The organism is Vibrio sp. 10N.261.54.E10, from assembly GCF_002877735.2.
GTDB classification, from domain to species: domain Bacteria; phylum Pseudomonadota; class Gammaproteobacteria; order Enterobacterales; family Vibrionaceae; genus Vibrio; species Vibrio crassostreae_C.
Window position 1 is genome coordinate 114,889 of sequence record NZ_MCXE02000002.1, and the last position, 57,671, is coordinate 172,559.

The following is a 57,671-nucleotide window of genomic DNA, read 5'->3' on the forward strand; positions in this document are numbered from 1 at the left end:
CTGACGCTGATTTTTGTTGAAAAATACGGCAGTCTTGTCTTTGGCTCAAAAACCAAGCTTGTGGAACAAGAGTCAATTGGTAACGAGAGAATCTCCTGCCCGATCCAAGGTAACGCACCTCATTAACCACGCCGTGAAAGCATCTCGCAGAACTGACACCTTGGCCGTATAGAGTCAAACTACCTGGTTTACGGATGAGTGCGTCAAATGAGATATCAGGATCAAGTGAAAGTAATGATAGGCTGATTTGAAAAGGCTTTGAAAGCTCTTCGATTACCTGAAAGCTCTCCACACGAAAATCATGCGAGGAGCCTTGCAGTTCAAACTTAAATTCTACGTCATTCACCATATCTTTTACCTGATACTAATAATAGAAATAGGGCCAACAGTAGTTGTTGACCCTTTGTTTTTCACGAAAAGCGATTAAGCTTCGCGTGGAGCACGCCAGTCATCATTACCAGCAGTACCACAGTTTTCGTGAGTTACTTCGATTGCACGGTAAGTCAGCTTAAGTACTTCTTCAGTTACACGATCTGAAGTTGCAGCGTCTTGACAGTGATTCATACGAGTTTGAATATCTACAAGTAGTGCATCAATTAACTTGATTGAGTAGTAGTGCTCTTGCTTACCTTGTACTGAAGTACGGTAAAAACGGATTACACACTCAGGAAGCTTTTCGCCAGACACTAATGCGTTGAATAACAGAGGTGAACAACGGTCTTGTACTTTAGTTACTACTACCGGACGGTGAACACGTTGACCTGTTGGCTGACCACTTTGTGGGTCACGTGGAACTGTTAGTACGTGATCAAGTTCTTGAACTAGGAACTCATCAACGTGAGCTTCTTGCCAAGTGTTACCTACAGAATCTGCAGAGTAAGTATCTTTAGTAATGTGACCTTGAGTTTCACCATTGATAGACATATATGCTGGAGTTGGCATCGATATTTCCTTTTTAAAATTTATAATTCATTAATTCACCAAATCGCTTATCACCGCGACTGATTAAGCTAATACAAACATCATGCCAACTTTATAAAACCAATAAATACAGATAGTTACAATAAATTATCCGTTATAAATATTATATTTAACAACAATTTGTTGTTTAGAAAAACGATTTATTGAACGTGGATACTAATAAATTGAATTTAAAAAACAAAGGCAAAATAACTATCTCGAAGATTAGAAATAAAGTCAAAAAAACTAGTAATTAAATCATAACGCCTAGACTATTTATTATTTTGAACGGGATTTTAAATATTAGTCAGATAAAAAGCCAAAACAAACAATAAAAGTAACCAATAAACAATAGTAAATTCATCACCGAATAAAAAACCAGTTATCAATTTTAGTATAATTGCTGCATCCCATATACATAACTAATAGAACTAAAATGATAAATATAAACCTTTCCTCTTTAATACAACGTCTGCACCCTATTGTAAAAGTCGCTTTAGAGGACGCCGCTGCATTAGCCGTATCGGAAAAAGCCAATGAAGTGCAAATTGAACACTATCTATTAAGCTTATTAGAAAGGCCAAATAGTGATTTTGATATCTTATTAAGTCATTTCGATTGCTCAGAGACCATTTTAAGGCAATCCATTCGTTCGACTTTAGATACCAACACAACAGGCAACGGCAGCAAGCCCGTTTTTTCTTCGCTTTTAATAGAATGGCTTCAAGAAAGTTGGTTGGTCTCATCTTTAGATCTATCCGAAACTCAGATTCGCTCTGGCGCCCTACTTCTTACACTCGTGAGTAACCCACTACGCTATGGTCAGCACGGCTACGCTTCAATCTTAGACGGTGTAAACCCAGATACCTTAAAGCGTAACTTTTCTGAACTCACAACAAACTCACTAGAATCTTTAGCAACGACATCAGAAAAAACCGATGCACGTGAAGATGGTTCGGCATTAAGTAAATTCACCACCGACTTTACCGGCAAAGCAAGAAAGGGCGAGATCGACCCAGTATTCTGCCGTGATCAGGAAATCCGACAAATAATCGACATATTGGCGCGACGCAGAAAAAATAACCCAATCGCCGTAGGTGAGCCGGGAGTTGGTAAAACAGCGGTGGTAGAGGGTCTTGCATTAAAAATTACCGAAGGAGATGTGCCAGACTGCCTCAAAGGTGTTGAACTATACGGCCTAGACATGGGCTTACTTCAAGCAGGAGCGAGTGTAAAAGGTGAGTTTGAAAAACGCCTTAACGCAGTACTAGATGAAGTGAAGAATTCACCGACTCCAATCATTTTATTTATAGATGAAGCTCACACGCTAGTTGGTGGAGGCAATCAAGCTGGAGGCAGTGATGCTGCCAACCTACTTAAACCCGCTCTAGCACGTGGTGAAGTAAAAACAATTGCTGCCACCACATGGTCTGAATACAAGAAATATTTCGAAAAAGATCCAGCTCTGGCGCGCCGTTTCCAACTAGTAAAACTCGATGAGCCATCAGCTAGTCAAGCCGCATTGATCATCCGAGGCTTAAGACCAGCCTATGAAAAATCACATAACGTGTACGTACGTGACGACGCAATCACTGCCGCAGCAAACTTAGCTGATCGTTACATCACTGGACGCCAACTGCCAGATAAAGCAATCGACGTGTTAGATACGGCTTGTGCTCGCGTCAATATTAGCCTTAATGCAACACCGGCACCTGTCCAAACATTGCATCAAGAAATTGCGGCTGCGAACCGCGAACTCGAAGCTCTTGAGCGTGACCAACTGCAGCAAACCGGTGACAAACACAGCGCCGCTTTAATTCCTGATCTAAAAGAGAAGATTGAAAAGGCCACCGAAGAACAAGCTACCCTTCAAGTTCAATGGAAGAAAGAACAATCTCTTATTCAAGAAATCATTGAACTGCGTAGCCATCTTTATAGCCTTACTACTCCTTCGACTGAAGAAGACAGCGCTCCTATAGCTGACAATACGGTTCAAGATGATGACGCACTAACAAGTGACAAACCAAATTGTCATGAATATTCTGAAGAGCAGACTCGCGAAGCTATTCAATCTTGTAACGAACGTTTAGATAACGTGCGCGGTACCAATCCACTCGTTCACTATGAAGTGGGTCCCGACGAAATTAGTCATGTAATTTCTGATTGGACAGGCATCCCTATTGGTAAGATGCTTCAAGATGAGTCGCAAGCAACCTTAAACTTGAAACAAAACCTAATCCAAAACATTAAAGGCCAAGAATTTGCCATTGATGCGCTTGCTGAAGGTATTCAAACCGCAAAAGCGGGATTAGGTAACCCAGATGCACCAACGGGTGTTTTCTTATTGGTTGGCCCAAGTGGTGTAGGTAAAACAGAAACCGCTCGCGCTATCGCTGATCAGATGTTTGGTGGTGAACGCTTCATGACAACCATCAACATGTCTGAGTTCCAAGAGAAACACACGGTTTCTCGTCTTATTGGTTCTCCTCCTGGCTATGTTGGTTTTGGTGAAGGCGGTATGCTGACCGAAGCAGTTCGTCAGCGCCCTTACTCTGTTGTTCTTTTAGATGAAGTTGAAAAAGCAGATCCAGAAGTACTCAACCTGTTCTACCAAGTGTTCGACAAAGGCACGCTAAATGATGGCGAAGGTCGTACCATCGACTTCAAAAATACACTCATCATCATGACAAGTAACCTTGCGACACATGAGATTGAGTCTTTGGTTCACCAAGCGAAAGACATTGATGCCAATATCGTCGCTGAAGCCATTCGCCCAACGTTGAATCAACACTTCAAGCCAGCCTTGTTGGCTCGTATGTCCGTGTTGCCATTCCTTCCTCTTTCAGACGCAGCAATGACTGATATCATCCATCATAAACTGAAGAAAGTGTCTGAGCGCCTGCAAAGCCACCACAAACTGGCACTTTGCTATGGTGATAACTTAGTGGAATTCGTATTAAGCAACTGCCGCCTTGCGGAGACGGGAGCTCGAAATATTGATGCCGTTATTAACCGTCAACTATTGCCGCAGCTTTCGACTCAACTACTGGTGAATGACAAGGATGATTCACATACTCAAATTGACGTTTCTGTGGACGAGCAAGGAACTCTAACCTATGCGTTCAGCTAACCATAGTGAGCTTAGTAACGCCCTACTTGCGATCAGCCAATCTCTGGCTGATCGCAGCCAGTTAGCTCAAACTTTGGATGCCGTTCTCACAGCAGCAAGGCAAATGACTTTCGCGAAACATGGCATCATTTACGTGCTTGACCAAACCGGTCAAGCCTTGATTCCAAGTACCGCGCATCACCATGAAAAAGTCATCGCCTCACATCCTTGGGAGCCACTGCAGTTAGACACAGTAAGTGAAGCCGACCCATTCAACTTCGCCGTACGTAACGGCGAAGTTGTCTTGATCAATGAGCTATACACTTACAATGGTTATGACTGTGAAGGCATCTATCAAACCGAGCAAACATTAGGTCTAAAAAGCAATAACTTACTTGCTTGGCCATTGATTGATGATGAAAGCAAAACTATTGGATTGTTGGTTTTGCTTGATTTAAGCGTTATCGATAACGAAACCGCACTTACCGAGTTTTGCCGAATGGCGGCAAGTAATATTCGCCATGCCATTTGGTTAGAGCAATATGGTCAAGTGATTAAGAGTTTAAGCGCCGATAACCAAGCGTTGGTTCGTGAAAATACTCAGCTAAAGAAACGGACAAAGAAAACCTATCAAGGTCCGATCGCTGAAAGTGAAGAGATGGTCAATGTATTGAGCCGACTTGATAAGGTGCTCTCTTTGCCTGTCGACGTCTTACTTAGAGGCGAGACGGGTGCGGGTAAAGAAGTCATTGCAAAATACATTCACGAAAACTCGAATCGTTCTGACCAAGCATTAATCGTTCAGAACTGTGCCGCAATTCCTGAACAACTTCTAGAATCCGAACTTTTCGGGCACAGAAAGGGCTCATTTACCGGTGCAGACAAGGACAAAGTTGGCTTATTTGAAGCAGCAAACGGTGGAACCCTGTTCCTAGATGAGATTGGCGATATGCCAATGCTACTTCAAGCTAAACTTCTACGTGTGCTACAAGAACGTAAAGTTCGCCCTGTAGGCGCCAGCAGAGAGATTGAAGTGGATGTTAGAGTCATTGCCGCGACGCACTGTAACTTAATGCAGCAGATTAAAGACGGAGGCTTTAGGGCCGATTTATTCTACCGCTTGAACGTATTTCCCATCACCTTACCACCTCTGAGATCCAGACAAGCGGACATTATCCCACTCGCCGAGCACTTTGTGCAGCAAACCACGACGATGTTAGGGTTGCCTCAATCACCAGGATTGAGTGCTAATGTGAGAAACCAACTACTTACTTACACCTACCCCGGTAACGTGCGCGAGCTTAAGAACATCATCGAGCGCTCGGTTCTGCTTTCCGATTTCGAAACCATTACTCAGATTGAGTTTGGTGAACAGATCCCTGAAGAGATAGAACACCATCACGTTATTACTCCAGTTACATCGGCAGTTCAGCCCACGTTTGAACCTGAACTTCTAGGAGATGACGATGTCGCAGTTGGCCTAAAAGAGGTCGTCAGCCAATACGAACGTACCGTAATTATTGACTGCTTAAACTCTTGTAATTGGCACACGAAACGAGCGGCAGAGCAACTGTCACTGCCGTTAAGTACGCTCAATCACAAGATGAAGAAATACGATATTTCTGCGGCGGGCTGAGCTCCGTGGATGAGCACACTGAGCAGATCGATTAATTAAGTTCTGATTGATAATAAAAACCGCCCGAAGGCGGTTTTTATTACTATATTGGATTATCTAATGACTTTTCTAAAGGCTTAGGAGCTTGAGTGACTGCTGGTTGTTTCTCTATCCAGTGTTTCAGCCATTCTTTCCGTTCCGTGTCGTCATACTGTTTCCACGTTTCCGAAGCTGACTTATCCACACCATTTTTTGTTGGTTCTTTATAAATAAGCCATGGCATATCACTAAAGAAATTACCGGCCAGAGCTTTATCTGAGCTTAAAGACGGTAATGACACAACGACGTCTCTTCCTTTGTCATAATCATGTGTACCATCTACTTCAACTTGGTTTAAATGAGCTACGGACAGTTCAAGGTTTGCTTTACCTCCGATGACTCCTCCAAATGGCCTTAAACCTTTTAGCTGTGCGCCCGTTGGAGCAACATAACCCAAATCAAACTTCATGCAATAAACGGTATAGCCTTTACTTTTTTGCAAATCATTCTCTTTATCTAAGCTAGCCACAGCTTGATCAATAAAGATTTTCATCGCATTGATCTCACTACGATTCTTTTCTGACGATGATTTCGTCAATTCCCAAGAGCCATTATCACAAAAAAACTCACCAATATGGTACATGTCTGAAAAGTACCGAGGACCCTTAACCAACTTTCCTTTATTACCTTCTAGTCCAAGTTGAATAGACATATTCACTGAGTCCCAGTCCATTCGTGTCGATTCGTACGCATCTTTATTGTGAGTATCACCCAATAACAAAACGTAAATACTCGCTAGGTCTTCTTGTCCTTTGTTACCCCATGAAAACCCATCGCGTCGAATATTGTGAGCTGAGTTAATCCATTCCTTACTTTGGAAGAAGTTAAGTCCTGAAGATTGAGTTTCGATTGCGACGACTTGTTGCTTTATCCCTTTGATGACTGGAATAGAGTTCTTCTTACTCTTAGCATTCATTAAGGTAAAGCTCTCGACCATAAGATCTTTCTCACGCAAAAGTAGCGCCTTCTCACCGAGATGAGTGTCAAGCAACACTAACTTCGTTTCGGTACTCAACACTCCAATTTTTAACTCATCTGGCAAGTCGTCAAAGTCTTTACCTTGTATGTAATCCACAGGTAGGTAGAAATTGACATCCCCTTTCTTTTTGCTAATCGATAGGCTGTAACGCATGTTTTGAAAGCCGCCGCCTTTTACATAGCGCTTAAATGAATCGGTTTCAGAAAAATAATCACTTGGGTTCCCAGCTTTTGCACTTCCAGAAGCAGCAAGACTAAAGATCGCGTCAGTAAATAGTAGCTTAGACTTTGATGTCATCGGCTTCATACCATCAATCATCACACTACCGAACCGATAGGATGGGCAATGGTCGATTGCAATCAATGTTGAATCTTCATTGACACCTTGTTGTTTATAAAACTTAGCAATTTCACCATTTGGGTCAACTTCAAAATCAGCGACCCTTTTAGGTAACATCCAATCTCTGAAAGCGGGGCCATTTATGTTTTCAAGACCGTCTACTCGGTTATAACCTATGGTCACTTCCTGAGCGTATTTATGCTCTTTGGTTAGCACTATCTGAACTTTAACTTTATCGTACGGCCCTATATGACCATTATCTGATTGTTTGATCCAACTATCATAAGGTAACCAATCGGGCTTATCTGATTCTTTAAAGCGCGCCGATTTAATTAAAATGCGACAGAACCCTATCGCTTCTTTTTTTAGTTCACTGTCTTGTGGGTTAAATGCCTGAGTAAAGTTTTCAAACATGCTTTCTTCTGGGTGTTCAAATAGCATCGTTTGAACAGGGAAAACTCGATTAAAAGCCCCTGAAGCTTTATTGTTATCCCCAACTTGATACCAAGAGTAAGCATTCATCCTGCTGTTCTCAGAGATTGGTGCTGGCCAATATTGTGAAGCCGCAGGCATTTTTTCAGCCAACGCGTCATAAAATTGATTTTCACACTGGTTCTTCCAATTGGCAGCCATAGTGTTTCCTTTAATCGTATGGACTGACCAATCATCTCCTAGAATGTAACGCTCAATATAGTCTTTTACTTTATAACGCTTCACCAAAGACTCAAATGACACCAATGAATCGGCATGCGCTTTAACACCAAGATCGGCGAGTAGTAAAACCAAACCATTGATTGACAAAGCTCTAAGCTGGTAGCGCTTTAGCAATTCCTTTCTAGATTCTTCACTCTCGAAGTGAGCAACAAGCTCTTTGTAGGAATTGATTTCCTTCCTTTCTAAAGCAATATTACTTTTGCGTAGTTCTTTAAGTAACTCAATATGAATATTGGATAATCGTTCCAATTCACGCTTCACATTATGCTTTTCACTCAGCTCATTCAACAAGGAATCCAGTAGCGCATGGTCGATCATTTTGACAGCTGAAATGGCCGCTTTTGTTCCTTCTTTAGCTACAATTACCCCACGAGCAACCGGAGCAACGACAGGCACATAAGAAGCGACATCAACCAAACTATCGAATACCGCCATCCGTAATTCGGCTTCAAGTGTATCTTCTGTGCTCATCGCGATTTCAAGCGCTAAACGTGAACGCTCCATTGCTTGTGAGCCATAACGGCTAGGATGAAAATACACATCGAAAGATTGCATATATATGCGTATGACTACTCGTCGGTTCTGTTTTAAGTTTGGATTATTACGGTCAATTTTTTCGCCTTCGGCTGGAACATAGATAGGTCGGCTTTCCCCAAACGCCTCTACTGAAATTCGGTCTTTAAAAACAGAAGATACCTTTAGAAGAAGAGTTTTTGCATTTTCCGCTCGATCTGCCGCTACCTGCATATTTTTTTCAGCGGTATCGACTTGGCATGCATGCCCTTCGACCTCCACCCTTAAATTTGATTCCGCTTCTAACACCTCCGCAAGTGCAGAACCTAGCTCCATGAACACAGTTTCATTTTCTTTTAGTTCAGTTTCTTTAGAATTAAATTCAAATTTAATTCCAATCCCTGCACCGCGAGAATCATTCACCATGTACGCTGTGATTTGTTCTTTAGACTTCTCGCGCGCCTTTTCTAGAGCCTGATCAATCTTATCCTCTTGAGCAGTGTTTCTAGTTTTCCAAACAGGGATATGTTTTAGATAATCATCAGCGACCTCACCAGTCGCCTTGTCTGCCGTTTTTACTTTTTTGCCCTGCTTTAATACCGCCTTGGCTTTGTTAACTAAGTCGATGCCACTGGTCACTGTGCCAAACGCATTAACCCCAATCGATGTGCCCCCAGTAAGCCACGCTTCAGCGACTCGCCCTGCCACCACTTTTCGGTTACCCATAGCGGCTTCCATTGCCGTGGAAAATGCATTGGCTTGTAGGTTCGGTGTATTAAGCACTTTTGCATGAAAAAGTGCTTTCCACCCTAAACTTGCTGTTTGAGGAGAATGTAATTCACGCAGTGTATCCAGGGCAGCTTTAGTGCTATAAATACCATAGTAAAGCTCTCCAGCGGCTTTCATCGCCGGTGGCATATCTGTTTTCACAGCATCCCAATAGAGTTTCGAGACATTATTAAACACAGCTTGCCGACCATCACTATCTAAGGTGTCTTGCAGGCTACCACTCATCAGCCCCGCACCTAATTGTGCAGACACATCTCGGATATTCTTAAGTAACGTTAAACTTCTAGAAGCTGGTGTATTGGCTGCTGCTCCTTGTGCATTACCATGAAGGTAGTGCTTCATGTTGCTGAAATACTGCGGGTATTGATAAATCAAAGACTCTTCTAGGGAAATCATATCGCCACTGACAATAGCGAATTTACCTAATGGCGTGCTAGAAGAAAATGAGATATGTTCACGTAATTCGTATGTGTAAGCAGTATCTAAACCATCGGCATACTGCTCAATATTGGCGTTCTTCACAAAATCAGTAATCGGTTTATCCATTTGACTTGGTATAAATTCTACCCGAATACTGTACAGCCCTTCGTCAAATATTGCTGGATCGATATGAAACATTGCGCAAGGATATTGGTTTTGATCAATATTCTCTGCCTTTTTGGGCAGCACAGCTTGAACTGTATCCCCAACTTTCTCATACTTACCTTCGTTGGTTCCTTTACCATTCCCAACTTTAAACTTATACAAACTAACTGAAGCGTTTAAATACCCTTCATCCGAAAAAACGATTGCACAGCTAGAAACAACAGGTAGAACAAAGCCCTTAAGTGGTTGCTTGAGAGCACGAACTTCTTCATACCACTTGTTGTATGCTGCTTTCTCTTCGCTCAGCTGACCGTTAGCATCTTCTTGATAAGGATCTGCCAATTGATCTGTGCTGACCTCAGTTAGTGTAAGTTGAACTTCGCTGTTATCCAACTGACCACTAAGCTTTGCAATTTCTACAGCCAACTCTTTAGGCGATAGCTCTGCAAGTGAGGCAATAAGTGGCAATGACGGGAAACGAAAATTGAAAGTTTGTTCATCCCCTTTTGGTAAGTCTTTGCCTAAAGAATGAATAGGGCATTCTGGAGAAAGCACTTCAAACACCCCATTTTTATCCGGCTTTCCATTACCCAGTGAGCATAATTTAAACTCTTGGTTGGTCGCCCAAAGTGCTGGGTTATCGCTATTGGTTAGGTTAAGCATTGGCACTTTAGCTAACGGGCGAATATGTGTGACATTTTCACCAATCAAACTAGCTTTAGAGTGCCATGTAGGGTAGATTTTATCGCGGTTTTCATCTTCTTCGGGCTTGAAGTACGCGCCAAACAAATAGTAATTTGCATTTAATGGGATAACACTACAAGTATCACCGATGCTCATAATTGCTCCTCCTTCACAAAATCACCATTATTGGCAAACGCATTGTAAAGAGAAGATAGATCTGCACTATGCCCGCTATTTGTCTGCTTCCACTTTAAATAAGGACCAAAATGTTTTTCTTCAGTTAGTTTACTAACAACAACACGAGCAGCGCCTTCATGAATATAATTCGCATCTTTGCCCAAAATTTCAAAATAGCGAAACTTACCTACAGCTCGCGGAACGATTTCTTCCGATTGGAAGGATTTGTTTTTTACATCGATCAAATAGCGATGTGTTCGAGTTTCAGCCCAAGCATATCGTCCCGTTGGGCTAATTGACTTATTGCGAAACTCTTTAGCTTCCAAGTCACCTCCTCTCTCAGTCGGAGCGAAAGAGTAAAGCCATTCATTCGTTTCTTCTTCATACACCGCTACACCGTAAGCAACGACAACTGTACGCTTTCCGCCGTATATAGTTGAATACTCATTAAACTTTACGTCTGTCTCTTCTTTCTGACCTGTCGTTAAGGTGTATTTCCAGCCTTCAAATTTATCAACGTAGTAGAGATAACTGCTGTCCTCCGCCCAAAGGAATTCTGGATAACCGCGAGAGCGACCTAGCTCGATATACTCGCCCGTCTTGAGATCTTTAATGACCTTAAACATCCCTTCTTCGGCGGAATACGCCAGAGCTAAGTAGCGATTGTTTGGAGACATCCGCATTAACCGAACCATACCGCCAAATTCATCTGCGACTAAACGTAAGTCAGTACCATCCGTTTTGACACTCCATACTTTGTCTCCTATCTCATAGAGATCTTTCGAGTCACCTCGTCCATTATCCCAACGGAACAACACTCTAGGTAAATCATAGGAATCTTGGTTGCTAAGGTCCTCTCGTGGCCACTCTTTAGCTTTTCGAATGGTATATTTAGGTTTGTCCGTTTCTTTATCATAAATAACGTAATTATTTTCGGTAATGTAAACGCGACCATCATCCCACTGCTGTGCATTTTTTGCCGCAACAGGATCATCTTCAACGGTCTGAGGCTTCACCGCCTGCTGTTGATCAGGTACTGTTGGTTCTACTGATTCGTTGTTGCATCCTGACAATATCATCAACGCAATCAGGCTTAAGCTATGACGTAGTTTCATTCATTATTCTCTTTATTATTAGGAGTATTTGTATTTAGGTTAAGCAAATACATAACACTCTTGTTGTAATGGCATTGACCGCTATTCGCTCGACTTATAAGCCAATAAGTCGGCAATTGGTGTCTGGCGAATTATAACGGTTTGGTTATCACGGTTTTGCCTGCTGTTACCCAAATAGCCACGCACTAGATCGACCTCTTCAACTTCAACTGGCCAGCCAGAGAAGCTAATTAACCTAGCCCCTTTGTCTGTTTTTGCACACTGACGAAACGATACACGTTGTGACCAATCACCATCGCACTGCTTGAGCTCAAAATAATCGTCCGACTCGTCCAAAGTTACGTAGCCTGGATATTCAAAAACAAGCTCTACAAGTTTGTTCAAATAAACAGCGGCCACATTTTGGTTTAGTTGACTTTGAAGCACGGCGTATTCACCCTGCTTGTTACTCGCAGCGTTTGGCAAAACAGATAGCAATCGAGTTGCCCCTTCTCCAGTTTTAAAGCTTTGTTCACTACTATATGCCTCAAGGCCAACCAGTTTTGTCGCTTGAGCGCCAGGATCCGACGCTAGCTGAGATAACTGACTGTTACTTAGCTGATTCGAACTGTAAAACATATACACATCTTGGGGTTCGCCTTGAACTTTGTATGGCACCCAGATATGGGGCAATGAGTAACCTTTTGCTTCCCTTCCCTCAGTACTCCCATCGACAGGACTCAAAAAAGTTTCAACTTTCATCGATATTGGTGGTTGATACTCAGTCAAAACTATTTCAATTTCTTCTTCAACTAGATTGAATATGCGAGCCTCACCTGAGCCATTTAACATACCTTTACTTACGATTTCACCGTTTTGTAACACCTTAAAGGGTTCATAAGTATGTATAGCCCCTGTATCAGAGTCCTCTATATGTATATCGGCATGCCTTCTCGGCCTAGAGTCGGTGGAAGCAACATTAATATCGGTATCTGAAAAGTAACCATTTTTTTCAATGACTAATTCACGCCATATTTCATTGTTCCAAACGACATATACAAATCCAAAGCCGAACATTTCGGACGACTTATCAGAATGATCACCAGTAGGGAAATGTAGTGGGACAACAGGCACCAGTAAATTATCCCATTCGTCCATTTGACTTTCTTTATCGACGGGTTGTAGGTCTTCAGCCAATTTCAATAAAATTGGTTGTGGTCGGTCTTTACAAGGAATTTTGATATAGAGCGTTTTCCCCTCTACTTCAAGATCTTTAAATGTCGCTAGGCTTCGGTGTTTATTCTCTCGATCGGGCTTACCTACGGTGACTTTTTCTTTTTGAACATCAGTTTTACCCAACATCAAACATGCCGCATTGCTTGACCACTGGCCAGCAAACTCAACGACGATTTTATGCTCTGGGGAAGGTTCAACCGGCGAGAAGCTGTAGTGACGTGCCAAAGGTACATCATCGACAACTTGCTGGTAGTTGGCTTTGTGAACACGCTCTCCAGTGCCCTTACTTACCCTGTCGACATGTAACTTCAGCCGAGGGAAGCTTGCTAGTTGCTTACTCGTTAGTGGACTACGTCTCACATTGGATGAAAGACAAACCCAGTTCGCTTTTACAAGTTCTACTCGAATAGCATTGAGCAGGCTGTGGACATTTTTTTTAGCCGACGCAGTAATCTGCTGAACCAGAGTGCTTGGTAACTGAGCCAAGATGTTTTTAGGGGTACGCGCACGCGAAAATAGCCCGATACACTCATCCGGTGTTAAGACATATTGAAGGTCGTTCGTACTGAGAGACGAACTAGATATAAATTTGCAAACTAAGTGCATTTGGATTCTCCACAACCTACAGGTATATATAGTTGCGGTGATAACTAAGCTGATAAGGCTTAAAAAACGATTTGGTTAAATAAATTCTACGCGTAATGGTTATAAATTTCAATAGATTAGAAGGAGTATCGTCAAAAACCATAACACTAGCAATAAAGCTAATTAAACAGGATAAATAGTCATTTCGTCTGACCAACTAAAAAGGCAAATTAATTTGAACGGATGTCACATAATAATCATTTCATTGCGTACTTAAGTAAATACTAACTAGACCAAACACACATATCTGGTGGAAGCATTTCATCGATTTAGAAAGTTATATTAAGCATTTTCTCATCTGTAAAAGAGAAAAAAAGTGGGAATAAATTCCCACATAAACTTAGCCAATATAAATAGGATTTATTTTGGAACACTAAATTGGCTTAAAAGGGTGGTACTAAAGTACCAAAATGCAGAACACCACATCAAATAACGATGTGATATAAACACTATATATATTATGCATTTAATATCAAGATGGCACTTTTATAGAGATAACACCAAAAACTACTATGCAAAATATCTATGCAATTGCCATTCTGATTGCATCACCAGTTATATTAGTTATCTGACTGAAAATATGACTAAATAATGAGACAGGAAAAACAAAATAATTTTAATTTCAATGACTCAGCATCACTAAACTAATCAATATTGGGCACTGGTATACAATAATTTTCTTAATAAAATTGAGGGTAATAAAAATGATTAAGTCCACTGTGCATAATCAAATTCCTACAACCTGAGATACATTTGCAAAAAAGGTCTGCCGAATAGGCAGACCTTTGTCTAATCTTCCATATAACGATTAGCGTTACGCTGCTAGTTTTGTGCCCTTGTCGTAAATAAGCAGTTGTCGTAATAAACTTGGCACTACGACCACTGCAGCGTTCACATCCTTATTTAATGTAAATGTAGATTCAACCAAAGTAGCATCGGCTCCAAGTGCATTGGCACCATGTAGTGACACCGTCACAGACCCACCTTCGATTGGATCAAGAGTCAGTTCATATTGCCAAACTCCGTTTTCACTAACCAGCACATCAGCATCTGAAACTTTAACTCCCCCACTGTCTGTGACACTTAGGCTCAACTTATCACCTTCAGAAAAACGAACCGTAGTACCATCGAGAATCAATGTGGGTGACTCTGATTCGTTAACATCGTTACCGCTGTTGATCGCAGAGATGCTAATAGTTGGCGTAATCGGCAGCGAATGTGTGCTGTCTTGCGCCCCCACGTTACCCAATAAGTCTTGGTAATCTTTCACCACCAAATCCACCGTCAAATCAGACGACGTCGCGACTAATACATCGACATTGCCCGTCCACACGCTGGCGTCCGCACTCTGCGTCAGCGAGATGACCGTACCACCTAACTCGGCACTGGCCGCTTGCAGCGCTTTATCGAACTTAAGACTGACCGATACGCTCTGACCTATCGCTTGGTGTTTTGGGTTAAACGTCACGCTCGTTAACGTCGGTACCGCTTGCGCGAGCGTAAAGCTTGCGCTTTCGCTTACTTGCACGCCTGCAGCGTTGGTGCCCGTCACAATAACGGTGTAGCTGCCGTTCGGTTGATCGCTGATGTCCACCGTACTGCTCCAAGCCCCACCGCTTGCTACGGTCGTAACGCCATTTTTCAATACCGTCTCATTGTCTTGCGCTTTCACTGCCAGGCGAAGCTCTTGACCATCAAAACGGGTCGAGGTGCCTGAGAAGGCCAAGTTCGCGGCATTGCTGCCGTCCACACTGCCCACCGGTGTGATGTCCAACGTTGGCGTGATAGGCAGCGAGTGTGTGCTGTCTTGCGTGCCCACATTACCCACTAGGTCTTTGTATTGCTCTGTAATCAAAGCCACTGTTAATTCATTAGTATCAGGCACTCGAACGTTACCCTTCCAAACTTTCTTATCAGCCGTAGCAGTTAGTGAGTTGATTTGATTACCACCAAGCATGGCCGTTACTTCTTGTAATTCCTTATCAAATTCAAGGGCTACTTGTACATCTTTGCCTACTTGCTGATGCATTGGATCAAATGTCACGCTAGACAGGGTTGGTAACACACCCTCAATCCCCAAAACCAAACTATCCCCTGTACCGGGGATAGTATTTACGCTTTCGTAACTATTATCACCGACTCGTATGGTTATGTTTTTGTTCTGTTTTTCAGGCGTTATGTAATTGACCGACCAAGTTATATTGTCTGTTGTACTCCATGATGCTTGCTTCAACTCGCCTGTATCATTGCCATCACTTGCTTAAATCTCTACATCTGAAAATTCAAATTGATTAACCTCTTCAGTGAAGGTAAACAAAAGTGGAATTTCAACGCCACCAGCCAAAGGCATTGATGCTGCCGTTGATATTGTTAGCTCTGGAATACTTGCTACTTCAACTTTTGTATTTAGTGACTTCTCGGTCTGGTGTTCAACTAAATCGTCTGCCGTTACATTTATTAGATAATCGCCAGGAGATAAAAGATAACGTATCAAGTAAGGGTCACCGTCTTTGGTCGGTTCTTCAATTGATTGTGGGTTTACCGGGGCATCGGTACCGTTTTCCGCAGTAGAACCAACACTGCTTAGATTTTTATCGAAGACGTATGCTCTTACATCCAAATAATATAGCCCTTCCTCTGGAATCATCGAATCCTGAGTACTGGTGATACTTGAAATGACCGGTGCTTGGTAATCAACAATGGATGCGATGCCTTCAGCATCGTAAGTCTTGTTGAGCACATTAAAGTCAATAATAACTCGCCCGATAGAATCGGTTACGGTTACTTTTTGCATATACTCAGCTTGAGCATCGATATCAAAAGTCATCGTATCTGAAGCTGTTGAAGAGGCTATTTCCCCAGAAAACTTAATCGTGTTACCTGAAACTGGAACCAAATCTATAGCATAGGAAGCAGCCTTTACATCCTCTCCCTCTTCAGAGGTAATGGTGAACGCTTGGCTATCATTAGTAAAAGCAAGCTTACCCCCTTGTAAACTCGTTATTCCATCAAAAGCCAAATCAATAGTTGGTATCCTAATGTCAATATCAGTCGTCTTATTTTGAGTCCAACCTACATTGTCAGTTGCTTCGACATTGACTCGTATCGAATTCAACTCTTCTAACTCAGTTTTTGGAAGATCAAAATAAAGGTGTGAATTGTCGCCAATGTCATCTTTATCAAATACATATTTAGGATTAACTATTGTGTACTTAACCTTTGCTATACCGCTACCTTCATCCCACACAGAAAACTGAAATCTAACTAAGCTAGAATCATCCGGAGATTCATTGAGGGATACAGTGTCGTCAACATTTGGTAGGCTATTATCGACCATTACGCTGACTTCATCGCTTATAGACTCTCCCCATACATCAATAATTTGAATTTTAGGCTTGATAAATTGACCATCTAGTTTGTCATCTAATGGCGCGGTAAACGTCGAGCAAGAATAGTCATCCTCACACTTAGTGAAAGGGCCAAAGTTCTCTGGGTTATCATTCAAATTATATGACGCACCATCTAGAGTTGCGACGACATTTTCAAGATCAGAATTTTGTCCAACCTTCACCTTGAATTTCATTTCAAGGGTCTCACCTCGAATAATAGTATCTTCAGCAGGGCTGGTAATAGCGATTTCTAAATCGCCTTGGGCTGGAAGCAATAATTCTAACGCATGATCCGAACCTAAGTTTCCGGCGACATCAGACAAGTTCTTAATCGTGTATAAGTGCTGTAACGCCCCCGGAGAGAGGATATCGGCATACAACTCTCTATACGTACATGTCGTTATACCCAATTGAGAGCTACAACTATTTGGTTCAAAAGACACATTTAATCGATTTCTTACCAATAACGGTTCGTTACCATCACTAATATCCACACCAGAAAGATTGTCTTTGAAGCTCAATGTTAAGCTCAGAACTTTCTTACCTTCGGCGTTCAAACCAACGTCATTGCCAGTAAATTGATATGTGTCTTGTTCAACCGTAGGGGCATCGATATCCATCATATTAAAGCTGAATTTATTGACTGTTTCAGTATCATTCGTCCCTACTGTTTTCGTTATCAAAACCACAGGTGAAACAGACATATTCACATCAGTTGTAATGCTACACTTATAATTTTCTTGAGGATTAGTTATAACACCTGAATAAGCATTGTTCGAACCATCTTCCGGCACACCGTCTGAGGTGTAATTCTCTCTAACCCAACATTCTAATGTTTTTGCTTTTACCTCACCCGCAGGGCCAAATTCAACATTAAGGGTACTTCCCGATATATGACTTTGGAAGTCAGTCGGTTTTACGATTGACAGAGCAACACCTTGACGTTGCACATTGATACTTTCTGACCGTTCGGAAACAGGCCTTTCTTGTTCAGAGCTATAGCGAACGTTATTATATACTTTGAATTCCAACTGATAGGCACCATCTTCCGTTAGATCTGCCTCTGTCAACCTAGCTTCCCAAAGGCCACCTTTCTGAGAAAATGAGATATTGTTGGTTTGTTCCCCATATTTATAAGTACCTTCAACTAGCGGGATCCCGCTCTCATCTTCAGCATCAATACTTATGATTACAGGTTCACTACGAGTAATTTGTACCTGGCCAACAGAAGAAACAGGCGTGCCATCTTCATATGTGAAAGTAACCGAGTTAATAGTGGGCTTTGAGTTTTGAACTTTAACCGCATAATCTACGGTTGTCGTATTTCCTCTAATGTCGGAACCACCTAATCTGATTGTGCGAGTCGCACTATCGCCATCGCTTTCGCCTCCTAAAGGAATCTTCATATCTTCACCAACTAAGGTGCTTGCATCAGAGGGGTTTTCTTTGAAAGTCCAATACTCTAATGTTTCATTGTTAACACCGTCTGATGATGGTGTTCCCCTATCATTTAAATCTTGGGCTGAAAGATTGAATACATAATCACCAAGATAGAAACTTTCCGGATCAAACGCATTTAACTTTAGTGATGGGCCTTCACGATCTAGCAGAACAGTTCTAATTTCTGTTTCAGATTCAAACCCATATTCGTCTAGGGCTTTGAGGTACAGGTTAGCCTTTCTGTCTTCGCCAATCACTATAGTGTCACTTTGCGTTTCTGTAATTTCGATATCAAAGGGCTGCGTTGGATCTTTGGGGTCAATTGAACGTATTGCAGCGTTTTGACCTTGTTGCCAAAGTTCAACCTTAGATACATCAGAGTCGTCAGATACTGATGTAAGCTTTACAGTAAATGCGGTACCAAGAACATAGCTTTCACCTGAATTAGTGTCTAAAACCCAAGGGTCAGCTAATTCAATTACTGGTCCCTTGTTGTCGACCAAGAATTCAAATTCACCACTGTGTGTTCCCGATGGAAAAGAACTGTCTGTTGCTGTTACGTAGAAGAAGTTTTTCTCATTATATTTAAATGCCTCCGCAACTAGTCTCACCTCTACGTTAGGCTGCATGCCTAATAGATACGGCTCAGTACTCTCTTCAGGTTCTGTTTCGTAATGTTGCAAAGTGAAACGCCTGCCAGACTCTGACTTCATATCGACTTCAACCAAACTCCCTGGACTCAAGCTCCAAGTAATATCAGGTACCCAGCTAGTATTACCACCTAAGTGGTTAATAATTTTAGACCCGTTTACTACCGGACCTTTTGAATCAAGTAATACACTAAATTGAGGGGCATTGGTCGTCTGGCGGTTAACTATATTAGACAGATTGTCTTCAGCATTAACATACACCACCCAATTACCATCTTCTGGACTAATAATATTACCTTGACTGCTACATTTGTCTCCAGAGCATAGTTTTACCTTAAAATGATCCTCTGTATTACTTGAAAAATGTGAGTTAGCGTCATAATCATTAGTAACACCGGTTGCCGAGTTGTAGAAAGTGAGCCCTCGCTCGTCCAATTTGTCTCCTACAATATCGTCAATGTTGAAAGTGAGTTCTTGAACATAATTGGTGTTCAAATAGACATTTTCGTCAATCGGATCACCATTACCATCGCTCGGGGGAATATAAGTCGCTAAAGGATAATCATTATCCACATACAAAGTTTCCGTATGTGGTTCCTCTCCATTGTAACCATAGCTATTTCCATGCTCATCCATTGCACTGGTCACAAGTGCAAACTCGACAATCCCTTTGAGATTTGAAGACTCGGTATTAAGGGTAAATAAATACTCTTTTTTATAATTATCACCACCTGACTCTCGAATATTCAGATCAATTGGGATTTCCGTATTCGGTTCAGTTTTCTTATACCACACTGTAACAAATAGTGGCTGACTGCCTTCTTCCACGACAATGCCTGACGGATCTTCCAAAATAATCCGTGAATCTAAAACACCAGCAACGTACCGTTTATTTCCAACCCATGTTTCTCGGCCATTTTCGATACTTAGCGAAGGTTGAGGCGGTGATTTATCAATACTTTCGCCATCACCGTCTATAATCTGTTCGCCATCGAGGCTTGGGTTCGCCATTGATATCTGATCGGCGTATCGCTGAGCTAGGTTAGCTGCTACACCATACTTTTCAGTCATAATGTTATAGTATGATTGCGCTAAGTCATTACGGTAAGACTTTGAGCTAAATTCATATGAATCTAGAACTATTTTTTCACCCCCACTACCAATACCGTTAGCTTGGCCATCGTACTGCAAGTCATCATAGATAGCGGAAGCAAAATCAACAGAGTTACTTAGTAGCATATTGTTTATTTGGGTAATGTCATAAATCGCTTCTACTAAAAACCGATGAATATAATTATTAGGCAGTTTTTCCGGAATAGCACCTTTCAATATTTCATTCGTTGCATACGAAACGATCGTTGGGTCGAAACCAAAGAATGAATCGCTTCCACCAGCGAGAGCATATTGTACGTCGTCTAAAATTCGTGCGGCGTTCTCTGGAGTCTTGTTTCCAGCTTCAACTTGATTCCATTGATAGTCAAACAGTCCGGTTTGGTATGTTGCTAGCTCGGTAATATAAAAAGTCTTAGAACCATTAAGTTTAAAGTAGGCACCTATATTCGCGCTATTTAGGTTCACTTGTTCTGATTGTGTACCTGGATCACTCTCCCACTTGTAGTAATACGGTTGCGTATTACCATCAATACCGATTAACCGCACTCGCATAAAGTCGTAGTTAACTACATCAGTTGTTGTTTCACATCCAGCAACATCGAGTGCTTTATTTGTTCCATCACTTTCTAAGTGCTGAATCGTGGTACATCTTCCTAGCGAGGTAAACTCTCCCTTCGAGTTTAATCCCTCCAATTGCACACTAGCCCCGATAAATGGAGTAACGATCGTCATTGTCGGCAAGTCGAAGCTACTACGAAAATAAACTTCTTGCTCAGCACTTTCATTTTCAGACTCGTCAATAGTTTGAATCACTAGTTTTTGACTGCTGTTCTCGGACGTCGAAGCGAAGTTGTCACCAAGTATTTCTTTTACAAAAGGAACATAATAGATAACCTCATTTACGTGTCCTTCAGTATCAGAGATAGTTTCGTGGGGTATGTTAGCGGCAGAGGCTACGGTATCGGTTACCTTCTGAAGCACGTAGTTATTATCATTGTTTGCGCTTACTAAATACTTAACAACTAGCTTAAGTTTGTCGGCACTAGATCCTAACCCCATATCCCCGTTGCCATCTGAGACTCTGACACGAACATATGGAATTTTGTTATCTTTGAGGTCGTTGACATTAAAGTCACTAAAATCGACATCGGGAATTGAGTTTAAAATCCCCTTGCTCGCGTAAATGTAATCAATCTTCAAATAATCACGAGTGGATTGAACCGTTTCTGATGTGTAGGTGTCTTGCGTATAAACATCTTCTTTAGTTACGCGTTCCCCATCAACACTAACGTTGACATAATTCATTGGAGCATTCTCTGGGTAGCTAATCACTTGCGCCGGCGCTTGAGCATCACGAACGACTTCGTGAACTTCCTTACCAATATTCCCGTTGCTATCGGTGGCTTTAATTTCAAATGTTGTTATCGATACGAATTCATCGGTTGAATATCCCTTACTGAATTCACAGGCACTGCCTGACTCTAAAGTTATATGACCACAAGAAACGCTATCATCTAAACCGCCTTTAAATGAAACCGTTACCGAATCAATCTCTTGCGAGTCTTCTTTTACAGTGCCTTTAAGCACATACTCTTTTGCACTGTTGTTTATAGAACTAGCCGAGGTTACTTCAATTACCGGCGCATTGTTGTCCCATTCAAAGTTTACATAATGGCCAACATCTCGCCCTTGAACTAATTCGTTACCTAAGACGTCAGTCGTATAAAAAACCAAACGTGCCGCAGTTACATTTGAGAGTCCCGTATCCGAATCAACTTCTACCGCGTCAATGGCTTTTGTGTCTACACTTACTTTAATACTTGTTTCTCTAAGACCAGATTCAAAGCCGTCGAATTCCAAGAAACAAAACTCACTACCCGCAGTTTGTTCATCGTCACACTGACTCTCGAGAGACCAGACACCGTCCAGTTGGTATTCAAGGTACGCTGAGACACCTTGAACACCAATTTCATCATTGAGCTTAATATCCACTTTATCGAGGCTTACCAATACATCACTGTCTGTTCTAGACACTGTAGGCGCTTCGGTATCAATTTCGGTTTCATCGCGAGGTGGGATCACACCGCCAGTACCGCTATTGGTGCCTTGGTCATTAATCTTACGGCTAAACTCAACATAGTCGTCTGCGTCTGTTCCTGAAATATTTAAGTTAGGATCATTGACGACAATTAGAACATGCTGTGCCAAATCGTGAGTGTAAATATCACTAGAGACTTTTTGTTGACCGAAGGTTAAAGGGGTTACCCCTCCCGACACAGTACTTATTTCCAGCCCATCAAGAAGACCATCGGCAATGACATCTCGATATTGGATATCAGCCAAATGCATCGATGTGTAAATATTACTCTGAGTATCACCGTATTTTTGAATTAGGTCGTACGAATAAGAAGAATAAGCGGTTAACAAAGCACCATATTGGTGACCGGATGTAGCAAAACTACTTTGACCACCTTTGGTTATGTCTATCGGTGTAGTTTCATTGACATCGAAACCATACATATCGTTAATGCTATTTAATGCTTCTGAGATAGCAGTAGAGCCTGACACTCCCTTGCCTACTTTGTATTGAGTTAAACCTGAAACGATGTTAGTCAAAGGGGTCAGCATTAAGTTTTGATCACGCCCTTCTTTGTAATTGAGCATGGCTTCTAAACGCAGTGTTTTGCCGTTACTGACAGAAACTGTATTTTTCGTTAAGGGATCGGTATAACTGCCTTCTTTAGCTACGATGAAAAGTGGCATCGATGAAGATTCAAATTCAACCTTGTAGTCACCAAAAGCATCGGAAGTCGTACTTGCTAACTTCCTACCTAGGTTTCCATCCTTGTATTCAAACACCTCAATTTTCGCACCGCTCACAGGAGCGTCAAAAACGTTACCTGAGATGCTTCCGGTATTCCTTGCTGGCGGGGTGTTATCACCTCCGCCTTCCCCACCGCCACATGCGCTTAAGATAAGCGACGTAACAATAAGACCTAATGTTGATTTCAACGTATTTTTAGTGAACATAGTTTTCTGGCAGAGTATATTTTTCCGCGATTATATTATCGTCTAAGATTTTCTCAACATGACATAATAACTACTTATAAAGTACAGTTTAGCTAAATCAAAAGGTGAAATGTTTGTTTTTTATCTCTCTAAAAACACACCCTATACCTTTAGCTAGTCATTACGAAGGAATGAACTAAAATAACATGCAAAAAAAACAAATAAATATTATGATCTAATTCTTATTTTTATCCATTAACCGAATTTTATTGATAATTTATGTATTTGAAAATAAATAGCCATTTAAGTCGCCGTACCCTTTCCTTTGGCCTTTTGATGGTTTTTTTGATCGTTTCAACAGCCATATCGCTAAGCTACAATCATTCAAATACTGATAAAAAACAGGCACCTAAAATAGCCAAGCCCAAAAGCATTCATATTCCAACCCCAGCTCCGACATCTGAAATGGTTTCAGGGGTTGTGAAATACTCTTTTGTCAGTTCTATACTATCCTCTGGTTTGACGAACAATGAATTAAAATCACTATTGAGTCTATTAGGTGATAATTTTGACATTATTAAATCAGTTAACAACGGTGATAAGTTTTCAATAAAAACCCAACATGATGGTACAAAAACAGAATATGTCAGTGCTTTTTACTATTTAGGTAGTGATATAGAATTTTTTGCTATGAGAGGGGCGGATGATAATATCTATAACGAAAATGGATATAAGTTAAATAATGACTATGTATTCCCTCTTCCTCAGCATTTTCGCGTAAGTTCACCGTTCGATTTAAGCAGAAAACACCCAATAACGAACCGCATTGCCCCCCACTTTGGAACAGATTACGCAACACCAATAGGTACAAAGGTTCATTCATTGTCAGATGGCATCGTTTTGAAGTCCCGGTATAACCGTTTTGCTGGTAACTATCTAACCATAAAACACGCTGATGGAAACTACGCTCGCTACCTACACCTTTCAGAAAAACACGTTTCGGCCGGAGAGTTCATCACTAAAGGTCAAATCATTGGACTCACTGGAAATTCAGGTCGAACTACTGGTCCTCACTTACATATAGAACTATCGGTTGCGGGAGTGCCTGTGGATTTCGAACAATATATCAATACAGACAGAAGTTATAACAACCAATTCATTTATATCGCTCAAGCAGAACGTAAACAGTTGATGAAAAATCTCGTTCAATCAAATCAACCACAGACATAACCCCATAGGATTATGTCTCCAGTCGGATCTTAGAGATAAAACACTCAATGCAATAGTATTTTATCTTTCAACAATTGGCGACACACAAAAACTTACTTTTCGCCGAATCCATTTCAAATCATCAACTGTTAAATCAAATGCCTGCTAGATGGATTACAGCATTTGAAATCTCTACGTATGCGCCCCTTACAATCGCTCACTGCAATAATATTGCCTGTAAGGACTTTCACTCTGATTAATCTACGGCAACATAGCGCTTTACACGCCCTAACGAACCCTTACAATGTGCAGCAAATATATTTATCAAGGTTTATCTCTATGTCTATTCAATGGTTTCCGGGTCACATGCATAAAGCCCGCAAAGAAATCGAAGAAGTTATCCCACAAGTTGATGTGATCATCGAAGTACTGGACGCTCGTATCCCGTTCAGTAGTGAAAACCCAATGATCTCTTCACTGCGCGGCGATAAGCCTTGTGTAAAAGTGTTAAACAAGCGCGATCTTGCAGACCCTGAGCTAACTGAGCGTTGGATTGAGCACTTCGAAAAAGAGCAAGGTGTTAAGGCTATTGCGATTACCACCAGCGCTAAAGAAGAAGTTAACCACGTTATGGAGCTAGTGCGTAAACTGGCACCGCACCGTGAACAGATGGGCAAGAATATTCGTACAATGATCATGGGCATCCCGAACGTGGGTAAATCGACCATTATCAATTGCTTGGCTGGACGTACGATCGCGGTTACTGGTAACCAACCTGCGGTAACTCGTCGTCAACAACGTATCAACCTGCAGAATGGCGTGATCCTTTCAGACACTCCAGGAATCCTTTGGCCTAAAGTAGAAAACCCACACAGTGGCTTCCGCTTGGCTGCAACAGGTGCTGTAAAAGATACAGCAATGGAATACGATGAAGTGGCATTCTACACAGTAGAATACCTAGCAAAGCAGTACCCTAACCTTTTGCAAGAGCGTTACCAAATTGAAGAGCTGCCTGAGTCTGACATCGAACTGATGGAAGCGATTGGCCGTAAGCGTGGTGCACTTCGTGCCGGTGGTCATATCGACATTCACAAATGTTCAGAAATCCTGCTTCACGAATTGCGTAATGGCACTTTAGGTAAGGTAACGCTTGAGTTGCCAGAAATGATCACACAAGAGCTGATCGAAGTTGAAGAAGCGGCTGCGCTGAAAGCGGAACAACAGATTAAGAAAAAAGAAGAGCGTCGTAAGCGTTACCTGAAGAACAAGCGTTAATCGCGATTAGTTTTTATAATCTGCTTTAATTTCTGTTTACCACTCTTACACCAGCCTCTAGATATTCACGCTCTATCGATAATAGAGCGTGAATATTGCCCGCTACCGTTTGTTGATCTAGCTAACATACTGACAAATCTATAGAAATGGTCGTTTACAATCCCAAAGACTGTGACATACTACGCAAATTATTGTGTATCAATCTCGGCTAATTTCTCAATGCGCTCTTATTCTGGGTTCAAGAATCAAAGATTTAAAACCTATTTCGATAATGAAATTTATTTGCCGTACATAAATTTCATCTACATCCCTATCTCAATATTCTGTGCTTTTATCGTCACCGACTACATCCACTTTGGTAGCGAGTGCATTACGCCTATCATTTTCCGAGTCATACTTTTTTTATTGATGATGGCCGCCGCCAGATACTGTATTACAAACAAACCCAACGTTTTGGAACTCGTAGAAAGTGCCTTCCTTGTAATTAGCTCACTTTTCTTGGTCTATATCGGTCGACTAGCCATCGAGCTGAACAACTTCGATTACCAAGGTGGCATCATTTTAGTGATGATCTACATTGGTACATTTTCAAGATTGTCAGCCAGATACAGTATATCTACGCTGTCGTTTATCTTTTTGGCTTATCTCATCGGCCTTGCGCCACTGCTTTATGAAGCGGAGCCAGAGCATGAAATAGAAACAATTTCCGTTTATATCTCGGCTTACATCCTAATCTCAGCGGCCTGTGTTAGACGTGACCTGGAAGTACACAAACGTTTCGCTCAATCCGAGCAACTCCGCAAACAAGCGATTCAGCTTCGCAAGCAATCTAATATGTTCGAGGCCCTTTCCTATCAAGACGCACTAACGGGCTGCTACAACCGCCTTTATCTTCATCAGGTGATAGAACCGAGCATAGACCGTCAGCGATCCATTACATCGCTCATGATAGATATTGATCATTTCAAATCGATTAACGACACCTACGGCCATCAAATGGGTGACATGGTGATCAAAGAACTGGCCGATGAGATTCAAAAACGACTACCGACTAGCAGTAACTGCTTTCGATACGGCGGTGAAGAGTTTTTGGTGCTGGTCCAAGGAGAAACCGAGGCTTCAATTGAATCGCTGGTTAATGCCCTTTTAGAATCCCCTACTCGCCTTAGATTAGAAGTAACAATTTCAATCGGTGTGAAACATGCCCCTCAAGCCCTTGGTTCTGTCGAGCAGCTTATCGACGACGCTGACCAAGCACTCTACATTTCGAAAAAAGGCGGTAGGAATAAGATCACATGGTGTGATTAATCGCCCAATATTTCACGCATCTTTGCGAATCATTAAAACGACCACTAATTCAATCAAAAAAGCCCCGAGCAACTTAATACTCGGGGCTTTTGTCTTTGTTCTTCTGCTTTAAAATGTATCCGCCCCATGAACCCACGGGGCGACTTGTCAGTGTTTGAAGTTCCAAGGCAGGAGTGCGTCGATATCAGGCTCAGCTTTCGCCAGCTCTTTCATGCACTTGACCATGTAGTCGTAGAGGATAAGACCGTTGGCTTTCGCGGTCTCGATGATGCTGTAAAGCATCGCGCTCGCATCAGCACCGTTTGGTGTGTTAGAGAACAGCCAGTTCTTCCTGCCAATGACCAGTGGTTTAATTGCGCGTTCAGCGCGATTATTATCAATAGATAAGTGACCATCGTCGATATAACGAATGAGTTTAGGCCATTGCCCGAGCGTGTACTTTATTGCTTTGCCTAGTGGGCTAGAGCCTATCACCTTCTGGGTTGTCATCCATTGGTAAAGCTCATCCAGTATCGGCTTGGCAAGCGCTTGACGCTCTGCTTTTCGCTCTTCGGCAGGCGCACCTTTTAAGCGTGATTCTATCCCGTAGAGTTTTTGGATTTTAGCCAGCGCCTTATCAGCCTTGCCCGATTTACCTTTCCCTTGAAGCTTTTTAGCATCCATGAACTTGCGACGAGCATGCGCTAAGCACCCTACCTTGGTGACGTGATGAAGTCCATCATAAGCCGCGTAGCCATCGGTTTGTAGATAACCGTTGTAGTCACCTAAAAAGTCCACGGGACACGCCCTCGCGCGACTGTTTTGATAGTCGTACAAGGCAATATTTTTCACATTCGGCAGTGCCGCTTCGGGTGAGTCAGCGCCTGAGCAGTAGAGCCACATATAACACTGCTTCTCTTCTTTGAGCACATTGAGCGGCGTTTCATCCGCTTGAACCACCACTTGTTGAAGTAGGTGCTCTTTCAAGGCGGCATACAGCGGGGCGAACTTCTCACTGACTTGGATGACCCACCTAGCCATGGTGGTACGTGATAGCTCGATACCCGACTGGGTAAACAGCGATTCTTGACGGTAAAGTGGCATCGCGTATTGGTATTTTCCAAGAATGATGTTGGTCAGCAAACTTTCTGTGGCGAAGCTTTTAGGGATGAGGCTCTGAGGGGATGGCTTCTGAACGATTCGGCTGCTGTCGCCTGTTTTCTCGCACTGGCGGCAAGCGTACTTAGGACGAACATATTCCAACACTTTGAGTACCGCTGGCGTGAACTCTAGCTTCTCGCTGCGGTCTTCCCCGATTTTATGCAGGCTATGATTGCAGCAAGCGCACTGCTTTTCATGGTCGTCTATATCAAGTTCGATAACCTCACGAGGCAAGGTCTTAGGCAGAGGTTTACGTTTACCGCGCTTTTTCGTTGTGGTCGTGGTTGTCACCTCAACCTCGTCTTCTTTAACGGCTTCACATTCCGCTTCGTTGAAGAGGTCACCTTGTGATTCATCGTAAGGCTTTAATGCCTCCGAGCGTTTCGCGAACTGACGGTCGAAGGCGAGTTTGAGTTGTTCAAGCAGCGATTGGCGCTCTTGTTTCCACTCATTTTTCTCCGACATCAGAGCAGCTACCATCGCTTGTAACTCGGCAACATCTTGGCTTTCTGGGTCGATATTTGGCGTCTTTTTCATAGCATTGATTATACTAAAATCGTGCCGTTAACGCTTGGAGAATAAGGCTTTATGCTCGATTAACTCATTGTAAAATCGTTTATTTTGATGGGTTCGTGGCCGATAATTGTGAAGCCTGAAAGCAGTCTGTCAAGCTCAAATTGAGTAAGGGTAAACACCTGATTTTTCTCTTTTGAAGGCCACTTATACTTGGCTTTTTCAAGGCGTTTATACCAGAGGGCGAAGCCTGTTTTATCCCAGTACAACACTTTAATCTTATCGCGCTGTTTATTGGTAAACAGGAACAGCGCACCGCTGCCAAGAGGCAAGTCAGTATCATTTTCGATAATCGCTGCAAGGCCGTTGATGGACTTTCTAAAATCGACGCTTTCACGATAAAGGTAAATGTCTGGAGCGCTGAGCATACCTTTCATGACAACGCTCCAATGAGTTCAGCAAGATAGGTGGCTGGCGTGCCTTGAGGAATGCTCAGCTCCACATCATTGATGAGAAGTGTCATGTTCGCCGTAGCTATCTGGGCCTGATACTTGGTTGTCTTTTCAACGATTTCGGCTTTAACAAATCCGACAGATTCCGATTGGCTTGCTGTTTGGAGTTGACGCCGTTTGGCAAAAAACGTGGATAAACTCAGTCCATGCTCTTCACAAAAAGCGCGTTGGGTAACACTGCTGCTTTCATATTGCTCAAACAGTGATTGCCATTCTAGGTTGGTACGTCGTTTTGCCATTTCAACTCTCCTTTGGGTTGGAGAGTTGATCTTATTCTTCGTGCTGAAGGATTAGAATGCGGTGTTCATGACACGCTTACTTTAAAATAGCTTCGTTAAGAACCTGCTACTCAGCAAAAAAACAGTATTCAACAAGAATCGACTAAGAATACACAACGCTCGCTGTTTTCTGTTCAAGTTCAACGGGAGAGCTCCAAGAAATCACTTTTTCATTCACTTGGCTGCCACATGGTGCGTTCCAAACTTGCTCTAGTTCTTCTTTGCCACCAATCGCCTGATAAAAAGCAATCGCTTGGTGGTTCTCAGACATCACCTCTAGGTAAAGCCCTGAGTCCGAATAGTATTGCTGCAACCACTTCGACAATTCAGACAACAGACGCTTGCCTACACCTCGTCCACGATAATTATTATCTACATGTAACGCATCGATGAACGTGCCACGCTCAAAGTTGTGATTACCAAACGCGCAGACGAAACCAACCAGTAAACCGCCCTCTTCAAGCAATAAAACATGTTGGTTAAAAGGAGGGTTAATCAAACGAGTCTGCCAAATAACAGATCTGTCCTCCAAAACATCATTTTCTAAGTAATCATCAGCAAGAATGCCACGATAATATAGCTTCCAGCTATCCGCGTGTAATTGGGCAATCCGCTCATAATCTTTATATTCAGCTACCTTAATTTCCATTTATTAGCCCTTAGTACTTCCATTTATGACTTGCTACTACATTTCACACTACCTTTATACAATATTTAAGCAAAACATACTAATACACGTTTACACTTTCAATATTGACTTACACGTGTACGCTGATATTCTAGCGCACAGATGTAAGCTCAATGGAAATTTGCTAATGAATAGTGCCGACAAACAAACTACAAAAAAGCCGCCATTAATCTGGCTCAATATTTTTGTATTCTCTTTTAGTATGCTGCTTGCTGTTGTTGCGGCTCCCGTTTATGGCTACTTTTTTGGCTATGGTATGGAGCACTGGATATGGCTAGCAATCTGTTTTACGTTCTGTAACCTTTCAATCACAACAGGTTATCACCGCTTATGGTCTCATAAAGCGTTTGAAGCACATTCGAGCCTAAGATTTTTATTTGCATTAGGTGGCGCATTTGCCCTGCAGAACAGCGCGTTACACTGGTCTTCTGATCACCGTGTGCACCACAAGCATGTAGATAACAACGACAAAGACCCATACTCAGCAAAACGTGGTTTTTGGTATTCTCACATCGGGTGGATGATTCGTAACTACAGCACCTCGATGTATGAAAATTATGAAAATTGTCGAGATTTAAAGAAAGACAAAATTGTTATGTGGCAGCACAAGCACTATGTTCTGTTGGCATTGCTAATGAACTTCGGTGTTCCTATCGCTTTAGGTGTTATTTACGGTGACGTACTTGGCATGTTGTTAATCGTAGGTGCTGTTCGTTTGGTACTTAACCACCACACAACATTCTTTATTAACTCTCTTGCTCACATCTGGGGTAGCCAACCTTTTACTGACAAAAACACAGCGCGTGATAACGGTGTGTTAGCAGTACTCACTTTCGGCGAAGGCTACCACAACTTCCACCACATCTTTGAGAACGACTACCGTAACGGCATCTACTGGTGGCAATACGATCCAACAAAATGGTTGATTAAGAGTGCTTCGTTGATGGGACTGGCAAGTAAGCTTAAGAAAACCCCTCAAGCTCGTATTGAGAAAGCTGAAGCGTCAATGTTACTTAAACGCACCCAGCAAAAAATCATGCATCGTGCCGACAAGCAACAAATCGCAGAGAAGCTTCAACAAGAGTTTGATGCTCTAGTATCAAACATGAACGAATATTACGAAGTTAAAAAACAGCTACTTGAAAGCAAGCGCGAAGACGTTGTGAAGAAGTACGAACACTCTGTTCTTAAGGTTCGTTATCAGCAAATCAAAATGAATTTCGAACAACAGAAGAAAAATTGGGCAATGACGGTTGAGCAATACGCTTAAGCTAAAACAGTACGCTTAACACCCCAGTAACAACACAGTTTAATTCTTATTCAAAAGCCCTCATATTGCTATGAGGGCTTTTTTTAATAAGCATAACCTACTCGGCTCTGGCCCTATGCTCTCGAGTTTGAATTGTGGATGGTAAGAACCATAGTTATTGGATTTCAGAACTCTTTCTTCATTTTGAATTTATACTTATATTACTTAAACTTACCGAGTTTAAAGCGAAGGAATTGAAAATGAGCAAACTGACTATTATTGCAACGATCGTCTCTAAAGAAGACAAAACTGAGCTTGTAAAAGCTGAGATGATTAAATTGATCGATAAAACCCGTGTTGAAGACGGCTGTATTAACTACGATCTGCACCAAGATAACAGTAACCCTGCTCACTTCGTTTTTCATGAGAACTGGGAGTCTGAAGTTCATCTAGAGAAGCACTTAGCGAGCCAACACATCGCTGACTACATGGCTGCGACTGAAGGTTGTATTGAAGCCTTTGTGCTTAATAAAATGACGCACATTGCCTAACCAGTCACTCAGTACTAATTCAATAAAAAGCCCTGCTCTGATCGCAGGGTTTGTCTTTTCTACAAGCTTATATCTGCTCATTCTAATAATGAAAAAACCCGCCAGAGTAGCGGGTATGGTCAATAATCATGACTGTCAAAGACAGATAGGTAACAACCATCAATCCAATATTGAGTACCACTTTACAGTGGCACTCTGACATTTCTTTTGCTGATCGCTAGCACGGGGGCACTAGTTAAAAGCACGAGCCAAAATGCCATTCCCTTGATATTGGTAAACACTTGAATTACTACTTACAAAGACCGATTCTCCGGGCTTAAGAGAAACTGACCGCCCTTCTGAAGTGACGGTCGCCTCTCCTTCCACACAGAACAAGATCTCCGCGCTACGTAGATACTGTGACTTGCTCTCATCAGTCGCAGACAAGATATCAAAGCCAAAGTCATCCACTGGAATCGGATAACTCATCTTGCCCTCTTTCAATACAGGCTTAAGGCGGATATCTTCTGGCTTAATCGGCTCAAAGATTGTGTTGTCGATAAGCTCAGGGACATCGATATATTTGGGAGTGAGACCGGCACGCAGCACATTGTCTGAGTTTGCCATAATCTCTAAACCCGTACCTTGAACATAAGCATGTGGGGTTTCTGCGAACAGGAACATCGCTTCACCGGGCGCCAGCTCAACCGTGTTAAGCATTAATGGTGCAAATAAGCCAATATCACCTGGATAATGCTGTTTGAATTCGATGCTGTATTGAAGAGCTTCACGCCCCATGACCGTTTTGGCTGGTCGCGCATGTGCAGCATAAAGCTCATTAAGCGCAGACGCTTTGCGGTCACCTTCAAGAGACATAATGGCGCTAAAGAACGACTTCAAAGAATCACTGTCGGCATTGGCTTTTAGTACATTAAGCTCAATCGCTAACGAAGGAATATCCGCTTCTTCGAACAAGGCAATAATGTCGTCGATTGGACGAAAGCCATTCATCGCTTTGTAGAAGGTCAACGCATAAACCAACTCAGGTTTATGGTTTGGATCTTTGTAGTTGCGATTAGACGCATTCAAAGGGATACCAAGTGCATTCTCACGCTCAAAACCTAATTCTGATTTTCGCTTGTTCGGGTGAACCTGAATCGATAACGGTGTTTCAGCGGCCAACACCTTAAACAAGAAAGGCAATTCACCGAAACGAGCCGCCGTGTATCCGCCTAAGACATCGATTTTGTTTTCATCAATCATGTGAGAAAGCGATTCACCGGTATCGCCTACCTTTGAACAACCATTTGGATGAGCACCCATCCAAATTTCTGCTTGAGGTTCCTGGTTTGGGTTCACAATACCAAACAATTGGTTAATGGAGTCTTTGCTTCCCCATGCGTAGTTTTGAATAACGTTGTCGAGTTTAAATAGAGACATAATTACTTCTCATTAAAAATCTGGCTACCAAGCTTGAGCGTGGCGGCGATATTACGGGCAGTGCGAGTCAGGTTTTGATTCGCTTCTGATAAAACTTGGTCTAAAGACTGAGGTGAACGTACGGTTCCAAATAAGCTAGACATTGAGCCGTAAAGTTTTTCAACGTCTTGCCCCAAAGAGCCCGCAATTCCAATGGTTGGAATACTCAACTTTTGAGCTCGCTGAGCGATGCCGAAAGGTGTTTTACCTTGCAGGGTTTGGTTGTCCATCTGCCCCTCTCCGGTCACGACCAGTGAAGCACCTTCAAGAACCTTATCTGCATCCAAGGCATCTAGTACCATCTCAATACCCGCTTTAATTTGGATATTGAATGCAAGACTTAACCCCAGAGGTGTACCACCAGCAGCACCAAATCCAGCTGTGTCGCGGTGATTAGTACCCGTATGTGCTTGAGCGATATCGGCAAAGTGCCCGATCGCAGTATCAAGTTGTTCAACTTGAGCTTTTGATGCGCCTTTTTGCGGACCAAACACAGTACTGGCTCCGCTTTCGCCACATAATGGATTATTCACATCACACGCGACCACGAACGTCACTTCTTTGCATCTAGGGTGCAGTCCTTCAAGATCGATGCTTGCTAACCGGCTTAATTCGGCGCCGCCACCAGATAGCTCGTTGCCTTGCTTGTCTAATAACTTGCCTCCCAACGCTTGTAAGATGCCAGCACCTGCATCATTGGTTGCGCTGCCGCCCAAACCAATAATGATTTGTTCAACACCTTGATCTAGTGCATCTTTGATCAATAGCCCAGTACCAAACGAAGATGCGGTTAACGGTGCTCTTTCTTCTACGGTTAATAGGTCTAAACCCGATGCTTGAGCAAATTCCACCAAGGCAGTTTTTACGTTGGCGCCATCAACAGTCTGTTCCAACGAAGCCCAATAAGCCGTACATTCACGCCCGATTGGATCCGTCGTGTGCAGCCGTTGCTTCTTACCATTGAGCGCCTCTAGCAACACGTCTACCGTGCCTTCTCCGCCATCGGCGAGTGGCATTTTCACAAACTCTGCGTAAGGGAAAACATCGGCAAATCCACGCTCAATGCAAGACGCAACTTGATGAGCGTCGAGTGATTCTTTAAATGAATCAGGGGCAATTACAATTTTCATTGTCGTTCACCATTCCCGCCCACCAAGGTGAGCGGGTTATCGAAATTAGAATTTGATTTGGAATGTTTTTGCTTGGCAAGGTGCTATCTGGCCGAACTCTTCAGATGCTACATCACCTTCGCGTACGCGCTCGTCCATGCTTGTCTCTTTCCAGCTTGAAACCGCTTGAGTAAAAGAGATTGAATCCGATACTGAACCCGATTCTGCCGGGTTGTAGACACGCATGATCAGTGCATCTTCGTCTTCCGCTTTCTTCAGCACACTCAACACCGCGCCTGATTGTTGCTTAGACAGAAGGCTAAAACTCATAGGTAGGTTCTGCTCACCCACGTTGAGCTTCATCGCGTTGTAAGGGATCTTGTTGTAGCATTCGATTTGAGTGACATTGTCACGTGCTTGCGCCATGATGTTCGCGTCAATATGGTTACCAGAGAAACCGCACAACGTGAATTCACACACTAACTTACCGCGCACTTGCGAATCTGGTGTCGGAATCTTGATGCCTGATGGACGGCCTGGGCGAAGCAATAGCTCTTCTTTACCCAACACGCCGATACCACGGAACAGTGTCAGTGCGAAGGTATCTCGGTTTTCGTCACCTTGAGATGCAATCACCTCAAATTCACGTAGACCATTCGACATAATCGCCATGCCCGCTTTGCCGTTTTCTAATGCAGCGAAGTTCATCAGTTGGTAAACCGGAACCGGTGCTTCTTTCCACTTCTCTTCTTCCCAAACCGCCATAGCAGGGTCATTGGTTGGTCGAGTAATACAACCGAACTGGTTGTCTGCAACCACAGTTTCAGAAACGAATGGCGTTGGTACTAAGACACGTACACGGTGGTCGTCGGCTTGGTTGTCTAGTTCCATACGTACTTCAATGCGGCGAGAACCTTGCTTCAATACCACTTGGCATTGCGCTTCAACGAATCCGTTTTGACCCGTGCGTTCTTCACGCTCTGCAAGGTTTGCAGGTACGTTCATTCGGAAAGCGATGTTCGCTACCGATTGGAAGCCTTGGTGGTCAATCGATGTTTCGACTGGGAACTCGTCTGAATACAGTAACCATTCTTGACGAGATGGAGAGTAATCGTACTCATCACCGTCATCAGAACCGTCTTCCAAACGAAGTACTTGGTCGAATACTTGCTCTGTCTCTTTATCGAAAATAGTCAGAGTACCGTTGTCGTTTACATTGATTCGGTAGTACTCGTTCTCTAGTAAGTAGTCTTTTTGTTCTGCAACTTTTACTGCACCCTTCTCGTTACCTTGGATGTGTAACGTGGTGAAGCCCATCGCTGGCACAGTGCGTTTGATTTGAATATCAAACTCCATGAAAGGGTCGTAGTTGCCGTAGTGAACGATTTGACGGTCTACTTTACCTGGGTCGATTTGGCGCTTGTCTTGGATGAAGTATTCAACTGGGTTTTCGTTTTCATCAAAGATAGAAAATTCTTGAGCACGGATAGTGATGGTTGTGTTCACCACTTCTTCACGCTCATACGGAGAAAGGTTAAACATCGCCAGTTTGTCGCAACCTTCGCGATCCGGCATATGGTCAACGATTTTACGTTTGTAGAAGTGGATTAGGTTTGTCGCCATGTCGTCCGCAAGGATGTAACGGTTTAGGATTTCAGCGTGTACCTTGTCTGAACAACAGCAACCAATAGAGTCATGAGCATGGTTCTTCATGCTCTCTTTCCACATTTTCTCAATCAAACCATGGTGATATTCGAAACCTAATGTCCAAGCGATAGACGCTAGCGGTTCTAAGATGTTTACAATCTTGTTTTCGATTTCCGCATGGATCAGTTTGATGTCCATACGTGTTGACGAAATCGTGCGGTGAACACGCATGTATTTACCGTCGTTGAATTCGCCTTTGATTGTGTCGAGTTGGTCGCGCGCCGCTTCTACTTTCTCGAACACTTCTTCGTAACGGCTCATTGAGAATTCACGATCTGGGTAGATTTCGCGAAGCTTGTCCATTACTTCAAAGATGTCTTTTTGAATCGGCATTTGGTCGTGGCCGTTCGGTAGCAAGATATCTTTAGTCACCGATGGCTTTTCTAGCACTGGGAAGTACTTATCTAAACGAGCACGCAAGCCTTCTTCGTCTTGTGGAAGGTATTTGCCAATTGCGTAACCTAGCGGAAGCACTTGTGCCGTAACTTCACTGCCGTCGTTTGATTGCCATAAGAATTCTGTTTTGTTGGTGCCATGACGTTCTGAACAACCACGCCAGAACATTGCACGCGTGATGTCGAAACCGTTGTAGATCATCGGCAGCTGTGAGCTCATGCTGAATGAATCTGGTAGGTAACCGATCTTCATTGCATCGCCAAATTTCATACAGTCACGAATGCCATACATCATGTTACGCACAATCGACTCACCAGAAACTTGCATTGTGTCGGTTTGAGAATACCAAGGGCCAATAATAAGCTTGCCCGCTTCAACCAATGCTTTTACGCGTTCTGTGTTCTCTGGTTTGATCGCAAAGTAGTCTTCTAGAACAGCGGTTTGACCATCAAGAACGTAGTATTTGTATTCTGGATCACTCTCCAGGCGGTTCATGATTTCTTCCATGTTGTTCACAAGAAGAATGCGAGATTCTTCTGTTGTGAAATACCATTCACGATCCCAGTGCATGTGTGGAGTAATATGTACGCGTGATGTAGTCATAATCATTTACCTAAATGTGTCGCTTCGAGTAAATCTAAAATTCGAACTCAAATACGACTAAATTAAATTTTTTCAAGGGGTTAAAATTGGCTGCCACTAAATTTAGGGTGCAGAAAACCACGCCCAGAATCTGTGTGAATAAAACCGTTAGGAGCACAGGTATTTAGGACAGCCAGTTGTTTGTTATTTTTTATATATTGATTTCGCAGTGAGTTAGGAGCTAACTCAAAATTCAGTTAGTTCTGTGTTGCAGTACTTGCTTCAAACTTACCCTTTTTTACAGCGTGACCACGCCACATCAGAAGAGTAATGGTTGAAATTACTGTGCCGACAATCGCAGCACCGAACCAGATTGCAGCAGCAGAGAATGCGCCCAAACCTGAATCGTGTAACAAGAAGATAGAGAAGATACCTGCACCCGGAGTCGATAGACCAATACCTGCCGCGCCAACCATCGCACCTGTAACCACTGATCCTAGTAAGAATGAGCCGATTACACGGATTGGATCTTCAATCGCCATTGGGATTGCACCTTCGGTAATACCCGCAAGGCCAAGTAGCCATGTCGATTTACCGGTTTCAATCTCAAAGTCTTTGAATAGGCGTGGAGCAATCATGGTTGAAGCCGTTACAGTGAACGCCGATACCATTTTTACTGAACCAAAGATTGCGTAAGGGCCATAAACACCGTTCGCCATCGCACCTAAACAGAATGCGTAAGCGGCTTTGTTTACCGGACCACCTAAATCGAATGACACAAACAGACCAAGAATCGCACCCAATAACAGCGCATTGGTGCCTGACATACCGTTCAACCAATCCGTTAGACCTTGGTTTAGGAACGCTACCGGTTTACCGATAACAAATAGCATCAAGCTACCCGCTACCAAAGTACCAATCACAGGGTAAAGGTAGAAAGTAAGGAATCCGTTAAACGCAGGACCTAAGCGAACATGCTCTTTTACCCAACGCATCACATAACCAGCAATCAAACCACCAACAACACCGCCTAGGAAACCAGAGCCAATGATGTTTGCTGCAATACCTGCGGCAAAACCAGGGCCAAGTGCGGGCTTGTCTGCTAGTGAATAAGCTGTGTAAGCCGCCAGTACTGGCACCATCAATGTACCCAGTAGGCCGCCACCTAGTTTGCGATACATCCATAGCCAAGAATCTTTTGTTGCGTAAAGATCTTGCAGGTCAAAAATTTGTGCGATAAGAACAGCAACCGCAAGAACAGTACCACCAGCAACGATCAGAGGAACTGCGTAAGAAATACCAGAAAGCAGTGCTTGTTTAAGCTCAGTTTTCAACGGTAGTTTCTTCGGTTTGTCATCGGTAGCAACTTTACGTTCTGCACCGTTACCTTTTTTCGACTCTTCAATCGCTTCATTAAGAATGCGTTCACCGTGCTTAATCGGTTCTGCAACTGGGGTTTCAACACGAGGAATGCCATTAAAGCGCTCAGATTCTTTAATCGCAACTTCAGCAGCAAACACACACGCTACAGCATTATTAAGTTGTTCCGCAGTTAAGCGATCTTCAATACCGTTTGCGCCCTGCTTTTCAACATGAACCTTGTAGCCAAGCTTTTTGCCGGCTTTTTCTAGGTATTCTGCCGCCATATAAGTATGAGCAATACCTGCAGGGCAAGCAGTAACGCATACAATTGTCGGTGCATTTGTATCTAAGTTGTCTTGTTTTTCTTCTTGTTGATTGTCGCCATCAAGAAGCGCAAAGATTTCTTCAGCCGTTGTCGCTTTTAATACCGCTTCGCGAACATCGTCGTCAACCAATGTAGTTGTCAATGCAGTGAGCAGATGCATGTGGGTAGAACCCGCTTCTGCATTTGGAATCGCAATTAGGAAGATAAGATTTACATCTTCGTCTTCATCCAAGCCTTTCCATTTCATGTCTTCTTTAAGCGTTGCTACAGCGAAGCCAGCTTCTTTAACCGCGTCAGTCTTGCCATGCGGTACTGCTAGGCCTTCACCAAGCGCTGTCGGGCCTTGCTCTTCACGAGCAAATACTGCATCAAGGTACTCTTGCTTGTTATGCAGTTTGCCTTGCTGATCCAGTTGGTCAGCAAGTGCGTAAATCGCTTCTTCTCGACTGCTAAACGTAGTTTGCAGATTTACGAGCGACTTATTCGTTAGAGTAGTAAGTTTCATAACCTTTGTCCCATAGTCACGGATTAGTACGACAGTCGTCCCTGTCGACGAGAAGAATAATACAACTTCAAGACATTTAATCCGTGATCACGATCTCATCAATACATATTTGTATTTAATTTGTATTTAAATCGTATTGGTAAATCCTTTAAGAAAGCTTGTTATGTATCGTTTAATTTGTATTATATGTACTACAAAACGCCGATACGACGCTCACACTAACCTTTAAAGCAAGGCTTATATAGAGCAAATTTACGTATTTAAGGTACAGGTTGTTAATCAAAGTCTAGTTGTCCTAGCGCACAAATGAGGCAAAAATGGCAAGACTCCCTATGTATCGCCAAATCGCCGATGCAATAAGAGAAAAGATCAGTTCTGGTGAATATAAAGTTGGAGAAGCACTCCCAACGGAAGCGCAATTGCGTGAAGTATTCTCGGTAAGTCGTGTAACGGTTAGACAGGCGCTGAAACTACTGATCGAAAACGATGAGCTGGAAAGCGTTCAAGGTAGTGGTACTTACGTCAAAGAGAACAAGATCAATTACGACATCTACAAACAGTCGAGCTTTCAAGAAAAGTGGGCGCATTTGGATGTGGTTACACACAGTGAAGTTCTGGCCTTCGAAATGAAGCCGTGTTCTTTGGCGATGTCTGAACATTTAGATATCAAAGAAGGCGAATTGGTTTTCTACGTAAAACGTGTTCGTTTCATAGACAACAATCCAATTACGGTTGAAGAAACTTGGTTACCTGTTGCCCTATTCCCAGATCTCACCTATCAAGTGATGCAGACATCAAAATACGACTTTATTGAGAACACCAAAGGCATGGTGATTGATCGAAGTGAGCAGGAATTGGTACCGATTCTTCCGCCTGAAGACGTTGCTAAACAGTTAGGTATTGACCCAGCTCAGCCTATCATTGAAAAACGTACTCGCGGTTACCTCGCCAATAACACGGTGTTTGAATACAGCCGTAACTACTTCACGTCTAACGATTACCGATTTACTTTGGTCGCAAGACGCCAGAGATAATGCTCATCAGCAAGTTTCGATAGTAGCAAAATGACCAACACAGAGAGCGCCTTGCTCTCTGTGTTTCTGAGCTGTTATTTCAATCATAAACCCAACTTTCCTCCCCAAATATTCCTAAACCAATATCAAGTAACCTCACGAAAGATCATTCACATTCATTTAAATACTGTTCTGGCGCTTTGAACATAAACTAAGCACCCATTAACCAACACAGTTTTATACACACGCTCCCTAGCAAAGCTGCCTCTATTTCTCATCGCGTTCTCTATGCCCGTATTTGGAAAAGAGGCTGGAGAGGAGGTTGAAGAAGTGGAAGTCGAGGACCAAGTCGTATTAAGCGAAGGTTCTGAATTACAAGACGAAGCTAAAGAATCCCCTTTTACGACCTTGACCAAGCTTGGGTTTATCTACTCACAAAACACCAGCTCATCTTTGTCGATCAACTCTGGAATCTCTATTGGATACAAAAAAGAGAACTGGGGCCAACGAGTTCAGTTTGATACCTACTATACCGATGCTGAAAACGACGAAGACGGTACCAATCGCTATACCACCAACTATGGCATCAGCTATGACTTGAACGAAATCACCTATTTGGTCGCGACAACACGTTTTGAACACGATCACTATGGTACCTATCGTAAGCAATTCATTACCGCGACCGGATTTGGTCGTCACTTTTACGATACAGAAAGAATCAAGCTTCAAGGCTCTGCGGGTCCGGGTTACAGAATCAGTCAACGACAACCCTCCGATGAAGAGTTCCCAAACAAAGAAAACTACGAGCTGATCGTTAATGCCAGTATTGATGGATCGCTAACACTTACAGAAACGTTTTCTATGGGTGCAACTGCAAACATGGCCTACGGTGAAGAGAACACAAACTACAACCTAAAAGGCTATTTGAAGAACATTCTGATGGGTAATTTAGCACTGATGTTTGATACCGAATACATTTACAACACCACTGTCGCCTCAGATCAAAGTAACGCCGAAATCTACAGCTCAATGAATCTAAACTACGATTTCTAACCGCCCTCACCGCTTTCCTCACTTAATCTAGCCCACAATAGCAAAAGGCCCTCACAATGAGGGCCTTGAAGTATCTAGATAAATTTAAAGCATCTCGCTACGCTGGTTTGGTTCTTAATCGAGTCAACGCATCCATCTGTTTTAGATTCGCCATACCAACGTAAGCCACTGGTACTAAGAACAGTGAGAAGAAGGTTCCGGCTGTCAAACCTCCGACCAACACCAAACCAATATTGATTCGACCTAATGAACCCGGACCATCTGCTAATGCCAATGGCAATGAACCGAGGATCATCGTCAGTGAGGTCATCAAGATAGGACGCAGCCTTGAACGTGCACTGCTGATCGCCGCTTCTTTCGCACTCGCGCCAGATTTGCGTTTCTCGTTGGCAAACTCCACCAGCAAAATACCGTGTTTGGTCACGAGACCAACCAGTGTCAGCAATCCTATCTTCGAGTAAATATTGAGGCTTTGACCAAATACCGAAAGCGTCAAAATCGCGCCCACAATACACAATGGAACCGTTAGCAAGATGATCATTGGGTCAACAAAGCTTTCAAACTGCGCCGCCAAGATCAAGAAGATGAAAATCAACGCCAATACGAACAGCACTTGTGCGCCCGCGGTTGAATCAACCAGGTCTTTAACTACGCCATTGAACTCGTAGCTCTGAGCAGGTTTCAACAGACTTGGTACCGTGTCATCAATGTATGCCTTCACGTCGCTCGCCGTATATCCGGGCATCAAGTCCGCGGTGATTTCAGCACTGTCTTTACCCATGAACGTCTTGAAATTAGATTCCGATGTCACTTGCTTGATTGATACAAACTGAGATAAAGGAAGCCTTTGACCCGACTGTGAATCCACGTACAGCTTATCGAGCACCTTGAAATCGCCAAGATCACTAAGATTTACTTGAACTTGAATTGGGTACGTATAGCCATCATCCGCTTGTAGATCTGCCGCTTTCACTGATCCTAAGAAAGTAGATAGCGCATTGGTGACATTACTGTAATCCACACCAGACAATACGATAGCATTGCGGTCAATCGACAAGTCATAACGCAATTGGTCACGCAACATCGAATTTTTAATGTTGGTCACGCCCTCATAACTCTCAAGCGCCTCCACCACCTCATTCGCCGTTTCCGACAATACGGTGGTATCACGGTTAACCGTCGTTAACTCTAGGATCATATTAGTGGCAATGTTCAAGTTATCAGCCGAGCGAACCTTGAAAGACATGCCATAAGCAGAGACCGAACTTTGCGCTTTAGCGATAAACTCGTTCACCAACTCATCAGCTGACTGGTCACGCTCGCCCCATGATTTCAATAAAACGTGATTGGTCGGAGTCCCTTCGATGTAAGATAAATTCGCTTCTACTGAATTATCACCTTTGAACACACTGTTGAGTTGCTCGTTGTTGTCTAGGTGATACTGACGTCCGACTCCTGTAGGAGGCGTTGAAGTGACCTCAACAAAACCAGTATCTTCCGTTGGAAGCAACACTTGAGGCATTGTCCAAACCGCTAAGGCCGATAAAGCGATCAGCACTAAAGCAATACCACTCATCAGAGCCTTACGATCAAACCATTTGCCTAACTCTTTCGTGTATAAATCCGATAACACATTCAGTTTCGCATCAACTTTTTGATACCACTTCGCCGGGGTTGATACTGGCTTCATTAAGTAAGCACTCATCATTGGTGAGAGCGTTAACGCCACAAACCCAGAGATGATCACCGCTGCTGCAAGCGTGAACGCGAACTGCCTGAATAGATCGGCGGTTAGGCCTGCCATCAAGCCAATTGGTAAGTAAACAACGGCCAAAGTCAGCGTCATCGCAATCACTGGAAATACGATCTCTCGACACCCTTTAATTGCAGCATTGAACGGCGTTTCACCCTCTTCGATATGACGGTAGCAGTTTTCAGCCACAACAATCGCATCATCAACCACCAAACCAATGGCGAGAATGATAGCGAGAATCGTCAGTACGTTGATGCTAAATCCAAGTAAATGCATGACGGCAAATACGCCTATTACGCACACAGGAATGGTGATAATAGGAATAGACGCCACACGAACTGAACCAAGGAACAACACGACAACGGCTGAAACCAGAACAATCGCTTCAACTAAAGTCATGAAGCCTTCGTCAATTGCAGTTTTAATAAAATCAGCTTGGTTGTAGACCATCTTCATCTCAATGCCTTCAGGCAACTGAGGTTGAATCACGTCTATTTGCTTCTTAACCTTATTGGCAACCGTCACTGGGTTTTCACTTTTCAGTGGCAGTACCTGAATCGACATAGCTAAGTTGTCGTCAACACGAAGAATACTCGGTGTAAGGCTCTCCTCACCCATTTTTACTTCAGCAATATCGCCAATGCGAATGATTTTGCCGTTATCGACACGAACCACCAAATCTCGCACATCATCAACACTGGTCACTTGGTTGACTGGGTTAATGGAGAAATCTCGCACCTGACCTTTGATAGTACCCGCGGTAAATGTCGCATTGTATGAGCTTAATGTTCCAACCACATCGGATGCACTCATATTGAGCGCCATCATTCGATCTGGTTGTAACCACACACGCACCGCTTTTTCACTGCCACCATACGGCCCCCAAATCCCCCCCACACCTTGTATGTGCTTAAACTGGGGCACAACTTGCTGGCTAATGTAGTCATACATGTCTTGCTTAGACATCTTGCCGGTATTCACAAACGTGATGATGTTACTCGGCATACTGGTATCAGAAGAGTCATCCGTTACCGTTGGCTTATCCGTCATACTCGGAGGAAAATCACCAATCGCTTCAACACTGCTACGCAGGTTGTTCATCAAGCTGGTGTATTCGACGTCATTAATGTCATCTTCAAAAATGATTTTTAGATTACACGTTCCCTCCTGACAGTCCGTCGTCATGGTTTTCACGCTGTCTAAGCCTGTTGCCGCCGTGATCAGTTTATCTGCCACATTGCGCGACATGAACTCAGCGCTCGCGCCATTGATCGCCGCGGTTACAGTCGCCGACGGTGTTTTATGTTCAGGAAAGTATTGGATTGAGAGCTTTTGAAACGACAAAAGCCCAAGCAAAACAATGGTAATACTCAGAACAGACGCAAACACAGGGTGCTTGATACAAATCTCAGGAAGCTTCATTCAGATTCTCCTTTGTTACGGCTTCCTTGCTTTGGATTTCCTTGCTGTGAGTTTCCTGGCTTTGGATTTCGCTCGATGATTGCTCAGCGGCCGCATTAGTTTCCGCACGCTCGTTATTTTCGTTGACCGCTTCGTCTACACCTTTTGTTGCTTCCGTCCAATCAACCGAAGGCTCAACCGGATGTGCTTCATCAATCTGTGTTTCGGTCTTTTCTACCTCGGGCTTAACGGTCTGCTTAGTGACCACTTTATCTACCGGCTCCGTTATTAACTCAACCGTTTTCTGCTCCGCATTAGGGTTCATTACCTTAACTAGAGACGCTTTCTTTAGGTTCTGCTGTCCCGTCACTACGACCTGATCACCCAGTTTCAATCCGCTTTCTACAACGACATACCCATCGTTAGTATTCACGCCCAATTCAACAATGCGTTGCTCGATTTTTTCGCCATTCACAATCCATACAAAACGTTGTGTATTTTTTGCTTGAACGGAATTTTGGGAAACCACCATTTGAGTCGTGTCTTCGCTCGTCATTTGGCTTACTTTGGCAAACATGCCCGGAACTAAGCGATGATCTGGATTGGTCACGTGCGCGTGTACTTCTACGCGACCTGAACTCTCATCAACCGTGGGGGCAATGTAATCCACCACACCAGAAAACGCTTCATCGACAAAAGCATCAACTTGGATAGAGACATTCTGCCCAAGTTTTGCGTTGCCTAAATCCGATTGTCCAATGGAATACTGAACTTCGACAGGATCGAGTTTAATCAAACTCACCAACGCGGTTGCGCCATCAATCTTACTGCCCACTGAGTGGGTAAAATTAGTTAACTGCCCATCAAATGGCGCTACCAATAAATAGTCATTCATCAGCGCTTCTTTCTGTCGGTAATCCGCTGCTGCTAGATTCGCCTGCTCTCCCAGTTCTTCCACATCTTGTTGAGACATAGAGTCGGGCTGTTTCTTTAGTAATTCTTGTACTCGCTTTAATTTCGACTTTGCTAACGCTAGAGAGCTTCTTGCTTTGTCTAGATCGGCTTTCGCTTTGGTATTGTCCAATTGAGCGATCAACTCGCCTTTTTTAACTGAATCTCCATCTTTGAAATGGATGTTGAGAATTTTGTCGGAGGCACTGAATGTCAATGCAGCAGAATCCGTTGCCCTGATTTTGCCAACCTCGTTGATTGAAGATGTGAATGCTTGTTTGTGCGCTTTTTCGATAGTCACAGGAATCAAGTTTGAATCTTGGGCAAACGATGGAGAGATATGTAAGGCAAACAGTGCCAAACAGATTGTTTTACTAAGCTTTGTAAATTTCATTTTTAATAACCATAACCGTTGAATTCGTCTGAATTAAAACGTTTTTCTAAGCAGCTATTTCTTACTTAATGAGCTTCCAGCTATTTAAATAATGCTAAAACAGCTAATAATGAGAAAAGGGCTCAACTCACTGTCGAGCCCTGCAATTTTTATATGATTCCTAAATTTTTACGTTCTGAACTCCAAAGTAAAAGTTAAAAACGATGTTGATATTGAACACCAAGCAAGAGAGCATCGGCAGTCACATCAGCAGTTATATTGGAACTCGTTCCTGGAATCGTCGTCAGGTTTTCGTCAATATCTTGTGATTCTCCGATGATAAATCCGCCTCCAACGTCCACAGAACTGGCATCGGTGAAGTTATATGTCCCTCCGACCGTAAGCCAGTGACGGTTAACATCAGGAATAGAGAGCGATGTGAGTTCGTCAGTTGGGGAAATGTCGTACATGTAACCCGCTCGTAGAACGATGTATTTCGACATGGTGTACGTACCACCGACGGAAATATGTCCTGCATCTTTCCATTGATACTCTTTAATTGAGTCGTCATAAGAGTCAGACGTTAATGAATCAAACTCAGACCAATTCACCCACTGCAGGCTGTAGTGAAAAGCCCACTGTTCGTTGAGCTGGTGCCAACCGGAAAACTCTAGAGTGTCTGGTAGAGGTACGTTCATCTTGTCGGCAGGGACGCCGCCTTTGGTAATGTCACCTTCCACTTCGATATCTGGGCTGTAACGGTAACTAATACCAAACTTGTTATGTTCATTGACTTGGTAAGTCGCACCAACATTTGCACCCAGACCGAAACCGTCTGCATCTACATTTAACAAGTTTTGACGGTATATCTCTCCCTCGCCGTAAATAACATCTAGCCCTGCGCCCAAATTGAATTTTTCAGACAACTCGTAAGCCACAGCGAAACCAACATTGATACTGGAAAGCGCTGTTTTCCCTCCGAACTCATCCGCTTCGAACGACTCGTCAAACTCAACATCAGTACCGAAATTGGAATGGACTGTTGCGCCCAAGGTAAATTTCGAATCTTGAATTGGGTGAACATAATGAATGTTTGGGACTAGTGTCCCTGCGTCCAATGATTGGTCATCTAACATTTCAGTATCACCAATCATTGGTGTGTAGCTAACACTCGACACATCAATACCACTATCGATATAGATAGCGCCGACAGAGAGTGTTGGTTGCTTTATGTAAGCCATCGCAGCGCTGTTCTTAGCCACAATTGCCGCACTATCGGCCATAACAGCATCACCCGAGAATGCACGGCCTAAACCCGTTGCTGATTGTGCGTTAAGTTGGAATCCTGCGGCGTTTGTTAAACATGGAATGAGAGCAGCTGCGGTGCCCAATATGAGTTTATTCTTCATCTTGAGGCACCTCTGTTTCGATATGGTCTTCGTTATTAATGACAACAAGCGAACCGTCAGTCATCACCATCGAAGCAACAGCTAATTGTTGGGTTGTCACGGCTTCACGTACATCTGACATATTTTCGCCAGGCATACCCGGTAGGCCACTTTCATCAACGGGGCCTTCATAAGGAAACAAATACGTACTGTGTCCACCGGTTGTCGTTCTTATGACTCCACCGAGTTCGATCTGATCACGCTTTGTACCCGTTATAGGGTCTAAACCAAGGGCCGTAATTAAGGGCTCAGTGCCAGTTCGAATATTATCTGGCGCGGTATTAGGAATTACGCTATCTGGGACATAATCAACGCCAACGTCACAGGTTTCGCCACAATCTCCAACTGCAGCTAACAAAAGAGTCGGTTGCTCAGCCTTAACTTGACGAGAGATGAAGCTAGCAGGGTCTGCACTATCAATTGTTGCTTGAACCCCTTGTTTAAGGTCGGTAACAACCAAATCGAAGATGTCATTCTCTAGCTGACTGACAAGTAGCGCGTTATCGGACGAAAGTTCAACAAACTCTCTAAGTGCCTCAATACATTGTTGATTCGTTGCTTCTGCTGTACATGTATCTGGTATGACAGTTTCAGCAATACCGCGCTGAACATCTGGAGACTTCTTAACACCTTCAGACATTTCAGGGCCTAGGGTTTGAGAAGACAGAACCAAGTTGGTTAGCCCCTGCCCCGGAACAACAAAGTTAACTGTATTGAATTCGAACTCAGAGTTACTAGGGAAACCATCTTTAACTTGGCTAAATTCACTGACCATCACCGACATGATTCCGCCTAGGGATTGTCCAATTAAATGAACATCATCTTTTTTCACCCAACGCTCTTGGTTCAACGCGTAACGAAGCCCCAAAAAGTCAGACACTGATTGCTGTAGGTTAGAGCGCAGTGCTAAAGGCGAATCTATGTTGATGAAAAACGCTTTGTTTGCTCTCGCGCTGATTTCCACATGTTCCGTGCTTGAGTCATAACGCATTCGCTCCCCGTGATATGGCATATCGATCGCAACAACGGCATAGCCTTTTTTCGTATATTCCGCAGCCATCAAAGAAGCAGTACCACGCTCTGCTGTAACACCATGAATAAAAATTGCTGTAGGTAACTGACTACTTTTATCCCATCCATTAGGAACATAAATATCTGCAGTTATATCTAACTCTTCGGTTATCTTCGGGGTTGGTTCTCTTTCTGTAGGAAAACCACCGTGGCTTTGTTGCGTAATTAAATTTAAAGATAGAACAACCCCGTTTCGCGTATTTCTTAATCAATACGACAAGTTTCAGGCATACCTAACCCAGTAAGCTTGTTCAACGCTTTTATCATCGCGTAAGTTTCACCCACCTGGGCATTGTAATTTCTTAAGCTCAATCGTCCTCCTAGCAACTGTTTAACTCGATACATCGCTGTTTCTGACAATGAACGTTTGTGGTATCCATACCGCTCTTTCCAATACTTATTTGAGCCGTATAATTTCTGGCAACCCACGGCGAGATTTCGAGGATGACCACGCTCCCAGAAGGCTGCCCCTTCTCTTGGGGGAATAAGCGCAACGGCTCGCTTCATCTTAATAGCAGCGCGACACGCTCTCGTGTCGTAAGCGCCATCACCAGACACCTCAAGGATGCTTCGACGTGTTTGTTTCAGTAGGTTCGGGAGTACTTCACCATCTGTAACCGTTGATAAACTTAGCTCGGCGGCAATGATCTCATGAGTGCTTGTATCAACTGCAATATGCAGCTTTCGCCAGACTCTCCGCTTGCCATCCGTCCCGTGTTTTTTGACTTTCCATTCGCCTTCGCCATAAACCTTAAGGCCAGTTGCATCAATGGCTAGGTGTTGTATCGCTCCTCTCGCTTTAGTCTTAAATGAGACCTCAACTTGCTTGGCTCTACGACTGATGCAGGTGTAATGCGGACAACTTAACGGCACATGGGCTAACCTAAATATCGAGTCGATAAATCCTTGCAGCGCTCTCAGTGGCATAGAAAAAACTCGTTTCACCATGAGTGCTGTCGTAATAGCTAAATCACTGAACCGACGTGGCCTCCCGCGCTTATTCTGTTTGCTTTGCGCCCACCCACTTATTGCTTCTTCATCGATCCAGAAGGTCAGAGAACCACGGTTAATGAGCGATTGGTTGTATTGCTTCCAGTTGGTTGTTTTGTAACAAGGTTTAGGCATAAGGCTACGAGAGAGAGTGGTGGTAGCTGATCAGATCGTAGGTTCTTGATTTAGTTCCATGGAATTACGCAACAAAGCCTTGATATGAACTAAACTCACTCGCTATTTTTAACCCTAATTATATTTTAGTGCTAGCTTGTGTTTTAACGCTTACTTAGGAAAATAAGTAGGCGTTAAACGTAAGTAAGCGTCAAAGCTAAGATTCTCACCTCTTTACTCCGATAAATACCCACTTCGTTACACATTCCCTTCCAAAGTACAAAAAACACTCACGGTTTATAGAACGGCGCCACATATGCAACTAGAACAACCAAAAGTGATCCAAGTTATATTCTGACGAGCTACAAAATTTGTTTATTAACATCTAAACAACAGTAGTTGTTCATGATTTACAACCACAATTAACATCAAAGAAAATGTTTGTCTTAGATCATATCAACCTCAACTATGCCTCGTGCCACAGTGCAGTTTTCTGTACATTCATTGTCATATTCTGAAACACTTTCTTATATTTTTTTAAACTTTGTGGAGATTTCTATGTTAGAGCTCTTGATCGGATTAGTGATTACTATCGCTGTTGGTTACTTTATTGTGAAAGGCTATAAAGCGGCAGGTGTATTACTGACAGCTGGCCTTGCCCTACTTCTTATTACTGGCCTTATAGGTCACACAGTCTTACCCGCTAAGGTCGCTTCAACAGGTAACATGGTTACCGACTCACTAGAATTCGTTAAGTACATGCTTCAGTACCGTGGAGGCGGCCTAGGCATGCAAATCATGCTTCTTTGTGGCTTTGCTTCTTACATGACGCATATCGGCGCAAACAATGTGGTAGTAAAACAATTCTCTAAACCGCTTGCTGCTATCAAATCTCCATACGTACTTCTTGTTGCGGCTTACATCGTAGCGTGTCTAATGTCTCTAGCAGTAAGTTCTGCAACAGGCCTTGGCGTGCTATTGATGGCGACCCTATTCCCAATGATGACGGCAATGGGTATTTCTCGTCCAGCAGCGGTGGCGGTTTGTGCATCACCTGCAGCAATCATTCTTTCACCAACGTCGGGTGATGTGGTTATCGCAGCAGAAAAATCAGGTATGTCTCTTGATATGTTTGCTGTTCAAACGGTACTGCCTGTTTCTATCTGTGCGATCATCGTGATGGCGGGTGCGGCTTTCTTCTGGAACAAATACCTAGATAAGAAAGAAAACACGCCAATGGAAAAAGTAGACGTTTCAGAAATTGAAACGAATGCGCCGGCTTTTTATGCTGCTCTTCCATTCTTACCTATTTTTGGAGTATTTCTATTCAACGGTCGTACCATTCCGGGCCTTTCACTTGATATCTACACCATCGTAGTAGGTTCAATTTTCGTGGGCGCTGTTATCGATTACGTTGTGAAGAAGTTTGACGGCGAAAAAACACTAGAAGACCTAGATTCTTGCTACCAAGGTATGGCCGAAGCATTTAAAGGCGTAGTAATGCTGTTGGTTGCGGCGGGTGTATTTGCTCAGGGCCTAATGTCTATCGGTGCAATTGATAACCTAATCGGCCTTGCTGAATCAGCTGGCGCTGGCGGTATCGCATTAATGCTTATCCTGACTGGTCTAACAGTTGCTGCTGCTATCGCGACAGGTTCTGGTAACGCGCCATTCTATGCATTCGTAGAACTGGCTCCGTCACTTGCTGCGAAAATGGGCTTGAACCCTGCGTTCCTAATCATCCCAATGCTTCAAGCGTCTAACTTAGGCCGTACAATTTCTCCTGTTTCGGGTGTAATTGTAGCGACTTCTGGCATGGGTAAAATCAGCCCGTTTGAAGTCGTTAAACGTACTTCAGTACCAGTAATCTGTGGTCTTATCACGGTGATCTTCGGTACGCTTGTTCTAGTACCAATGGCAGCTTAATTGTCAGTAAAACAGACATGATTATTTGGATATAAAATGCCCTAATAAAAAGGCGCTGAACTTAGTAAGTTCAGCGCCTTTTTTAATGTCACTTTCTCACATCGTCAAAACTATCGAGACATGTATAAACAGTCAGGCTTGAAATAGTGTTATCTCAAAGGACCCAAGCCCTACTTCATTTCACCATAGCGTTCTAGATACAGAACCGTGGCAGCGGTACGGGAAGGCACTTGCAGCTTTTTCAGTAGACTCTTCATATGTACCTTAACTGTCGATTCAGAAATGAACAGGTGATCAGCGATCTGCTTATTGCGGTAACCTTTCGCGACTTCTTGAAGGATCTGCATTTCGCGTTCAGTCAGTTGTTCGAAGATATCATTGCGGCTTCCAGCATCATTTAGGTAACGAGCAACCACACTGCTGTAAGCCTTGTCACCGCTGTGTGCTTGCTTAAGCAGTTCAATTAACTCATCGGGTTCAGTGTCTTTCAACAAGTAGCCATCAGCGCCTGCTTTTACAATCGCTTCAATGTCTGCAGGGCTATCAGAAACCGTTAGAATAACAATGTTTGCGCTAGAACCGTCAGTGCGAAGTGCTTTCAAGGTATCTAAACCAGACATGCCCTTCATATTGAGATCCAAAAGGATCAAATCAGGTTCTTCTTCATGAGCAAGAGCAACCGCTTCAGTGCCGTTACTTGCTTCTGCAATCACTTCGAATTCGTCTTCAAAGCTCAGTAATTGGCTTATACCTCTGCGCATCAATGGATGATCATCAACCAGCATTACTTTACAAATCGTCAACTTTAACTTCCTTCAAACTTTTATATTTCAATATGACTGTACAGCCTTCACCTTGCGCCGCTTCAATCGTCAAGTCGCCATTCAGTCTTGCCGCACGCTCCTGCATAATGCTCATCCCGTAGTGGTTCACCTTGGAACTACTTGAGTCAAAGCCATCTCCATTATCTTTTATCACGACTAATACTTCACCGTCCTCATCGATACAGCATACATCTATCAAGTCGGCATTGGCGTGTTTTATTGCATTTATTGTTGCTTCACGAATCAATTGAAGCAAGTGAACCTGACTATGCGCATCAAGCTCGATCGAAGAGAGATTATTAGTGAGGTTAATCTTCGCATCGGTTCTCTCGCTGAGCGCCTCAAGCATGGTACTTAAGGCGTCTCCAAAGTTGCCCTCTTTAATGGTCAACCTAAATGTGGTGAGTAGCTCTCTTAACTGGGTATAAGCGTCGGCTAAGCCGTTTCCGATCTCAGACGCGATTTGTTCAGATTGCTCTCGGTGCTGTTGCTCTGGCAGTTTGCCAATCACACGCTTTAATAGTGTAACTTGAATTTTCAAGTACGACAGTGATTGAGCCAATGAATCGTGGAGTTCACGTGCAATCGTGGCACGCTCTTCCATGATAATAAGCTGTTCAGCTTTCTTTTGAGCACGATTGTAGTAGATCGCTCTCGATAGCAGTTGAATGAAGCTTTCGATCAGAGCTTTAGTTGAGTGCCCGTGGTGATATGAACAGTATAAATAGCCGAGAATAAGTTCGTTATCGTCGAGTTTCATCTCAAACTTTTCGTAGTCTAAATTCGAATCGTAACCTTCATCCATAATCAATGAACGGCCTGAGTTATCGACAATCTCGAGCCTCAGTGATCCAATCCCTTCCAAGCTCACGAGATGCTGCAAGATAGCTCGGAAGTTTTCAGGAGCAATACGCGTCACCGTGAGCTCTTGTGACGAGTTATAAAGTGCCTGCAGCGACTGGTTCGCATTTTGCAGCTCAATCGTCTTTGCATCCACCACATCTTCAAGGTTTCGATAAAGCACGCCTAAATCTTTGGCCATCGAGTTGAAGGTTTTGGTCAAAATGCCCATTTCGTTGTTACTGGTCACCTTGAGTTCTACCTCGAAGTCGCTGTTTTTGATTCTTTGGCTCGCACCGACAAGAGCATGTAGCGGTTTAACAACCTGTTTACGTACAAAGTGAACAACAAAAAGAGATATGACCAGAATCCCACCAAGGCCGATACCACCAGCCCACGCTAACTTTATTAACTTGTCTTCAGAGAACTCTTGCAGCTTATAAACGAAGCCATCGATTTCAGCCACGAAGTTTTCAACCAACACGAGATAGTGATCGCGCTCTTCGCTATTCAAGACCTGTTTTAGCTCATGCCAACGGCCGATAATTAAATAGTAATCTTCTGTGATGTCTGTCGGAACATTCCAACTGACCAAATTAGTCATGGATGGCGAGTAAAGAGAACTTTCGAATTCACGAATATGAGATTCATAATCGACAGATTCTATTTGAATATCATGGGCTAAACGGTAGCTTTGCATTCGCATTGAACCGGCCACGTTAACCGCTTCCGCATCATTCAAACTTGAAGCCAAAGTAAAGATGGCAAAGCCAGTCGTAGCAACCGACAACAGCAGTATAGAGAGCAAAGATTTTGCTATCGTACTTGTTACAGATGAAACCGGTTTTATAAGCAAAAGTGCCTTCCTATTGATAAATGACTTGCCAGCGATATCGTATTGTCACACATCAAAAATCATAGCTCCATTCAATATGTGATCACTCGCTCCGTAATTTATTGATCTAAGACAATATATGCCCCCAATTAGCCCTTAGGGGGTATTTATACAATTGTTTCTAAAACTACACTACTTGTGAGGACTCATTACAAGATATTAATAGAATAATGACCTACAATTACAACATCTTAGTAACATCTATAGGTATCTAGTGGTAGATCTATCAAAACGCCGTCTTTTTTCAAGACGAAAAGTTGACTCAAGCCAGATTCGTTTGCCTTGGATTGACAGCTTAGAAAGCTTTACAGATGACTGTACTCGCTGCGGTAAATGCATCGAGAGTTGTGAGACTAAGATAATCATTATAGGCGATGGTGGTTTTCCCACTGTAGATTTCTCTATTGATGAGTGTACGTTCTGCTATCAATGTGCAGATGTTTGTCCCGAACCCATTTTTAAGCCAAAGCAAGGAGAGCCTTGGCAAGCAAAAGCACAAATCTCTGATAAGTGTTTAGCGCAACAAAATGTTGAATGCCGAAGCTGTGGTGACATGTGTGAACCTATGGCCATTCAATTTGAACTTAGAGCAGGCAGTGTTGCTCTACCAAAAATCGAGTTAGATGAGTGTAGCGGTTGTGGGGCCTGCGTAGCAATTTGCCCTACTTCGGCTATTCTTGTGAGTAATGCATAAAACAAAAATAACGAGAGCAATTTATGGCACTAAATGAAGTGCATATATCAAGTTTAGTCGTGCATGTGAGCCCTGAGCATCTAAATGAGATCAAAGCGGAGATCGATCAATTCGATAACGCTGAAATCTACGGAGATAGCCCTGAAGGCAAAATCATCGTGGTCCTAGAAACTGAAAACCAAGGTTTTGTAACGGACACCATCGAAGCAATAAACAACATTAAGAACGTTTTGGGGACAGCTTTGGTTTATCACCAAATCGAAACTGGACTCGACGAAACGGATTTAGAAACTGGAAGTAACAATTCTCAACTTGAGGGTGAAGTATGAAAATGACAAGACGTGCGTTTGTGAAAGCAAACGCAGCTGCATCAGCGGCAGCCGTTGCAGGTGTAACTCTACCGGCAACAGCAACCAACCTGATTGCTAGCTCTGATCAAACAAAAATCACGTGGGATAAAGCGCCTTGTCGTTTTTGTGGTACGGGCTGTTCAGTACTAGTAGGTACTCAAAACGGTAAAGTGGTTGCGACTCAAGGCGATCCAGAAGCTCCTGTAAACAAAGGCCTTAACTGTATCAAAGGCTACTTCCTTTCAAAAATCATGTACGGCAAAGACCGTCTAGAACAACCTCTTCTTCGTATGAAAGATGGTGAGTTCCATAAAGATGGTGATTTCGCACCAGTATCTTGGGACAAAGCGTTCGACGTGATGGCTGAGAAATGGAAAGCATCTCTTAAGAAGAACGGTCCAACAGGTGTTGGTATGTTCGGTTCAGGCCAATGGACAGTAATGGAAGGCTACGCAGCCGTTAAGATGATGAAAGCGGGTTTCCGTTCAAACAACATAGATCCAAACGCTCGTCACTGTATGGCTTCTGCTGTAGTAGGCTTCATGCGCACTTTCGGTATTGATGAGCCAATGGGTTGTTACGATGACTTTGAACACGCAGACGCATTCGTACTGTGGGGTTCAAACATGGCAGAAATGCACCCAGTACTATGGACTCGTATTACAGACCGTCGTCTAAGCCACCCACACGTTAAAGTAAACGTACTGTCTACTTACTACCACCGTTCTTTCGAGCTTGCAGACACGGGTTACATCTTCAACCCTCAGTCTGACCTTGCGATCGCAAACTTCATCGCAAACTACATCATCCAAAACGATGCGGTTAACTGGGACTTCGTGAACAAGCACACGAACTTCAAGCAAGCAACGACAGACATCGGTTACGGTCTGCGTGACGATGATCCACTACAGAAAGCAGCCGCAAACCCTAACTCAGGCGAAATGACTGCTATCTCTTTCGAAGACTACAAAGCGTCTGTTGCTGAATACACAGTTGAGAAAGCGTCTGAAATGTCAGGTGTATCTCAAGAAGACCTTATCAAGCTGGCTAAGCAATATGCCGATCCAAACATCAAAGTAATGTCACTTTGGACTATGGGTATGAACCAACATACTCGTGGCGTATGGATGAACAGCCTTGTGTACAACATCCACCTTCTTACAGGTAAGATTTCTACTCCAGGTAACAGCCCATTCTCACTAACTGGCCAACCGTCAGCGTGTGGTACAGCGCGTGAAGTTGGTACATTCGCTCACCGTTTACCTGCCGATATGGTGGTTGCTAACCCTAAACACCGTAAAATTGCAGAAGATATCTGGAAACTTCCAGAAGGCACCATTCCACCGGTACCCGGCGCTCACGCTGTTCTTCAAGACCGTATGTTGAAAGACGGTAAAATCAACGCTTACTGGGTAATGTGTAACAACAACATGCAAGCGGGTCCAAACATCAACACTGAACGTCTGCCAGGTTACCGTAACCCAGATAACTTCATTGTATGTTCTGACCCGTACCCAACGGCAACAGCTCAAGCGGCTGACCTCATCCTTCCAACAGCAATGTGGATTGAGAAAGAAGGCGCTTACGGTAACGCAGAGCGTCGTACACAAGCATGGTACCAACAAGTGAAAACTGTAGGTGAAGCTAAGTCTGACCTATGGCAAATCATGGAATTCTCTAAGCGCTTCACTATTGAAGAAGTTTGGGGTGAAGAACTGGTTGCGAAAATGCCTGAGTACCGTGGCAAAACCATGTACGACGTGCTTTACAAAAACGGCAACGTTGATGCATTCCCACTGTCTGAAGCTCAAGAGCTTAACGACGATGCACAAGCTCAAGGTTTCTACGTTCAAAAAGGTCTATTCGAAGAATACGCAGCCTTTGGTCGCGGCCACGGTCACGATTTAGCACCATACGATCGCTACCACCAAGTTCGTGGTCTACGTTGGCCTGTTGTTGACGGTAAAGAGACACTATGGCGCTTTAAAGAAGGTTCAGATCCATATGCTAAGAAAGGTTCTGATTGGGACTTCTACGGCAAACCAGATGGTAAAGCACTGATCATCAATGCACCATACGAAGCGCCACCTGAAGTACCAAACGATGAATACGATATGTGGCTATGTACAGGTCGTGTTCTTGAGCACTGGCACACAGGTACTATGACTCGTCGTGTACCAGAACTTTACAAAGCAGTACCGGATGCACTTTGTTACATCCACCCTGCTGATGCTAAAGCTCGTGGTCTTCGCCGTGGTGATGAAGTTCTTATCGAAAACAAACGTGGTGAAGTACGCGTTCGTGTTGAAACTCGTGGTCGTAACCGTCCACCACAAGGCTTGGTATTCGTACCATTCTTTGATGCAAGAATTCTGATCAACAAGTTGATCTTGGATGCAACGGATCCTCTGTCTAAACAGACGGATTACAAGAAGTGTCCAGTTAAGATCACTAAGGTCGCTTAAGGACAATATGTTCTTACCACTTAGCTCGTAGATCTGACGTTTTTAATATTGCGACTGCTTTTCTCGTTACTTTTTGAAAGAAGTAGTCCACTCAAAGAATTAGCCTTTAGGCGGAGAAATTAACCATGAAAAAACTGATTACTGCCCTACTATCAGCTGGTCTTTTGCTAGCTGGTGCAGTTCAAGCTGAAGCTGAACTGGATA

The 57,671-nt window shown here is 43.2% G+C and carries 34 protein-coding genes and 3 pseudogenes (2 of these 37 only partly in view); 15 read left to right on the top strand and 22 right to left on the bottom strand.

What is annotated here, in order from left to right:
* On the bottom strand, positions 1 to 349 hold the 5' portion of the coding sequence (tssI, locus tag BCU07_RS11860) for a type VI secretion system tip protein VgrG (RefSeq protein ID WP_102429263.1). It extends 1,730 nt beyond the left edge of the window; only the first 349 of its 2,079 coding nucleotides appear in the window; it begins with the start codon at positions 347 to 349; its stop codon lies beyond the left edge, outside the window.
* A 74-nt stretch (positions 350 to 423) separates the two neighbouring features.
* Positions 424 to 942: an Hcp family type VI secretion system effector gene (locus BCU07_RS11865; protein WP_012600867.1), complete on the bottom strand. Its 519-nt coding sequence runs from the start codon at positions 940 to 942 to the stop codon at positions 424 to 426.
* Positions 943 to 1,396: 454 nt separating this feature from the next.
* On the opposite strand from BCU07_RS11865, the gene tssH reads away from it, so the two are divergent.
* From tssH to BCU07_RS11880, 3 genes and pseudogenes are all read left to right on the top strand, one after another.
* On the top strand, positions 1,397 to 4,090 hold the full coding sequence (tssH, locus tag BCU07_RS11870; RefSeq protein WP_372123695.1) for a type VI secretion system ATPase TssH: 2,694 nt from the start codon (positions 1,397 to 1,399) through the stop codon (positions 4,088 to 4,090).
* Positions 4,077 to 5,457 (top strand): annotated as a pseudogene (locus BCU07_RS11875) (sigma 54-interacting transcriptional regulator); the annotation flags it as partial. The gene tssH and the pseudogene BCU07_RS11875, both read left to right, overlap by 14 nt.
* 83 nt (positions 5,458 to 5,540) lie before the next feature.
* Positions 5,541 to 5,705: pseudogene (locus BCU07_RS11880) on the top strand (helix-turn-helix domain-containing protein); the annotation flags it as partial.
* An 82-nt stretch (positions 5,706 to 5,787) separates the two neighbouring features.
* Here BCU07_RS11880 and BCU07_RS11885 read toward each other — a convergent pair.
* The 5 genes from BCU07_RS11885 to BCU07_RS11905 form a co-directional block, all read right to left on the bottom strand.
* Entirely contained in the window at positions 5,788 to 10,542 is a 4,755-nt protein-coding gene (locus tag BCU07_RS11885; protein ID WP_102429065.1) for an OmpA family protein, read from the bottom strand.
* Positions 10,539 to 11,678 (bottom strand): Tricorn protease domain-containing protein, encoded by a 1,140-nt coding sequence (locus BCU07_RS11890; RefSeq protein ID WP_102429066.1) that lies wholly within the window; start codon positions 11,676 to 11,678, stop codon positions 10,539 to 10,541. The genes BCU07_RS11885 and BCU07_RS11890 overlap by 4 nt, the downstream gene beginning before the upstream one ends.
* Before the next feature lie 81 nt (positions 11,679 to 11,759).
* Complete coding sequence (locus BCU07_RS11895) at positions 11,760 to 13,499, bottom strand: hypothetical protein (RefSeq protein WP_102429067.1); 1,740 nt, start codon at positions 13,497 to 13,499, stop codon at positions 11,760 to 11,762.
* 853 nt (positions 13,500 to 14,352) lie between these two features.
* Entirely contained in the window at positions 14,353 to 15,603 is a 1,251-nt protein-coding gene (locus BCU07_RS11900; protein ID WP_413286166.1) for a tandem large repeat, read from the bottom strand.
* Positions 15,604 to 15,798: 195 nt separating this feature from the next.
* Positions 15,799 to 23,160, bottom strand: a complete 7,362-nt coding sequence (locus BCU07_RS11905) for a hypothetical protein (RefSeq protein WP_102427888.1) — start codon at positions 23,158 to 23,160, stop codon at positions 15,799 to 15,801.
* Between the two features lie 258 nt (positions 23,161 to 23,418).
* On the opposite strand from BCU07_RS11905, the gene BCU07_RS11910 reads away from it, so the two are divergent.
* The 3 genes from BCU07_RS11910 (at position 23,419) to BCU07_RS11920 (ending at position 26,931) form a co-directional block, all read left to right on the top strand.
* Positions 23,419 to 24,369 carry a peptidoglycan DD-metalloendopeptidase family protein gene (locus BCU07_RS11910; protein WP_102429276.1) on the top strand — a complete coding sequence of 317 codons (951 nt, stop codon included), beginning with the start codon at positions 23,419 to 23,421 and terminating at the stop codon, positions 24,367 to 24,369.
* Positions 24,370 to 24,687: 318 nt separating this feature from the next.
* Positions 24,688 to 25,623 carry a ribosome biogenesis GTPase YlqF gene (gene ylqF / locus BCU07_RS11915; protein WP_009845440.1) on the top strand — a complete coding sequence of 312 codons (936 nt, stop codon included), beginning with the start codon at positions 24,688 to 24,690 and terminating at the stop codon, positions 25,621 to 25,623.
* Positions 25,624 to 25,905: 282 nt separating this feature from the next.
* Positions 25,906 to 26,931: a GGDEF domain-containing protein gene (locus BCU07_RS11920; RefSeq protein WP_065584644.1), complete on the top strand. Its 1,026-nt coding sequence runs from the start codon at positions 25,906 to 25,908 to the stop codon at positions 26,929 to 26,931.
* Between the two features lie 147 nt (positions 26,932 to 27,078).
* Here the strand turns inward: BCU07_RS11920 and tnpC are convergent, their stop codons facing one another.
* The 4 genes from tnpC to BCU07_RS11940 all read right to left on the bottom strand — a co-directional run bounded on the left by tnpC (position 27,079) and on the right by BCU07_RS11940 (position 30,023).
* Positions 27,079 to 28,608 carry an IS66 family transposase gene (gene tnpC, locus BCU07_RS11925; RefSeq protein WP_413286167.1) on the bottom strand — a complete coding sequence of 510 codons (1,530 nt, stop codon included), beginning with the start codon at positions 28,606 to 28,608 and terminating at the stop codon, positions 27,079 to 27,081.
* A 59-nt stretch (positions 28,609 to 28,667) separates the two neighbouring features.
* The gene (gene tnpB / locus BCU07_RS11930) at positions 28,668 to 29,021 is read right to left on the bottom strand and encodes an IS66 family insertion sequence element accessory protein TnpB (protein WP_017037716.1); all 354 of its coding nucleotides are present in this window, start codon (positions 29,019 to 29,021) and stop codon (positions 28,668 to 28,670) included.
* On the bottom strand, positions 29,018 to 29,335 hold the full coding sequence (gene tnpA, locus BCU07_RS11935; RefSeq protein WP_017068715.1) for an IS66 family insertion sequence element accessory protein TnpA: 318 nt from the start codon (positions 29,333 to 29,335) through the stop codon (positions 29,018 to 29,020). Before tnpA ends, tnpB begins: the two co-directional genes overlap by 4 nt.
* A 142-nt stretch (positions 29,336 to 29,477) precedes the next feature.
* A complete protein-coding gene (locus BCU07_RS11940) occupies positions 29,478 to 30,023 on the bottom strand; it encodes a GNAT family N-acetyltransferase (protein WP_019824456.1) in 546 nt (181 codons plus the stop codon).
* 166 nt (positions 30,024 to 30,189) lie between these two features.
* Here BCU07_RS11940 and BCU07_RS11945 point away from each other — a divergent pair, with 166 nt between their 5' ends.
* Both BCU07_RS11945 and BCU07_RS11950 read left to right on the top strand, forming a co-directional pair.
* Positions 30,190 to 31,332: an acyl-CoA desaturase gene (locus tag BCU07_RS11945; protein ID WP_102428840.1), complete on the top strand. Its 1,143-nt coding sequence runs from the start codon at positions 30,190 to 30,192 to the stop codon at positions 31,330 to 31,332.
* Between the two features lie 239 nt (positions 31,333 to 31,571).
* The gene (locus BCU07_RS11950) at positions 31,572 to 31,862 is read left to right on the top strand and encodes a putative quinol monooxygenase (RefSeq protein ID WP_102428841.1); all 291 of its coding nucleotides are present in this window, start codon (positions 31,572 to 31,574) and stop codon (positions 31,860 to 31,862) included.
* A 231-nt stretch (positions 31,863 to 32,093) separates the two neighbouring features.
* Here BCU07_RS11950 and manA read toward each other — a convergent pair whose 3' ends face one another.
* The 4 genes from manA to mngA all read right to left on the bottom strand — a co-directional run bounded on the left by manA (position 32,094) and on the right by mngA (position 39,306).
* Positions 32,094 to 33,281 carry a mannose-6-phosphate isomerase, class I gene (gene manA, locus BCU07_RS11955; protein ID WP_017070588.1) on the bottom strand — a complete coding sequence of 396 codons (1,188 nt, stop codon included), beginning with the start codon at positions 33,279 to 33,281 and terminating at the stop codon, positions 32,094 to 32,096.
* A 2-nt stretch (positions 33,282 to 33,283) separates the two neighbouring features.
* Positions 33,284 to 34,450, bottom strand: a complete 1,167-nt coding sequence (locus tag BCU07_RS11960; protein ID WP_102320779.1) for a glycerate kinase — start codon at positions 34,448 to 34,450, stop codon at positions 33,284 to 33,286.
* 45 nt (positions 34,451 to 34,495) lie between these two features.
* Positions 34,496 to 37,135 carry a mannosylglycerate hydrolase gene (mngB, locus tag BCU07_RS11965; protein WP_102428842.1) on the bottom strand — a complete coding sequence of 880 codons (2,640 nt, stop codon included), beginning with the start codon at positions 37,133 to 37,135 and terminating at the stop codon, positions 34,496 to 34,498.
* 236 nt (positions 37,136 to 37,371) lie between these two features.
* Positions 37,372 to 39,306: a PTS 2-O-a-mannosyl-D-glycerate transporter subunit IIABC gene (gene mngA, locus BCU07_RS11970; protein WP_102428843.1), complete on the bottom strand. Its 1,935-nt coding sequence runs from the start codon at positions 39,304 to 39,306 to the stop codon at positions 37,372 to 37,374.
* Positions 39,307 to 39,623: 317 nt separating this feature from the next.
* On the opposite strand from mngA, the gene BCU07_RS11975 reads away from it, so the two are divergent.
* Complete coding sequence (locus BCU07_RS11975; RefSeq protein WP_009845448.1) at positions 39,624 to 40,340, top strand: GntR family transcriptional regulator; 717 nt, start codon at positions 39,624 to 39,626, stop codon at positions 40,338 to 40,340.
* 267 nt (positions 40,341 to 40,607) lie between these two features.
* Positions 40,608 to 41,372 carry a DUF481 domain-containing protein gene (locus BCU07_RS11980; protein ID WP_102428844.1) on the top strand — a complete coding sequence of 255 codons (765 nt, stop codon included), beginning with the start codon at positions 40,608 to 40,610 and terminating at the stop codon, positions 41,370 to 41,372.
* A 97-nt stretch (positions 41,373 to 41,469) separates the two neighbouring features.
* On the opposite strand, the gene BCU07_RS11985 is transcribed toward BCU07_RS11980, so the two are convergent.
* From BCU07_RS11985 to BCU07_RS12005, 5 genes and pseudogenes are all read right to left on the bottom strand, one after another.
* Positions 41,470 to 44,547: an efflux RND transporter permease subunit gene (locus tag BCU07_RS11985; protein ID WP_102428845.1), complete on the bottom strand. Its 3,078-nt coding sequence runs from the start codon at positions 44,545 to 44,547 to the stop codon at positions 41,470 to 41,472.
* Entirely contained in the window at positions 44,534 to 45,871 is a 1,338-nt protein-coding gene (locus tag BCU07_RS11990; protein ID WP_102428846.1) for an efflux RND transporter periplasmic adaptor subunit, read from the bottom strand. The genes BCU07_RS11985 and BCU07_RS11990 overlap by 14 nt, the downstream gene beginning before the upstream one ends.
* 194 nt (positions 45,872 to 46,065) lie before the next feature.
* Complete coding sequence (locus BCU07_RS11995) at positions 46,066 to 47,259, bottom strand: outer membrane protein transport protein (RefSeq protein ID WP_102428847.1); 1,194 nt, start codon at positions 47,257 to 47,259, stop codon at positions 46,066 to 46,068.
* A pseudogene (locus tag BCU07_RS12000) lies at positions 47,249 to 48,517 on the bottom strand (alpha/beta hydrolase-fold protein); the annotation flags it as partial. The pseudogene BCU07_RS12000 and the gene BCU07_RS11995, both read right to left, overlap by 11 nt.
* A 56-nt stretch (positions 48,518 to 48,573) precedes the next feature.
* Entirely contained in the window at positions 48,574 to 49,494 is a 921-nt protein-coding gene (locus BCU07_RS12005) for an IS5 family transposase (protein ID WP_065583724.1), read from the bottom strand.
* 537 nt (positions 49,495 to 50,031) lie between these two features.
* Between BCU07_RS12005 and dcuC the strand changes: the two genes are divergently transcribed.
* On the top strand, positions 50,032 to 51,399 hold the full coding sequence (gene dcuC / locus BCU07_RS12010) for an anaerobic C4-dicarboxylate transporter DcuC (protein WP_102428573.1): 1,368 nt from the start codon (positions 50,032 to 50,034) through the stop codon (positions 51,397 to 51,399).
* Positions 51,400 to 51,569: 170 nt separating this feature from the next.
* Here dcuC and BCU07_RS12015 read toward each other — a convergent pair whose 3' ends face one another.
* Together BCU07_RS12015 and narQ are read right to left on the bottom strand one after the other, a co-directional pair.
* Entirely contained in the window at positions 51,570 to 52,202 is a 633-nt protein-coding gene (locus BCU07_RS12015; protein ID WP_017062609.1) for a response regulator, read from the bottom strand.
* Positions 52,189 to 53,919, bottom strand: a complete 1,731-nt coding sequence (gene narQ, locus BCU07_RS12020) for a nitrate/nitrite two-component system sensor histidine kinase NarQ (RefSeq protein ID WP_017062610.1) — start codon at positions 53,917 to 53,919, stop codon at positions 52,189 to 52,191. The genes BCU07_RS12015 and narQ overlap by 14 nt, the downstream gene beginning before the upstream one ends.
* 253 nt (positions 53,920 to 54,172) lie before the next feature.
* Between narQ and napF the strand changes: the two genes are divergently transcribed.
* From napF to BCU07_RS12040, 4 genes are all read left to right on the top strand, one after another.
* The gene (gene napF / locus BCU07_RS12025) at positions 54,173 to 54,652 is read left to right on the top strand and encodes a ferredoxin-type protein NapF (protein ID WP_102428553.1); all 480 of its coding nucleotides are present in this window, start codon (positions 54,173 to 54,175) and stop codon (positions 54,650 to 54,652) included.
* A 23-nt stretch (positions 54,653 to 54,675) separates the two neighbouring features.
* Positions 54,676 to 54,981, top strand: a complete 306-nt coding sequence (locus tag BCU07_RS12030) for a chaperone NapD (protein ID WP_017062612.1) — start codon at positions 54,676 to 54,678, stop codon at positions 54,979 to 54,981.
* Positions 54,978 to 57,467: a periplasmic nitrate reductase subunit alpha gene (gene napA / locus BCU07_RS12035; RefSeq protein WP_017062613.1), complete on the top strand. Its 2,490-nt coding sequence runs from the start codon at positions 54,978 to 54,980 to the stop codon at positions 57,465 to 57,467. Before BCU07_RS12030 ends, napA begins: the two co-directional genes overlap by 4 nt.
* A gap of 125 nt (positions 57,468 to 57,592) precedes the next feature.
* On the top strand, positions 57,593 to 57,671 hold the 5' portion of the coding sequence (locus BCU07_RS12040; RefSeq protein WP_102428554.1) for a nitrate reductase cytochrome c-type subunit. Its footprint extends 383 nt past the window's final position; 79 of the gene's 462 nt are visible here — the first part of the coding sequence; its start codon is at positions 57,593 to 57,595; its stop codon lies off the right edge, out of view.

What these genes read in the sequence shown, in the direction of transcription:
- BCU07_RS11865 (WP_012600867.1), bottom strand. Translation starts at nt 942, where the DNA reads ATGCCAACTCCAGCATATATGTCTATCAATGGTGAAACTCAAGGTCAC.
- tssH (WP_372123695.1), top strand. Translation starts at nt 1,397, where the DNA reads ATGATAAATATAAACCTTTCCTCTTTAATACAACGTCTGCACCCTATT.
- BCU07_RS11885 (WP_102429065.1), bottom strand. Translation starts at nt 10,542, where the DNA reads ATGAGCATCGGTGATACTTGTAGTGTTATCCCATTAAATGCAAATTAC.
- BCU07_RS11890 (WP_102429066.1), bottom strand. Translation starts at nt 11,678, where the DNA reads ATGAAACTACGTCATAGCTTAAGCCTGATTGCGTTGATGATATTGTCA.
- BCU07_RS11895 (WP_102429067.1), bottom strand. Translation starts at nt 13,499, where the DNA reads ATGCACTTAGTTTGCAAATTTATATCTAGTTCGTCTCTCAGTACGAAC.
- BCU07_RS11905 (WP_102427888.1), bottom strand. Translation starts at nt 23,160, where the DNA reads ATGTTCACTAAAAATACGTTGAAATCAACATTAGGTCTTATTGTTACG.
- BCU07_RS11910 (WP_102429276.1), top strand. Translation starts at nt 23,419, where the DNA reads ATGTATTTGAAAATAAATAGCCATTTAAGTCGCCGTACCCTTTCCTTT.
- ylqF (WP_009845440.1), top strand. Translation starts at nt 24,688, where the DNA reads ATGTCTATTCAATGGTTTCCGGGTCACATGCATAAAGCCCGCAAAGAA.
- tnpC (WP_413286167.1), bottom strand. Translation starts at nt 28,608, where the DNA reads ATGAAAAAGACGCCAAATATCGACCCAGAAAGCCAAGATGTTGCCGAG.
- tnpB (WP_017037716.1), bottom strand. Translation starts at nt 29,021, where the DNA reads ATGAAAGGTATGCTCAGCGCTCCAGACATTTACCTTTATCGTGAAAGC.
- tnpA (WP_017068715.1), bottom strand. Translation starts at nt 29,335, where the DNA reads ATGGCAAAACGACGTACCAACCTAGAATGGCAATCACTGTTTGAGCAA.
- BCU07_RS11940 (WP_019824456.1), bottom strand. Translation starts at nt 30,023, where the DNA reads ATGGAAATTAAGGTAGCTGAATATAAAGATTATGAGCGGATTGCCCAA.
- BCU07_RS11945 (WP_102428840.1), top strand. Translation starts at nt 30,190, where the DNA reads ATGAATAGTGCCGACAAACAAACTACAAAAAAGCCGCCATTAATCTGG.
- BCU07_RS11950 (WP_102428841.1), top strand. Translation starts at nt 31,572, where the DNA reads ATGAGCAAACTGACTATTATTGCAACGATCGTCTCTAAAGAAGACAAA.
- manA (WP_017070588.1), bottom strand. Translation starts at nt 33,281, where the DNA reads ATGTCTCTATTTAAACTCGACAACGTTATTCAAAACTACGCATGGGGA.
- BCU07_RS11960 (WP_102320779.1), bottom strand. Translation starts at nt 34,450, where the DNA reads ATGAAAATTGTAATTGCCCCTGATTCATTTAAAGAATCACTCGACGCT.
- mngB (WP_102428842.1), bottom strand. Translation starts at nt 37,135, where the DNA reads ATGACTACATCACGCGTACATATTACTCCACACATGCACTGGGATCGT.
- mngA (WP_102428843.1), bottom strand. Translation starts at nt 39,306, where the DNA reads ATGAAACTTACTACTCTAACGAATAAGTCGCTCGTAAATCTGCAAACT.
- BCU07_RS11975 (WP_009845448.1), top strand. Translation starts at nt 39,624, where the DNA reads ATGGCAAGACTCCCTATGTATCGCCAAATCGCCGATGCAATAAGAGAA.
- BCU07_RS11980 (WP_102428844.1), top strand. Translation starts at nt 40,608, where the DNA reads ATGCCCGTATTTGGAAAAGAGGCTGGAGAGGAGGTTGAAGAAGTGGAA.
- BCU07_RS11985 (WP_102428845.1), bottom strand. Translation starts at nt 44,547, where the DNA reads ATGAAGCTTCCTGAGATTTGTATCAAGCACCCTGTGTTTGCGTCTGTT.
- BCU07_RS11990 (WP_102428846.1), bottom strand. Translation starts at nt 45,871, where the DNA reads ATGAAATTTACAAAGCTTAGTAAAACAATCTGTTTGGCACTGTTTGCC.
- BCU07_RS11995 (WP_102428847.1), bottom strand. Translation starts at nt 47,259, where the DNA reads ATGAAGAATAAACTCATATTGGGCACCGCAGCTGCTCTCATTCCATGT.
- BCU07_RS12005 (WP_065583724.1), bottom strand. Translation starts at nt 49,494, where the DNA reads ATGCCTAAACCTTGTTACAAAACAACCAACTGGAAGCAATACAACCAA.
- dcuC (WP_102428573.1), top strand. Translation starts at nt 50,032, where the DNA reads ATGTTAGAGCTCTTGATCGGATTAGTGATTACTATCGCTGTTGGTTAC.
- BCU07_RS12030 (WP_017062612.1), top strand. Translation starts at nt 54,676, where the DNA reads ATGGCACTAAATGAAGTGCATATATCAAGTTTAGTCGTGCATGTGAGC.
- napA (WP_017062613.1), top strand. Translation starts at nt 54,978, where the DNA reads ATGAAAATGACAAGACGTGCGTTTGTGAAAGCAAACGCAGCTGCATCA.